The organism is Streptococcus sp. FDAARGOS_192, assembly GCF_002073815.2.
In the GTDB taxonomy this organism is placed as follows: Bacteria; Bacillota; Bacilli; order Lactobacillales; family Streptococcaceae; genus Streptococcus; species Streptococcus salivarius_H.
Map to the genome: position 1 here is coordinate 516,876 of NZ_CP020431.2, position 57,671 is coordinate 574,546.

59 protein-coding genes and 1 tRNA gene (2 of these 60 cut by a window edge) are annotated in these 57,671 nt (G+C 40.3%); 46 read left to right on the forward strand and 14 right to left on the reverse strand.

Annotation, left to right across the window (positions count from 1 at the left end; genetic code table 11):
- From A6J31_RS03540 to A6J31_RS03595, 12 genes are all read left to right on the forward strand, one after another.
- On the forward strand, positions 1-345 hold the 3' portion of the coding sequence (locus tag A6J31_RS03540; protein WP_002883493.1) for an ABC transporter permease. 525 nt of this gene lie to the left of the window's left edge; only the last 345 of its 870 coding nucleotides appear in the window; its start codon lies off the left edge, out of view; it ends in the stop codon at positions 343-345.
- Positions 342-1,100 carry an ABC transporter ATP-binding protein gene (locus tag A6J31_RS03545; RefSeq protein ID WP_060972690.1) on the forward strand — a complete coding sequence of 253 codons (759 nt, stop codon included), beginning with the start codon at positions 342-344 and terminating at the stop codon, positions 1,098-1,100. The genes A6J31_RS03540 and A6J31_RS03545 overlap by 4 nt, the downstream gene beginning before the upstream one ends.
- 179 nt (positions 1,101-1,279) lie before the next feature.
- A complete protein-coding gene (locus A6J31_RS03550; RefSeq protein ID WP_080610460.1) occupies positions 1,280-2,941 on the forward strand; it encodes a ribonuclease J in 1,662 nt (553 codons plus the stop codon).
- A 134-nt stretch (positions 2,942-3,075) separates the two neighbouring features.
- A complete protein-coding gene (locus tag A6J31_RS03555; protein WP_060971930.1) occupies positions 3,076-3,858 on the forward strand; it encodes an alpha/beta hydrolase in 783 nt (260 codons plus the stop codon).
- A 119-nt stretch (positions 3,859-3,977) separates the two neighbouring features.
- Positions 3,978-4,697 (forward strand): matrixin family metalloprotease, encoded by a 720-nt coding sequence (locus tag A6J31_RS03560; RefSeq protein WP_002890801.1) that lies wholly within the window; start codon positions 3,978-3,980, stop codon positions 4,695-4,697.
- Positions 4,698-4,709: 12 nt separating this feature from the next.
- A complete protein-coding gene (locus A6J31_RS03565; RefSeq protein WP_037600183.1) occupies positions 4,710-5,081 on the forward strand; it encodes a hypothetical protein in 372 nt (123 codons plus the stop codon).
- A 367-nt stretch (positions 5,082-5,448) separates the two neighbouring features.
- Positions 5,449-5,892: a flavodoxin gene (locus A6J31_RS03570; RefSeq protein ID WP_002888085.1), complete on the forward strand. Its 444-nt coding sequence runs from the start codon at positions 5,449-5,451 to the stop codon at positions 5,890-5,892.
- A gap of 51 nt (positions 5,893-5,943) precedes the next feature.
- Positions 5,944-7,479, forward strand: a complete 1,536-nt coding sequence (locus A6J31_RS03575) for a ClC family H(+)/Cl(-) exchange transporter (RefSeq protein ID WP_080610461.1) — start codon at positions 5,944-5,946, stop codon at positions 7,477-7,479.
- A 73-nt stretch (positions 7,480-7,552) separates the two neighbouring features.
- Positions 7,553-7,825: a chorismate mutase gene (locus tag A6J31_RS03580; RefSeq protein ID WP_048790577.1), complete on the forward strand. Its 273-nt coding sequence runs from the start codon at positions 7,553-7,555 to the stop codon at positions 7,823-7,825.
- Between the two features lie 9 nt (positions 7,826-7,834).
- The gene (locus A6J31_RS03585; protein WP_080610462.1) at positions 7,835-9,061 is read left to right on the forward strand and encodes a voltage-gated chloride channel family protein; all 1,227 of its coding nucleotides are present in this window, start codon (positions 7,835-7,837) and stop codon (positions 9,059-9,061) included.
- A 127-nt stretch (positions 9,062-9,188) separates the two neighbouring features.
- A complete protein-coding gene (gene rplS, locus A6J31_RS03590) occupies positions 9,189-9,536 on the forward strand; it encodes a 50S ribosomal protein L19 (protein ID WP_002883489.1) in 348 nt (115 codons plus the stop codon).
- Positions 9,537-9,586: 50 nt separating this feature from the next.
- Positions 9,587-9,658 (forward strand) — tRNA-Arg (locus A6J31_RS03595).
- 247 nt (positions 9,659-9,905) lie between these two features.
- Here the strand turns inward: A6J31_RS03595 and A6J31_RS03600 are convergent.
- The gene (locus A6J31_RS03600) at positions 9,906-10,451 is read right to left on the reverse strand and encodes a hypothetical protein (RefSeq protein ID WP_073686314.1); all 546 of its coding nucleotides are present in this window, start codon (positions 10,449-10,451) and stop codon (positions 9,906-9,908) included.
- Between the two features lie 75 nt (positions 10,452-10,526).
- Positions 10,527-10,703 (reverse strand): DUF3042 family protein, encoded by a 177-nt coding sequence (locus A6J31_RS03605; RefSeq protein ID WP_002883513.1) that lies wholly within the window; start codon positions 10,701-10,703, stop codon positions 10,527-10,529.
- A 75-nt stretch (positions 10,704-10,778) separates the two neighbouring features.
- Between A6J31_RS03605 and miaA the strand changes: the two genes are divergently transcribed.
- From miaA to A6J31_RS03625, 4 genes are all read left to right on the forward strand, one after another.
- Positions 10,779-11,690 (forward strand): tRNA (adenosine(37)-N6)-dimethylallyltransferase MiaA, encoded by a 912-nt coding sequence (miaA, locus tag A6J31_RS03610; RefSeq protein ID WP_037601143.1) that lies wholly within the window; start codon positions 10,779-10,781, stop codon positions 11,688-11,690.
- A 33-nt stretch (positions 11,691-11,723) separates the two neighbouring features.
- Complete coding sequence (locus A6J31_RS03615; RefSeq protein ID WP_318655382.1) at positions 11,724-12,224, forward strand: GAF domain-containing protein; 501 nt, start codon at positions 11,724-11,726, stop codon at positions 12,222-12,224.
- Entirely contained in the window at positions 12,224-13,876 is a 1,653-nt protein-coding gene (gene dnaX / locus A6J31_RS03620) for a DNA polymerase III subunit gamma/tau (protein ID WP_037601149.1), read from the forward strand. Before A6J31_RS03615 ends, dnaX begins: the two co-directional genes overlap by 1 nt.
- A 206-nt stretch (positions 13,877-14,082) precedes the next feature.
- A complete protein-coding gene (locus A6J31_RS03625) occupies positions 14,083-14,268 on the forward strand; it encodes a DUF3272 family protein (protein ID WP_002883500.1) in 186 nt (61 codons plus the stop codon).
- Here the strand turns inward: A6J31_RS03625 and birA are convergent.
- A complete protein-coding gene (gene birA / locus A6J31_RS03630) occupies positions 14,255-15,193 on the reverse strand; it encodes a bifunctional biotin--[acetyl-CoA-carboxylase] ligase/biotin operon repressor BirA (RefSeq protein ID WP_064525327.1) in 939 nt (312 codons plus the stop codon). The genes A6J31_RS03625 and birA overlap by 14 nt on opposite strands.
- Before the next feature lie 279 nt (positions 15,194-15,472).
- Here birA and metK point away from each other — a divergent pair, with 279 nt between their 5' ends.
- The 15 genes from metK to A6J31_RS03705 all read left to right on the forward strand — a co-directional run bounded on the left by metK (position 15,473) and on the right by A6J31_RS03705 (position 33,266).
- Complete coding sequence (gene metK, locus A6J31_RS03635) at positions 15,473-16,666, forward strand: methionine adenosyltransferase (RefSeq protein ID WP_014634398.1); 1,194 nt, start codon at positions 15,473-15,475, stop codon at positions 16,664-16,666.
- Positions 16,667-17,333: 667 nt separating this feature from the next.
- On the forward strand, positions 17,334-19,106 hold the full coding sequence (locus tag A6J31_RS03640) for a DUF4118 domain-containing protein (RefSeq protein ID WP_080610464.1): 1,773 nt from the start codon (positions 17,334-17,336) through the stop codon (positions 19,104-19,106).
- On the forward strand, positions 19,103-20,020 hold the full coding sequence (locus tag A6J31_RS03645; RefSeq protein ID WP_021144278.1) for a hypothetical protein: 918 nt from the start codon (positions 19,103-19,105) through the stop codon (positions 20,018-20,020). The genes A6J31_RS03640 and A6J31_RS03645 overlap by 4 nt, the downstream gene beginning before the upstream one ends.
- A complete protein-coding gene (locus A6J31_RS03650) occupies positions 20,017-21,843 on the forward strand; it encodes a DUF2194 domain-containing protein (RefSeq protein WP_080610465.1) in 1,827 nt (608 codons plus the stop codon). The genes A6J31_RS03645 and A6J31_RS03650 overlap by 4 nt, the downstream gene beginning before the upstream one ends.
- 22 nt (positions 21,844-21,865) lie before the next feature.
- Positions 21,866-23,272: a GT4 family glycosyltransferase PelF gene (pelF, locus tag A6J31_RS03655; RefSeq protein ID WP_192573928.1), complete on the forward strand. Its 1,407-nt coding sequence runs from the start codon at positions 21,866-21,868 to the stop codon at positions 23,270-23,272.
- Positions 23,272-24,723 carry an exopolysaccharide Pel transporter PelG gene (pelG, locus tag A6J31_RS03660; RefSeq protein WP_080610467.1) on the forward strand — a complete coding sequence of 484 codons (1,452 nt, stop codon included), beginning with the start codon at positions 23,272-23,274 and terminating at the stop codon, positions 24,721-24,723. Before pelF ends, pelG begins: the two co-directional genes overlap by 1 nt.
- Positions 24,720-26,486 (forward strand): CotH kinase family protein, encoded by a 1,767-nt coding sequence (locus A6J31_RS03665; protein WP_041826666.1) that lies wholly within the window; start codon positions 24,720-24,722, stop codon positions 26,484-26,486. Before pelG ends, A6J31_RS03665 begins: the two co-directional genes overlap by 4 nt.
- Positions 26,476-27,204, forward strand: coding sequence for a polyphosphate polymerase domain-containing protein (locus tag A6J31_RS03670; RefSeq protein ID WP_002883511.1), 729 nt, complete (start codon positions 26,476-26,478; stop codon positions 27,202-27,204). The genes A6J31_RS03665 and A6J31_RS03670 overlap by 11 nt, the downstream gene beginning before the upstream one ends.
- 48 nt (positions 27,205-27,252) lie before the next feature.
- On the forward strand, positions 27,253-27,924 hold the full coding sequence (locus A6J31_RS03675) for a DUF4956 domain-containing protein (protein ID WP_002883515.1): 672 nt from the start codon (positions 27,253-27,255) through the stop codon (positions 27,922-27,924).
- Positions 27,917-29,338: a DUF4832 domain-containing protein gene (locus tag A6J31_RS03680; RefSeq protein ID WP_080610468.1), complete on the forward strand. Its 1,422-nt coding sequence runs from the start codon at positions 27,917-27,919 to the stop codon at positions 29,336-29,338. Before A6J31_RS03675 ends, A6J31_RS03680 begins: the two co-directional genes overlap by 8 nt.
- Before the next feature lie 14 nt (positions 29,339-29,352).
- Positions 29,353-30,366, forward strand: a complete 1,014-nt coding sequence (galE, locus tag A6J31_RS03685) for a UDP-glucose 4-epimerase GalE (protein ID WP_080610469.1) — start codon at positions 29,353-29,355, stop codon at positions 30,364-30,366.
- 191 nt (positions 30,367-30,557) lie between these two features.
- Positions 30,558-30,794 (forward strand): DUF1146 family protein, encoded by a 237-nt coding sequence (locus tag A6J31_RS03690; RefSeq protein WP_080610470.1) that lies wholly within the window; start codon positions 30,558-30,560, stop codon positions 30,792-30,794.
- Positions 30,795-30,861: 67 nt separating this feature from the next.
- The gene (murA, locus tag A6J31_RS03695; RefSeq protein ID WP_013990685.1) at positions 30,862-32,133 is read left to right on the forward strand and encodes a UDP-N-acetylglucosamine 1-carboxyvinyltransferase; all 1,272 of its coding nucleotides are present in this window, start codon (positions 30,862-30,864) and stop codon (positions 32,131-32,133) included.
- 1 nt (position 32,134) lies between these two features.
- A complete protein-coding gene (locus tag A6J31_RS03700; RefSeq protein ID WP_003097027.1) occupies positions 32,135-32,323 on the forward strand; it encodes a DNA-directed RNA polymerase subunit beta in 189 nt (62 codons plus the stop codon).
- Between the two features lie 61 nt (positions 32,324-32,384).
- Positions 32,385-33,266 (forward strand): DNA/RNA non-specific endonuclease, encoded by an 882-nt coding sequence (locus A6J31_RS03705; RefSeq protein WP_013990683.1) that lies wholly within the window; start codon positions 32,385-32,387, stop codon positions 33,264-33,266.
- 76 nt (positions 33,267-33,342) lie between these two features.
- On the opposite strand, the gene A6J31_RS03710 is transcribed toward A6J31_RS03705, so the two are convergent.
- The 8 genes from A6J31_RS03710 to A6J31_RS03745 form a co-directional block, all read right to left on the reverse strand.
- A complete protein-coding gene (locus A6J31_RS03710; RefSeq protein ID WP_002886253.1) occupies positions 33,343-33,993 on the reverse strand; it encodes an amino acid ABC transporter permease in 651 nt (216 codons plus the stop codon).
- An 11-nt stretch (positions 33,994-34,004) separates the two neighbouring features.
- Positions 34,005-34,703 carry an amino acid ABC transporter permease gene (locus A6J31_RS03715; protein WP_002886251.1) on the reverse strand — a complete coding sequence of 233 codons (699 nt, stop codon included), beginning with the start codon at positions 34,701-34,703 and terminating at the stop codon, positions 34,005-34,007.
- Between the two features lie 17 nt (positions 34,704-34,720).
- A complete protein-coding gene (locus A6J31_RS03720) occupies positions 34,721-35,554 on the reverse strand; it encodes a transporter substrate-binding domain-containing protein (RefSeq protein WP_080610471.1) in 834 nt (277 codons plus the stop codon).
- Between the two features lie 11 nt (positions 35,555-35,565).
- A complete protein-coding gene (locus tag A6J31_RS03725) occupies positions 35,566-36,333 on the reverse strand; it encodes an amino acid ABC transporter ATP-binding protein (RefSeq protein WP_002885036.1) in 768 nt (255 codons plus the stop codon).
- A 187-nt stretch (positions 36,334-36,520) separates the two neighbouring features.
- Positions 36,521-37,171 (reverse strand): amino acid ABC transporter permease, encoded by a 651-nt coding sequence (locus A6J31_RS03730; RefSeq protein ID WP_059749145.1) that lies wholly within the window; start codon positions 37,169-37,171, stop codon positions 36,521-36,523.
- A gap of 11 nt (positions 37,172-37,182) precedes the next feature.
- Positions 37,183-37,881 carry an amino acid ABC transporter permease gene (locus A6J31_RS03735; RefSeq protein WP_002886251.1) on the reverse strand — a complete coding sequence of 233 codons (699 nt, stop codon included), beginning with the start codon at positions 37,879-37,881 and terminating at the stop codon, positions 37,183-37,185.
- A 17-nt stretch (positions 37,882-37,898) separates the two neighbouring features.
- A complete protein-coding gene (locus A6J31_RS03740) occupies positions 37,899-38,732 on the reverse strand; it encodes a transporter substrate-binding domain-containing protein (protein ID WP_080610472.1) in 834 nt (277 codons plus the stop codon).
- 9 nt (positions 38,733-38,741) lie between these two features.
- Positions 38,742-39,509, reverse strand: coding sequence for an amino acid ABC transporter ATP-binding protein (locus A6J31_RS03745; RefSeq protein ID WP_002885036.1), 768 nt, complete (start codon positions 39,507-39,509; stop codon positions 38,742-38,744).
- Between the two features lie 285 nt (positions 39,510-39,794).
- On the opposite strand from A6J31_RS03745, the gene yycF reads away from it, so the two are divergent.
- Genes yycF through A6J31_RS03765 form a run of 4 tightly spaced genes read left to right on the forward strand, consistent with a single transcriptional unit; the run spans position 39,795 to position 43,071 of the window.
- Positions 39,795-40,502, forward strand: a complete 708-nt coding sequence (yycF, locus tag A6J31_RS03750; protein ID WP_002884978.1) for a response regulator YycF — start codon at positions 39,795-39,797, stop codon at positions 40,500-40,502.
- The gene (gene vicK, locus A6J31_RS03755; protein ID WP_002885062.1) at positions 40,495-41,835 is read left to right on the forward strand and encodes a cell wall metabolism sensor histidine kinase VicK; all 1,341 of its coding nucleotides are present in this window, start codon (positions 40,495-40,497) and stop codon (positions 41,833-41,835) included. Before yycF ends, vicK begins: the two co-directional genes overlap by 8 nt.
- Positions 41,836-41,840: 5 nt before the next feature.
- Positions 41,841-42,653 (forward strand): MBL fold metallo-hydrolase, encoded by an 813-nt coding sequence (locus A6J31_RS03760; RefSeq protein WP_013990680.1) that lies wholly within the window; start codon positions 41,841-41,843, stop codon positions 42,651-42,653.
- 58 nt (positions 42,654-42,711) lie between these two features.
- Positions 42,712-43,071 carry a YbaN family protein gene (locus A6J31_RS03765; protein ID WP_037611660.1) on the forward strand — a complete coding sequence of 120 codons (360 nt, stop codon included), beginning with the start codon at positions 42,712-42,714 and terminating at the stop codon, positions 43,069-43,071.
- A gap of 51 nt (positions 43,072-43,122) precedes the next feature.
- Here the strand turns inward: A6J31_RS03765 and A6J31_RS03770 are convergent, their stop codons facing one another.
- Together A6J31_RS03770 and yidA are read right to left on the reverse strand one after the other, a co-directional pair.
- Positions 43,123-44,337, reverse strand: a complete 1,215-nt coding sequence (locus A6J31_RS03770) for an aminoacyltransferase (RefSeq protein ID WP_073689957.1) — start codon at positions 44,335-44,337, stop codon at positions 43,123-43,125.
- A gap of 1 nt (position 44,338) precedes the next feature.
- Positions 44,339-45,148 carry a sugar-phosphatase gene (yidA, locus tag A6J31_RS03775; protein ID WP_002885000.1) on the reverse strand — a complete coding sequence of 270 codons (810 nt, stop codon included), beginning with the start codon at positions 45,146-45,148 and terminating at the stop codon, positions 44,339-44,341.
- A 177-nt stretch (positions 45,149-45,325) separates the two neighbouring features.
- On the opposite strand from yidA, the gene A6J31_RS03780 reads away from it, so the two are divergent.
- From A6J31_RS03780 to A6J31_RS03795, 4 genes are all read left to right on the forward strand, one after another.
- The gene (locus A6J31_RS03780; protein ID WP_021144255.1) at positions 45,326-46,192 is read left to right on the forward strand and encodes a GNAT family N-acetyltransferase; all 867 of its coding nucleotides are present in this window, start codon (positions 45,326-45,328) and stop codon (positions 46,190-46,192) included.
- Between the two features lie 82 nt (positions 46,193-46,274).
- On the forward strand, positions 46,275-46,661 hold the full coding sequence (locus A6J31_RS03785; protein ID WP_002884910.1) for a DUF1934 domain-containing protein: 387 nt from the start codon (positions 46,275-46,277) through the stop codon (positions 46,659-46,661).
- 264 nt (positions 46,662-46,925) lie between these two features.
- A complete protein-coding gene (locus A6J31_RS03790) occupies positions 46,926-49,610 on the forward strand; it encodes a cation-translocating P-type ATPase (RefSeq protein WP_080610473.1) in 2,685 nt (894 codons plus the stop codon).
- A gap of 109 nt (positions 49,611-49,719) precedes the next feature.
- A complete protein-coding gene (locus tag A6J31_RS03795) occupies positions 49,720-50,466 on the forward strand; it encodes an NADPH-dependent oxidoreductase (protein ID WP_080610474.1) in 747 nt (248 codons plus the stop codon).
- A gap of 23 nt (positions 50,467-50,489) precedes the next feature.
- Here A6J31_RS03795 and A6J31_RS03800 read toward each other — a convergent pair whose 3' ends face one another.
- On the reverse strand, positions 50,490-51,347 hold the full coding sequence (locus tag A6J31_RS03800) for a metallophosphoesterase (protein WP_080610475.1): 858 nt from the start codon (positions 51,345-51,347) through the stop codon (positions 50,490-50,492).
- A gap of 93 nt (positions 51,348-51,440) precedes the next feature.
- Between A6J31_RS03800 and queG the strand changes: the two genes are divergently transcribed.
- The 7 genes from queG to A6J31_RS03835 form a co-directional block, all read left to right on the forward strand.
- Entirely contained in the window at positions 51,441-52,559 is a 1,119-nt protein-coding gene (queG, locus tag A6J31_RS03805; protein WP_038675902.1) for a tRNA epoxyqueuosine(34) reductase QueG, read from the forward strand.
- Between the two features lie 52 nt (positions 52,560-52,611).
- Positions 52,612-53,710, forward strand: a protein-coding gene (gene prfB / locus A6J31_RS03810) for a peptide chain release factor 2 (protein ID WP_096833329.1) whose coding sequence is annotated in 2 segments (ribosomal slippage) — positions 52,612-52,683 and positions 52,685-53,710 — 1,098 coding nt in all. Because the reading frame shifts where the segments join, the coding sequence is not laid out codon by codon here.
- A gap of 87 nt (positions 53,711-53,797) precedes the next feature.
- Complete coding sequence (gene ftsE / locus A6J31_RS03815) at positions 53,798-54,490, forward strand: cell division ATP-binding protein FtsE (RefSeq protein ID WP_002885005.1); 693 nt, start codon at positions 53,798-53,800, stop codon at positions 54,488-54,490.
- A complete protein-coding gene (gene ftsX / locus A6J31_RS03820; protein ID WP_080610476.1) occupies positions 54,483-55,412 on the forward strand; it encodes a permease-like cell division protein FtsX in 930 nt (309 codons plus the stop codon). Before ftsE ends, ftsX begins: the two co-directional genes overlap by 8 nt.
- Positions 55,413-55,566: 154 nt before the next feature.
- Positions 55,567-56,049, forward strand: a complete 483-nt coding sequence (locus A6J31_RS03825; RefSeq protein ID WP_080610477.1) for an NUDIX hydrolase — start codon at positions 55,567-55,569, stop codon at positions 56,047-56,049.
- A 9-nt stretch (positions 56,050-56,058) separates the two neighbouring features.
- The gene (locus A6J31_RS03830; protein WP_080610478.1) at positions 56,059-57,237 is read left to right on the forward strand and encodes an AI-2E family transporter; all 1,179 of its coding nucleotides are present in this window, start codon (positions 56,059-56,061) and stop codon (positions 57,235-57,237) included.
- Positions 57,227-57,671: the 5' portion of a tetratricopeptide repeat protein gene (locus A6J31_RS03835; RefSeq protein ID WP_070656297.1), read on the forward strand. Its footprint extends 785 nt past the window's final position; the window shows 445 of its 1,230 coding nt (coding positions 1-445); the start codon lies at positions 57,227-57,229; its stop codon lies beyond the right edge, outside the window. The genes A6J31_RS03830 and A6J31_RS03835 overlap by 11 nt, the downstream gene beginning before the upstream one ends.

The following is a 57,671-nucleotide window of genomic DNA, read 5'->3' on the forward strand; positions in this document are numbered from 1 at the left end:
GTGATGGGTCTTGTTATCTCAAACGGTATTATTGCCCTCTCTGGAGCCTTGATTAGCCAACAGGACGGTTATGCCGACGTTTCTAAAGGGATTGGGGTTATCGTCATTGGTCTTGCCAGCATCATCATTGGTGAGGTCCTCTATGCGACTAACTTGACTCTGTTGGAACGTTTGATTGCCATCTGTATTGGTTCAATCCTCTATCAGTTCCTTTTGACAGCAGTTATCGCTCTTGGCTTTAACACGAACTACCTCAAACTCTTTAGTGCGATTGTTCTGGCTATTTGTTTGATTTCGCCTGTCCTACGTCGAAAATTCTTTAAGGGGGTGACCTTATCACGATGACAGCTATTGTAGAACTCAAAGATGCGACTGTTAAGGTCAATAACGGTTTTGACACCGAAAAAACCATCCTGAACCATGTTAATCTTACCATTAGAGAAGGTGACTTTATTACTATTCTTGGTGGAAATGGTGCCGGAAAATCAACCCTCTTCAACGTCATTGCAGGGACCCTCATGTTGACCAGTGGTCAGATTTTCATCATGGGTGAGGATGTTACGGCTCTCCCTGCTGAGAAGCGTGCTAAGTACCTCTCACGAGTCTTCCAAGATCCTAAAATGGGGACAGCTCCTCGTATGACCGTTGCAGAAAACCTCTTGATTGCCAAATACCGTGGCGAAAAACGAGGGCTTAAATCACGCCAAATTCATCTCTACACAGAGGAATTTCAAGGTCTGATTGAACGCATCAGTAATGGTTTAGAAAAGCACTTAGATACACCAGCAGGTCTCCTTTCAGGTGGTCAGCGTCAGGCTCTCAGTCTGTTGATGGCGACACTTAAACGTCCTGAGCTCTTGCTCTTAGACGAACATACCGCAGCCTTGGACCCTAAGACAAGTGTGGCTCTCATGGAGTTGACCGATGAGTTTGTGACGGGCGACCACTTGACAGCCTTGATGATTACTCACCATATGGAAGATGCTCTTAAATACGGAAATCGTCTTATCGTTATGAAGGATGGTCAAATCATTAAAGACCTTACCAAGGAAGAAAAAGGTCAATTGGATATCACAGACTACTACGCTATGTTTGAGTAAGCCTAGTCTGACTCTAAATTGTAAAATAAGCTAAAAAGTTGTATACTTAAAGAGTATGCAACTTTTTGTTGTGGCCTGTAAATCGACAAGGAGACTGTTCGCACGAACGTTCAGCTTCTTGGACCGTCTGTAAAAATAGGCTCTAGAAGAGAGTCAAACTAAAAAGGAGAAAAACAAGCATGAGCGATATTAAAATTATTGCCCTAGGTGGAGTACGTGAAAATGCTAAGAACCTCTATATTGTTGAGATTAACGACTCTATCTTTATCTTGGATGCTGGTCTAAAGTATCCTGAAAATGAACAACTAGGTGTTGACTTTGTCATTCCTAACTTAGATTACTTGATTGAAAATAGAGATCGTATCCAAGGGATTTTCTTGACGCATGGACATGCCGATGCCATTGGTGCCCTACCTTATATCTTGCAAGAAGTCAAAGCACCAGTTTTTGGATCATCACTCACAATTGAGTTGGCTAAGCTTTTTGTGAAGAATGCTGGCGTTAAGAAATTCAATAATTTCCACGTTATTGACGCAGAAACTGAAATTGAATTTGAGAATGCTGAAGTTTCATTCTTCAAAACAACGCACTCTATTCCAGAATCAATGGGGATTGTTCTTGGCACTGACCAAGGTAATATTGTCTATACTGGTGACTTCAAATTTGACCAAGCTGCCCGTCCTTACTACAAAACTGATTTAGGTCGTTTGGCTGAAATTGGACGTGAAGGTGTCTTGGCCCTCTTGTCAGACTCAGCAAATGCGACAAGTACTGAACAAACAGCTTCGGAAGCAGAAGTTGGTCAAGAAATTGACCAAGTCATTGCCGATGCAGAAGGACGTGTTATTGTTGCAGCAGTTGCCTCAAACTTGGTACGTATTCAACAAGTCTTCGATTCAGCTGCTGATCACGGACGTCGCGTTGTTCTTACTGGTTTTGACGTTGAAAATATTGTCCGCACAGCCATCCGCCTCAAAAAATTGACTGTGGAGCATGAAAAACTTATTGTCAAACCAAAAGACATGAACAAGTTTGAAGACCACGAGTTGATTATCCTTGAAAATGGTCGTATGGGTGAACCAATCGATGGTCTCCAAAAGATGGCTGTTGGTCGTCACCGTTACGTTCAAATTAAGGATGGAGATCTGGTTTATATCGTAACAACTCCAAGCATTGCTAAAGAAGCTGTAGTGGCACGTGTCAACAACGCTATCTATAAGGCTGGTGGAACTGTTAAGATGATTACGCAGAGCCTTCGTGTATCTGGACATGCCAATGCTCGTGAACTTCAATTGATGATTAATCTCCTTCGTCCACAGTATCTCTTCCCTGTCCAAGGTGAGTACCGTGACCTTCAAGCCCATGCAGAGTTAGCCTTGGAAGTTGGTATTCTTCCAGAGAATATTTATATCGTTAAACGCGGTGATATCATGCATTTGTCTGAAGATCAAGGTTTCCTTCATGAAGGAGCTGTTCCAGCTGGTGATGTGATGATCGACGGTAATGCCATTGGTGATGTGGGTAATATCGTCCTTCGTGACCGTAAGGTCTTGTCTGAAGATGGTATCTTTATCGTAGCTATCACTGTGAACAAGAAGGAACGTAAGATTATCTCTAAAGCGCGTGTGAATACACGTGGGTTCGTCTATGTTAAGAAGAGCCGTGACATTCTCCGTGAGGCTGCTGACATTGTCAATGCTACCGTTGAAAATTACTTGGCAGGAGACAGCTTCGATTGGGGTGAACTTAAAGGAGCTGTCCGAGACGATGTAGCTAAGTTCCTCTTTGACCAAACTAAACGTCGCCCAGCGATTCTTCCGGTAGTCATGGAAGTACGTTAATCATTGATGTTACAATAAAGGTGTGAGCGTCTTGCTTGCATTCATCGAAATAGAGGTAAATCTCAACAAGATTTTCTTCTTAAAGCAGAAGCTGGGATACCCCAGCTTTTCTGACATTTAGAAAGGAAAATACAATGGCTTTTTTTCAAATTGAATACTCTTCAGATGTTCTAGGACAGTACCGTCAAGTAGATGTCATTTATCCAGACCGTGACCAGATTGCTGAAACGGAAAGTGATACGGACATTCCGGTTCTCTATCTTCTTCATGGCATGGGGGGCAATCATAATTCTTGGGCCTTTCGTACCAATATTCAGCGTCTCCTTCGTAAGACTAATCTTATCGTTATTATGCCTAACTCTGAAAATGGATGGTATACAAATACCAAATACGGTGTTAAATATTACGATGCCATTGCCAAGGAGCTTCCTCAAGTCATGCAACGTTTCTTCCCAAGTATGACTAAGAAGCGTGAAAAGACTTTTATCGCTGGACTTTCTATGGGCGGCTATGGGTCTTTCAAACTCGCCTTAACGACAAATAACTTTGCTTGTGCGGGTTCCTTCTCTGGTGCCCTTGGATTATCAGTGGAGATGATTACTGATGAAACGAGTGAGTCTAAGGAATACTGGCAAGGTGTCTTTGGAGATTTAGAAGGAAAAGACATTGTGCAGCATAAACTGGTCAATCTAGCCAAACAACATGACAAGAAAACCAAATTCTTTGCCTGGTGTGGTCTTGAGGATTTCCTTTTTGACTCTCAAAACAAAGCAGTAGCTGATTTGAAAGCTCTTGGTTTGGACATTGACTACCGCACGGACCATGGAAGACATGAATGGTATTATTGGGAAAAACAACTAGAAGCCTACTTAGAATGGTTACCTATTGATTACGTTAAAGAAGAACGTTTGTCTTAATAGGTCAAGTTTGTAACATCTTATCAAAGAGATGATAAAAGCTTAAATTGATATTTTTTACTTGTCAGAACTATTAGAGCTTGATATACTAAGGGAAGTTTCGAAAAGGAGGCTCAATAATGAAAAAATTATTCAGAGTAATCTTCTATATTCCTAAACTTCTTTTACAATTTATTTGGAATCTTATTTGGGCTATATTTAAACTTGCCCTAGTGCTAGCCCTCATTGGGTATGGACTCGTCTACTATGCCAATAACTCTTCAAGTACCTTAGCCACAAATATTAACCAAGCCTTTCATCAAGTAGAGCTAGGGTTTAGTGGTACCAGTACTAGTGACGTTGAGAAAGTTGTCTCTAACCTATCAACGACAGATACTATTCCAGAGTCTAACGGAGCTAGATGGGCGCAAAATACAGCTAGCATATATATACAATCTACAGACGAAACCTTGGTAGCCGCCTATAAGGAAGCTATCACCAACTGGAATAACACGGGTGCTTTCATCTTTACTTTAACTGATGATGCCTCAACGGCTGACATTGTTGCGACAGACTATTCCGATGCGAATTCACAGGCAGCAGGTTTAGCAGATAGTCAAACCAATGTTTTGACCAATCGCATCACTCATGTGGATGTAAAGTTAAATCGTTACTTCCTCTTGAATAGTGATTTTGGTTATACTCACAAGCGTATCGTTAATACGGCTGAACACGAATTGGGACATGCTATTGGCTTAGATCATGATGACTCTAAGACATCCGTTATGCAATCCGCTGGATCTTATTACGGGATTCAACAGGTGGATATTGATACGGTCCATGCTCTTTATGCTAATTAAGGAGGGGCTGTCATGCGCTATTTGAAACGCCTTGCTAGACGTTACCCCATGCAAACCTTCCTTTTTCTTTTCAATGCTGGGGTCTTTACTTGGTTGCAAACAACAGGAACCATGATTGCCAATCGTTTGGGCTTATCAGGTGATGGCATTTGGATTTATATTCCCACTTGGGTAAAAACGCTGACTAGTCATTCCATAGAGAGTATTCAAACTCTTTACAGTGCTTCTGGATGGAGTTGGCTAATCACCTCTATGCTTCTCACTTGGCTCTTGACTTTTCTTAGAGGTCTCATGAGAGCAGTGATTATCATTCTGTTAGTTGGTGTTGGCTTATGGCTAGTCTACCGACATTTTGAACTTTTACAAAATCTAAAACTGTCCTGATGGGCAGTTTTAGTTTCCTCTAACAAGTGACTTGGCTATCAAAACATAGACTAATTTCTGTAGATGAAATGAGATAGTTCCTTTAATAATTTCAGAACGAGCTGTAGACAAGACTTTTCGTTGTGAGAAAAGTGCCTAAAGTTTAAAAGCTTTAGGCACTCGGAAGTTTTGAGACACTAGGCTCAAAACTTAGCTATGGAATTCCGAAGGAAGTCGCTAGCGTCCGCACTCACCTAAGAAAAGTCTAAAAAGAAGAATTAATGTCAATTTAAAACTGTCAATCAGGGCAGTTTTTTGAGTTATTAGGTCATTTATTTTCTGAAGAAATATGATATAATATAGCTAATTTATTATTTTGGAGGACATTATGGCTTTAGCAAAAATCGTTTATGCCAGTATGACCGGTAACACGGAAGAAATCGCAGATATCGTTGCCAAAAAATTGGAAGAATTGGGTCACACTGTAGATGTAGACGAGTGTACAACGGTTGATGCCGCTGATTTTGAAGATGCGGACATCTGTATTGTAGCGACTTACACTTATGGTGATGGTGAGTTGCCAGATGAAATCGTTGACTTTTACGAAGATTTGGCTGATCTCGATTTGTCAGGTAAAATCTTTGGTGTTGTAGGTTCAGGAGATACTTTCTACGATTATTTCTGTCACTCAGTTGATGAATTTGAAAATCAATTCACTTTCACAGGGGCGACTAAAGGAGCAGATAGTGTCAAGGTTGATCTTTCTGCTGAAGATGAAGATATCGAGAACCTCGAAGCTTTCGCTGAAAAAATTTCAGAAGCATTAGCATAAGAAAAAGGCAGAGTAAAGTCTGCTTTTATTGTAGTTAAAAATGGAGTTTTTATGAATGAAATAGAAAGAGATTTTAGGACGCAATCTCAACATCTTCTTTGGTCCGTTTGGCGAGGGCTCTTAGTGGGGGTGACGGCAGGAGCAGTGGTCAGTCTTTTTCGCTGGTTAATTGCCAAAGGGGCCGCATTTTCTGTAGCTATATACAAAGACGCCCTTCATAATCCACTTCTGATTTTGGGAATTGTCCTGGTTAATCTCTTGATTGCACTTTTTATTGGTTACCTTATTAAGCAGGAAAAAGACATCAAGGGCTCAGGAATTCCTCATGTTGAAGGGGAACTGATGGGGCTCTTACATCCGTCTTGGTGGTCAGTATTATGGCGTAAGTTCCTAGGTGGAGCCCTTGGGATTTCAATGGGACTTATGTTGGGACGTGAGGGACCTAGTATTCAACTAGGTGCCATGACTGCTAAGGGATTAGCCAAGGGACTTAAGCTCTCTGCACGTGAGAAGCGTGTCTTGATTGCTGCAGGAGCAGCAGCAGGGTTATCGGCTGCCTTCAATGCCCCAATTGCTGGTCTTTTGTTTGTCGTCGAAGAAGTCTATCATCATTTCTCTCGTCATGTTTGGGTGACAGCTTTAACGGCATCTTTAGTGGCCAATGCTGTTTCCTTACGCATCTTTGGCCAGGTACCAGTCCTTGCTATGACAGAAAAATTACCCGTATTTCCTTTGAAGGATTATTGGATTCTTATTGTCTTGGGGATTTTTCTAGGTGTGCTTGGATACGGTTATGAGTGGGTTGTCTTACGTATTGGTAAGGTCTACCAAGGGTTAGGGAAAATCTTCCACTTGCCATCTCATTTTCATGGCCTTTTGGCAGTTCTGTTTATCATTCCTATTGGCCTTTATTTTCCACATCTTTTAGGTGGCGGGAATGAATTGATTCTTGCCTTAAATGGTTTACATCCTGCTCTAACTGTGGCTATCCTCTATTTGGCTATCCGCTTTATTTGGAGTATGCTGTCCTTTGGTTCTGGCTTTCCTGGTGGGATTTTCTTGCCGATTTTGACTCTAGGTGCTCTTTCTGGTAGCGTCTTTGCGGCAGCTTTTGAAAACCTAGGCTTTTTACATCCCGTTCAGTTTCCTATCTTTATCATTCTTGGTATGGCTGGTTATTTCGGTGCTGTGTCTAAGGCACCGCTAACTGCTATGATTTTAGTAACTGAGATGGTGGGTGACCTTCACCAATTGATGACCATTGGAGTTGTGACCCTGATTGCCTATCTAGTTATGGATTTCATGGGAGGAGAACCTGTCTATGAAGCCATGCTTCACAATCTGATTGCTCACGAACAAGAGCAAGTTGATAATATACCGACGATGATTGACTTGCCGGTTACAGATAGTCTAGCTGGTCGATTGGTTAAGGATTTAACCTTACCTGATGGGGTTTTGATTTCCACTCAGATTTTTCAAGATCAGTCTGAGGTTGTTCATGGAGACACACGTCTAAAAGCAGGAGCAACCCTGTATCTAGTTGTTAATGAAGGTAATATCAGTCAGGTAAGAAAACTCTTTTTATAAGCAATTCAATGGCTTGAGGCTCTTTTGTCCTCAGGTCATTTTTGTTATAATGGAGAGAAAAAAGGAGGTCAGTATGGACTTAAATGAGATTCGCCAACAGATTGACACCGTTGATAATGAGATCGTGGCTTTGTTGGAAGAACGTATGAAATTGGTAACTCGAGTAAGTGCTTATAAACAACGCACTGGAAAGGCGATTTATGATCCCGAACGAGAGCAAGCCTTGCTAGACAAAGTAGGTGATAGTGTCGTTAATCCTGAATATAAAGAAGCTATCGTTGCTAGTTTTGCGGATATTATGAAACATTCTCGTACTTATCAAATAGGCAAGCTTGAAGGAAGGTAGGCTATTAAGATGAAAATTAGACAATTAAGTGAGAGTCAAGGTCTCTCATACTCCAATTTAGTGATTTTGAGTCTCTATGCTGTCTTTCTAGGGGCGCTGGTTGGGCTGATTGATGCTATTTTTGGTCGTGTTCTCATAGGACTTTCAGAATATCGGGACCACCATCTCTTTTATCTAGTCCCAGCGCTTCCTATAGCTGGGCTTTTGATTGTTTACCTTTACCAAAGGTTTGCAGGCAAGGCAGCACAAGGGATGGGCTTGATTTTCAAGGTTGGACATAATGAGGAGGATCAAGTCCCCCTAAGGTTAATTCCACTGGTGACTGTAACCACATGGCTGACCCACCTTTTCGGGGGTTCTGCAGGTCGTGAGGGAGTTGCTGTACAACTGGGGGCCACAGTTTCTCATGCTTTTAGTCGCTATTTTAAGCTCCCGAATGCTTCACGTATTTTCTTGACCATGGGGATGGCCGCTGGTTTTGGAGGGCTCTTCCAAACACCAATCGCCGCGACCTTCTTTGCGCTTGAGGTATTGACTCTAGGACAGTTAAGTCTGCCAATCTTGGTACCGACTCTTATTGCATCTTTTGTGGCTAGTACGACAAGCCATCTCTTAGGTCTTGAAAAATTTAGCCACTTTGTCTCCGAAAGTTTGAGTATTGACCTTGGGACGTTTATTAAATTAGCTCTTTTAGGTCTGGCCTTTGGTCTAGCAGGAAATCTCTTTGCTTATCTCTTGTCACTAGCTAAAAAGAAAGTAGCAAGTCTGCTCCCAAATCCTTATTATCGTGTTCTCTTAGGAAGTGTCGTCTTAACCTGTCTTCTTTTGATTTTGTGGAAGGGACGTTATACAGGTCTTGGAACGAATTTGATTGCTTTAAGTGTTGGTGGTGGGACCATTTATCCATTGGATTGGCTCTTGAAATTGCTCTTGACCGTCTTTACCCTATCTCTTGGTTTCCAAGGAGGAGAAGTAACCCCTTTGTTTGCTATCGGAGCCAGTCTTGGTGCTGTTCTAGCACCAGTTCTGGGACTTCCAATTCCACTTGTAGCAGGTCTAGGCTATCTGTCTGTCTTTGGTAGCAGTACCAATACCCTTTTAGCCCCTATTTTCATTGGCGTTGAAGTCTTTGGTCCCGCTAATGCAGTCCCTTACGCGATTGTCATGGCTTTTGCTTATCTCATAAATCATAAGACGAGCATTTATGGACAACAAAAAATGCTAGAAATGCAATAAGATACTAGACATCCTGATAATTTTTTGATAAGATACTAAGAGTGTGTAATGGACACACAAAAATAACGGCTAATCCGCTGAGACACAGAGGTTGCTCTTAAGATTAGTAAGATAGGAGTATATAAAAATGAATCCATTGATCCAAAGTTTGACAGAAGGTCAACTTCGTACTGACATCCCATCATTCCGTCCTGGTGACACAGTTCGCGTTCACGCGAAAGTTGTCGAAGGAACTCGCGAACGTATCCAGATCTTTGAAGGTGTAGTTATTTCACGCAAAGGTCAAGGGATCTCAGAAATGTACACAGTTCGTAAAATTTCAAGCGGTATCGGTGTAGAACGTACTTTCCCAATCCACACTCCACGTGTTGAAAAGATTGAAGTTGTACGCTACGGTAAAGTCCGCCGTGCTAAACTTTACTACTTGCGTGCTTTGCAAGGTAAAGCTGCACGTATCAAAGAAATCCGTAAATAATTTACAGATTTCACATAAAAAATCTGTCCTCGTGGCAGATTTTTTCATAAGTCCTCTTAGTTAAATGGATATAACAACTCCCTCCTAAGGAGTCGTTGCTGGTTCGATTCCGGCAGGGGACATTTTTAAGCCTTTAACCATGCGGTTTTAAAGCGTTTTGTCCACATTTATTTTATCTTTTTATCGTTATGTTCTTTATGGGCTTGTAACGAAAAGGTTTTAAGCTAGTTTGCTCAAAATTTAAGCTAAATGTATTTGACGCCTATTGAATTATAGGTGTTTTTTTGATAAGCAAAAACCCTAGTCAGGATTAGTCCTAACTAGGGTTCAAAATAGAATACTGGTGATGTTTAGTATGCTGTTATCTCATTAATTGGAATTGGCAGTTGTATCTGTGCTTGATGAAGCTTGTGGGTACTCGTAAGGATTGTTATCAACGTCGTTAACCCACTCATTGCTCTGATCAGTTGAGCTTGCGTGATTGCTTCCTCCACCAGCACCTGCGGCGAAGGCTGCATCGTGACCTCCACCGCCTCCTCCGTTAGTGGCATAGGAGCCATCTTCTGGTCCGCCCCAACCTCGTCCGCCTTCAACAGGCTTGGACTTTTCTTGATTTCCATCTTGATGAGGTGTTTGGTTGTTTGTTTTCTGATTTGGTCCTTGAACTGAAGAAGATGCTTGGTTCTTATTTTCGTCTTTAGCATCCGTCTTATGCTCTTCCGTCGAAGTAGCAGTTGATGATTTAGTGTTCTCTTTTTTATGAGAAGAGCTACTTTTTGATGAAAGGCTGTGAGAGATGTGATGCGTTTTTGCTGCTGGCTTTACAGGTTCTTTTAAATGTTTTGATAAAAAACCGAAGAGAAAGAAGAAAGCTAGCAAAGAGAAGGTGATAATATTATATTTTTTTCTTTTCAAATTTGGCTCCGTTCCTAGTCGTAGATGAAGAGTTAAAAATAACAGCAAAAAACCAGGTTTCCCTGGTTCTCATTATTAGCGGCTTACACGACGACGAGCTGCTTTTTTACGGTTTTCTTCGATGAAAGCCAATTTCTTTTCTTCTGGTTCGATAATGGTTTTCTTAACTGCGAAGACAGCACCTGCTACAGTAGCAGCAGTTCCGATAACGCCAGTAGCGACACCTTTAGCGAATGAATGTTTTTTAGCCATGAGACTATCCTCCGTATATGTTATAATATGCTTATATTATCTAAAAAAATATCTAGAATAGCAAGTGAAAACATTATGAAAACCAAACTTATTGTAGTAGCTGGTCCTACTGCTGTAGGAAAAACAGCGCTTGGAATTGAATTGGCCAAGCGTTTTAATGGCGAAATTATTTCAGGAGATAGCCAGCAGGTTTACCGACAATTGAATATAGGCACCGCCAAGGCCACTCCTGAAGAGCAGGCAGCAGCATTGCATCATCTGATTGATGTTCGCGATGTTGATGAGACCTATTCAGCTTATGATTTTGTGACAGAGGCAGAGGCTGCCATTACAGATATCGTTAGTCGTGGTAAGCTGCCTATTGTAGTAGGAGGAACAGGTCTCTATTTACAAAGTCTCCTAGAAGGGTATCACCTAGGGGGACAGGTCGATCAGGAGCAGGTTTTAGCCTATCGCTCGGAATTAGAGCAATTATCTGATCAGGAACTTTTTGAAAAAATTGATCGCTTAGGTATTGAGATTAAAGAGATTAACCGTCGTCGTGCTATTAGAGCACTTGAGCTTCATCGTTTTTCGGAGAATCTTGAAAATACTGAGACGACTTATGATCCCTTTATTATCGGATTAGATGATGAACGTTCCTTAATCTATGACCGAATTAATACACGAGTAGATAAGATGGTTGAACATGGTCTCTTGGAAGAAGCCAAGTGGCTGTACGATAATTATCCTAATGCCCAGTCAGCTCGTGGTATAGGCTACAAGGAGTTGTTTCCTTATTTTGCTGGGAACCAAACCTTGGACGAAGCCTTGGAAAAACTCAAGCAAAATACGCGTCGATTTGCTAAACGGCAATTAACCTGGTTCAGAAATCGAATGACTGTTAAGTTTTATCAGATTTCTAGTCCAGAATATCCTGAAAATGTCGTTCAAGATCTTGAATTATTTTTAAATGAAAGGGAAGGAGAAAAGGTAGGTCAATCTTAGTTTTAAGAACCAATCTTTGCTATAATGGTAGTTATGACTAACGAAGAAAAAAAATCAGCCTATGAATTAATGCTAGCACAGGCTAAGGTGCTTTTTGCCAATGAAGACAATGCTTTGGCCAACTTTTCTAATGCCTCAGCTCTCTTGAATACAACCCTGCCGAATTCTGTGTTCACAGGCTTCTACCTGATGGATAATGTCAAGAATGAGTTAGTCCTTGGTCCTTTCCAAGGTAATGTTTCTTGTGTTCGAATTGCCCTAGGTAAGGGTGTTTGTGGCCAGTCTGCAGCAGAAAATAGAACCTTAATTGTCGAAGACGTCACCAAACACGCCAATTACATCGCTTGTGATTCCGCTACTCGAAGTGAAATTGTTGTACCAATGGTAAAAGATGGCAAATTAGTTGGTGTTCTCGATTTGGATTCTCACCAAGTAGGAGACTATAACCAAGTAGACCAAGATTATCTTGAAGCATTTGTCAAAATTTTACTTGAGAAAACCGAGCTTACATTTGGAATGTTTGAGGTAAACTAATGTATCAAGCCTTATATCGTAAATACCGTAGTCAGACCTTTGGCGAAATGGTTGGTCAAAAAGTGATTTCAACCACGCTCAGACAGGCGGTAGAGTCAGGGAAAATCAGTCATGCCTATCTCTTTTCTGGGCCACGTGGTACCGGTAAAACCAGTGCGGCGAAAATCTTTGCCAAGGCTATGAACTGTCCTAATCAAGTTGATGGTGAGCCTTGTAATCACTGCGATATTTGTCGCGATATTACTAACGGAAGTCTCGAAGACGTGATTGAAATTGATGCCGCATCAAACAATGGTGTAGATGAGATTCGTGAAATCCGTGATAAATCAACCTATGCTCCAAGTCGTGCGACTTACAAGGTCTATATTATCGACGAAGTGCACATGCTTTCGACAGGTGCCTTCAATGCTCTTTTGAAGACTTTGGAAGAACCAACTGAAAATGTTGTTTTTATTCTGGCGACCACTGAATTACATAAGATTCCTGCAACCATCCTCTCTCGTGTCCAACGTTTTGAGTTTAAATCGATCAAGCAGGGAGCTATTAAAGAGCATTTGGCTTCAATTCTGGAAAAAGAAGGATTAACCTTTGATGATGAGGCTTTGACCATTATTGCTCGTCGTGCGGAAGGTGGTATGCGTGATGCTTTGTCAATCTTAGACCAAGCACTGAGTCTGTCTCCTGACAATCATGTCAGCCAAGCCGTAGCTGAAGAAATCACTGGTTCTATTGGTTTAACAGCCTTAGACAGTTTTGTCGCTAACGTTCGCAATCAAGAGACTACGCAAGCTTTATCAAATCTTGAAACTCTTTTTGATAATGGTAAGTCTATGAGCCGTTTTGCGACGGATCTCTTGGAGTATTTTCGTGATCTTTTGATTGTCAAAGCGGGCGGAGAGAACAGTCACCATAGTCCCCTTTTTGAAGAGAATCTTTCTCTGGAGCAAGACCGACTTTTCCAACTGATTGACTTGGTTACAAGTGCCTTGCCAGAAATTAAAACTGGAACACATCCTAAAATCTATGCGGAAATGCTGACTATAAAATTGTCAGAAACCCATACTCAGGTTTCACAAGAAATTCCAGGGAATTTAAAAGAAGAGTTAGATAGTCTTCGTCGCGAGGTAGAAAGTCTACGTAAAGCTCTTAAAGAGGGCAAAGTCCAAGGAGAAGTAGCACCAAGTCGAAAAGCCAAACCTGCTTATCAGTACAAGGTGGATCGTGAAAAGATTCTCACGATTATGCGTGAAACCATGGAAAATCCTCAGAAATCACGCCAGTGTCTGGATGCCCTAAAGGCAACTTGGCCTGAAATCTTGGATTCTATCAGCCCACAAAATAGGGCACTTTTGAATGGTTCCGAGCCTGTATTAGCCAATCAAGAAAATGCTATCCTGGCATTTAATGCTGCCTTTAATGCTGAGCAGGTTATGAAACGCAGTGATCTTAATGATATGTTTGGTAGTATCATGAGTTCAGCTGCCGGTTTCTCACCAAATATTATGGCTGTTCCAAAAGCAGAATTTGAAAAACTCCGAACAGAATTTGCACGCAGTCTCAAATCCAAAGAAGAATTGGAAAAAGAAGATCGTGAAGAGTATATCCCTCAAGAACTCGAGTTTCTCTCTGATGTAGTAGAAATAGAGGACTAAAAAGGTCCAGTGGACCTTTTTAGGTCCGAGCCTAGAAATAAGAAAGCGAGGAAGGTCCAGTGGACCTTTTTAGGTCCGAGCCAAGAAACACAAAAGCGAGGATGTCCAGTGTAATTTGATAGATTTCTGAAGCTGTTCCATCCGTGTAAAAATGAAAAGAGCCTAGACTGCTTGTCCTAGGCTCTATCTATTGATATAATAATCTTATGATTCAACAAATTTTGTTTATTACGCTTGAAACTATTTTTGAAACGGTTTGTTTTAATTACAGTTTACAGCACGGCTATTACTTTTTTACAGCCTTTTTTGGTTATTTACTGTTTCGTCGTCTTTGGACAACTTACGTTGTTTCACGCATTGCGCGTGCAGCCGACAAGTCTACCAAGAAGTAAGGCTCACTTCGCCAGCGGTCAACCATTTTTCCTGACCATCATCAGTAAAAACGAGAAGTTGGCCCTTATCGCCAATTTCCTTGGCAATACCAGTATAAGTCCTTCCAGCTTGTTCAAAGGTTACTTGTTTGTCTAAAACGAGGGACTTTTCTTTATAAACTTTGACCAAATCGCTAGTAGGAATGGTTAAAAAGAGTTTCCAAATTTCTGAAATGAGCTGGTTTCGAGTGATGCTTGGTTTTTCAGAAGTAAAAAGACTAGTAGCTTTATTAGCTAACTCTTCAGGGAAATCAGTGATTGAGAAGTTAAGCCCAATCCCGATAATGACATCTGTGATGCGACCAGATTCGATAGAACTAATGGCTTCGGTAAGGATACCAGCCATTTTTTTGTTGTTGAAGTAGATGTCATTAACCCATTTGATTTCTGTATTGATGCCGGTTAGACGCTGGATAGCTTTGACAATAGCAGCTGCCACCATCATCGTATAAGGGGGTAACTCCTCAAAATGACAGTTGGGCTTTAAGTGGATACTCATGTAGATACCACCTTGTGGACTGGCAAAGAAGTGACGTTCAAATCGTCCTTTGGCTGCCTTTTGACTTGATGCCAGATATAGTGCAGGCGTCGGATTAATCTTTTCCATGCCATGTTTAGCATCTAGTTGGGTAGAGTTAGAATCTGGATTAAAGTAGACTGGAATGTTGAGTTGCTTAGAGATGTCTTGAGGAAGAAGAATATCTCCCTTTTCTAAATAGTAGCCTTTCTTGCGGACACTTGTAATGTCAATTCCTTGTTCTTGAAGTGTTTGAATTGCCTTCCAAATGGCTGTCCGTGAGACACCAAGGCTTTTAGCCAAGCTCTCTCCCGTCACAAAATCAGGACTCTTCGATAAGATGTCATAAACGTGTTCATAAGTTTTCATATCCTAAGTATAATACAAAAGATGGTAAAATGCTCACTATAACTTATTGATAAGGCTTGATAATAAATAACTATATGACTAGACTGAAAAAACATGATATAATGGACGGTAGTTATTAAGTCCCGATAAGGCAACAGTCATCCTAGAGTTGGCTGTTGGTTCTTTGTAACTTTTTAACGGCGTTTAGCTCTACCAGGAGCATAGCGTTTTACCTATTAGGAGACGGTTAAATCCGTGCTATCTAATACTATTTTTCATATTAAAAGGGGGACATTTTATATGTCAGAACGTAAACTTTTCACGTCTGAATCAGTATCTGAGGGGCATCCAGATAAAATTGCAGACCAAATTTCAGATGCCATTCTTGATGCGATTTTAGCAGAGGATCCAGATGCACACGTTGCAGCAGAAACAGCTGTCTACACTGGTTCTGTCCATGTTTTCGGTGAAGTTTCTACAACAGCTTATGTGGACATTAACCGTGTGGTTCGTGATACTATCGCTGAAATTGGTTATAACAATGCAGAATACGGCTTTGCGGCAGAATCTGTAGGGGTTCACCCATCATTGATTGAACAATCACCAGATATTGCTCAAGGTGTCAATGAAGCACTTGAAGTTCGTGGAACTGGTGATCAAGACCCACTTGATCTTATCGGAGCTGGTGACCAAGGTTTGATGTTTGGTTTTGCTATTGACGAAACTCCAGAGTTTATGCCACTTCCAGTTAGCCTTTCACATAAATTGGTTAAAAAATTGGCAGATTTGCGTAAATCTGGTGAGATTTCATACCTTCGTCCAGATGCTAAATCTCAGGTTACCGTTGAGTATGATGAGAATGACCAACCAGTACGTGTTGATACAGTCGTTATCTCAACGCAACACGATCCTGAAGCGACTAACGACCAAATTCGTCAAGATGTCATTGAAAAAGTCATTAAGGCAGTTATTCCAGCCGAATACTTGGATGATGAGACTAAGTTCTTTATCAACCCAACAGGTCGTTTTGTTATCGGAGGACCTCAAGGGGACTCTGGTTTGACTGGTCGTAAGATCATTGTTGATACTTATGGTGGCTACTCAAGACACGGTGGTGGTGCCTTCTCAGGTAAGGATGCCACTAAGGTTGACCGTTCAGCTTCATATGCAGCTCGCTACATTGCCAAAAACATCGTAGCTGCTGGTCTTGCTAAGAAAGCAGAAGTACAATTGGCTTATGCTATCGGTGTTGCTAACCCTGTGTCTGTCCGTGTTGATACTTTCGGAACGGCGACAGTTGCTGAAAGTAAACTTGAAGCTGCTGTCCGCGATCTCTTTGACTTGCGTCCGGCAGGTATCATTCAAATGCTGGATCTTAAACGTCCTATCTATCGTCAAACAGCGGCCTATGGTCACATGGGACGTACGGACATCGATCTTCCATGGGAAAAATTGGACAAGGTAGATGCCCTCAAAGCGGCTGTAGAAGCTTAAAAAGATTTAATATTACTTTCAATTTAATAATATCAAAGTAACAGAATTTAATTTTTTTGAATTCTGTTTTTTTGTTTTGAAAATAAATAATATGAATTTTCTGACTTTAAACACTTGTAAAGCCTATGGATTGAGTGATTTAAGGATAAAAACTACTAGCTATAGATAAATTCTTTTGGTGAAAACCTTTGAAAGGAGTTGAAAAATAAGAATAAATTGCTATAATAAAAGTGACGATGTAATTATAAAACTAGAGTCATTTTAGATTGATAGAGTAAGAAGAAATACCTTTAAATAAGGTTTAACAGGTGTTAGATAATCTAAAGTGATCTGGTTAGTTTGTGATTTCTTGGGGAAGCTAATCAACATAACAAGATATTTAGTTAGTCAATTTAATCTATTCTTTAATAATATTAATTTACGTTAATGTTTATTTAGAATGATCTTGTTCTTTCTTATATTTTTAAAATCTTTAAGAATCTTCAAAAGAGATTCAGATGAGAGTTACGTGCTCACTCATTGGGGAGGAGGCCATAACTTTCAAAGAGCTTTCTTAAGAAAGGCATTACATGGTGGTCTTGAGATTATTGGGAAATACTTGAGACTAATGATTAGAATGGGTAGAGAGTGTAGTTAAGGGGACACTCTTAAAAGTGGGGAGAAGTTTATGAATATTTTGATACTTGGTAATACTGCTGGATTAACAAACGATTTCATTTTGAAAACGTTTCCTAATCAAGCAGTTTTTATTTTTGGTCATACAGGTGTAAAGAACTCTCGTAAGAATAAAATCACCGTATATACCAAACATTATGAGAACAATCAATTAGAAGATGTTTTTGATTTTCATGATTATGATCAAATCATCTATTTTTCGGAATATCTCAATTATGGACATGAAAGTTCAGGGGAGATTGAAAATCTCATCAGATTGTTAGAGTGTCTTAAAGATAGAAAAAACAAACGTTTACTTTACATTACAGGTCCTGTCCTTGAGGATGGGAAACGAAGCTTACAGACGACAACTAAGGATACCTTATTATCTTGGACTCGAGAATTTGGGGTCAACCTTAAAGTTCTGCATAGTCCCTTTCTTTATTCAGTCATTAATAAAGAAGATTATCTATATAAACTGTTTGTACGTTTAGACGATCATGAGCAGGTGGAGTTGAAGGAGTCATCACAAAGTCAGGCGACTTTTATCAGTCTATCTGACTTGGGAGATTTGCTTCACAAATTATGTGAGCGATGGAATGACATCTATGAAAGTATTATTATTCCGGATCCCTTCCAACTGACTTTTGGTGAGCTCTTGCAAGCTTTGGATAAATATTTCCCTAACAAGCAGGTTCATTTCTTAGAGGAAAGAAGAATTAGGAAATATGATAACGATCCTGAAAAGCACCATGATTTGCGTGATCGATTCGCTTGGTTTATGCGTTATGCCTTGGTGCGTGACTTACCAGATATTTACGAAGACTATCAAAAACAGCGAAAAGGGTCTTTGCGTGTTTCTAAGTTCCGCAATATCGTAGATAATATCGTTAAGCAAAAGAGAAATAAGAAACTTGCTGCGGTTGTCGCGACCTTCTTAGTCTTTGAAGCCTTTCGATATATGACTCAAGGTCAGTTACAGTTCCAATTGATCGACCTACGTTTGCTCTTTGTTGTCTTGATTAGTACAGTTTTGGGCATGGGTTATGGCTTGTTCTCAGCAGTCCTTGCAATTATTGGTTTGACAATTAGTCAAATTTTGTCTGGAACTAGCTGGCAATTGCTTCTATACAATACGGATCGTTGGGTTGCTTTTATTGCCTATATCTTTATTGCTGTGGTTTGTGGATTTGTAGAAATGAAGAAAAAAGATGACAAGCTACAACTAGATAAACAATTGGAAACAGTTAAGGAAGACTATCTTATCCTTAATCAATCCTACCATACATTACTTAATGAAAATAAAGACCTGAAAAATGCCTTGTTGGCAAGTCAAGATGGTCTTGGAAAAGCCTATTCTTACTTTGTGACTTTAGATCATGCTAGTGTTGAGAAGGTTCTCAGACAGACGCTTGATTTGGTTTCAGAGATTTTGAATGCTCCAGTTTCACTATATGGTGGTGGTCCTTTCCAATATGAACTTCTTTTGGGAGATAACGATAAGAAGCAAGTATCTTTGACAGATTTTAAAGAAGTTGGAGATGCCTTCGGTCATGGACGTGTCTGGGCTAATAAATCATTGCTTGAGAATCGTCCAGCTTATGCCATGGAAGTTAAGACCAAGGGAGAGGGTACCTTTATCATTTGGGTAGAAGCTGTTCCTTTTGTAGCTATGTCTACTAAAGTGTTAAACGAGCTTGAGGTTCTTTCAAAAATGAGTCGTTCTTTCATTGAAAAGGCAGAACTTCTTGAACAAGCTAGTCATCAAGGGAGGGTTGCACAATGATTCCAGTCCTAATTACTAGTATTTTAACGGTTTGTTACTTCCTATCTATAGCACTTGTCTATAAAGCCATTGTTAGTGGCAGATCAGATTTAACCATTTTTTACTTGATTTTCCCAATTGCTTTACCTTTCTTTGGTGCCGGTCTGATTCATATGATTTCTAAGCCAAATCCTGGTAGACACCGTCGTGGTCAAGAAGCAGCAGTTGGTGGCAAAATTAAAGATTTGACCATTGATTTTGGTAATATCGATGATTTTCAACGTCCTAAGGAATTGGTTGAAGAAGACATCGTTCCTCTTGAAGAGTCTCTCTATTTGAATAAAGCTAAAGAAGCTCGTCAGCAATTGATGGGATTAGCTAATAATGATCCATCTCATTTTATGGATTTGCTCTACTTGGCTCGCTTAAATGAGGACAGTGAAATTGTTCACTATGCGACAACCTTTATTTCTGAAATTTCAAGTCAATACGATGAGAAGTTGAGTGCCTTTGAGAAACGTTTTGAAAAGGGTGAAGCAGACTTTGACCTCTTAACCGAGTATTGTGATTTTATGGAAGATTACCTCTCTAAAGAACTTCTAAGTAAACAAATGGAAGGTTTGCTTCGTAAGGAGTACGAGGAACGTCTCTTGCAAAAACTTAGTCACGGAACGACTGCTAAAGACTTAGTGAGAGTTATCCATAATGAACTAGCTCTTGGTTTGTATGATTTGGCTCAAAAGCATTTGACACAGCTTTCAATTAAATCAAATGCGGATGATGTGTATTATTTGTATTTGGAATATTACTATCAAACTGGTCAGTTTGATGAATTTAAAAACATGATTCGTGAGATGCAAGGCAAACAGGTTGTTCTTTCTAAGGACAAGCAAGATCTCTTGAACTTCTGGCAAGGAAAAGAGGTGATGGCATGAAATTAGGTAAAAAGAATGTTATCCGCAAAGAAACCTTGCTAGGTGTCGGACTTATTTTGTGTCTTGCCATCGGACTCTTTGTTCAAAAGAAGGGAGAATGGTACCCAACTCAAGGTAAGGAAGCCTATCTTACTGGAAAAGTACCATCTACGGCCTCAGTGGTCAAAAATTTAGATAAAGATACGCTGGTTCTTTATGATAGTGAAAACGAGACGAGTCAAAGGGCTTGGAAACAGTTCGAGCAAATTCTAAAAGATATGCGTATGGGAGCTAAGTTAGTCGATGTGGCTAAACACGAGTCCTATTCACTTTCAGACTATAAAAAAGTAGTTCTTCTTGTCACTGACCTATCTCGAATGGAGGACCAGGTTCAGCCTCTCATGGACTGGACTGAAAAAGGTGGTCAAACACTTTTTGCAGTAACCATGGGGAAAGAAAGTAATCTGGATGCCATTGATCATAATCTTGGCGTGAGTTATTCCAACTTTGAGATGGATGAGGTCAAGGAAATCTACGTGGATCCTGACTTCATGATTGGTGGGGGACGCAATTATAAAATTGAAGAACCTTTTGAGTCAGCTAGAAAAGTCTCACTTGAAAGTGATGTTAAGGTACATGCTAAAACAACAGATGATTCTCATACACCGTTGATTTGGGAAAAATCATACGGCAAGGGGAAGTTTGTCGTTGACAATCTTGGAATCTATGAGCGTAACGTCCGTGGTATTTATGCCGCTTCCTATAGTCTTTTGACTGAAGCGACAGTTTATCCAGTAATCAATGGTTCTACCTATTATATAGATGATTTCCCATCACCTGTTCCAGCCGGAGATGGTCGTTTCGTTAAACGTGACTACGACATGTCTGTTTCTGAATTTTATACCAATGTTTGGTGGCCAGACCTTCTTAAACTGCACGAAAAGTATGGTATCGTTCATACAGGTGTGGTCATTGAAAACTATGAGGCCCAGACAGATGGTAAAATTGTTCAACAAAACGATTTAGATCGTTTCAAGTATTTTGGAAATTCACTTTTGGCTAATGGTGGTGAGCTTGGATATCATGGTTACAACCACCAACCTTTGAGTCCTTCATCTGTTAATTATGGTGAAAAGTATGCCAGCTACAAGACTTGGAAGGATAAGGCTGCTATGAAGGCCAGTCTGTCTGAGTTGATTCGTTTTGTCAACCAACTCTTTCCTAAAGCGCAAAAATCAGTCTACGTTCCACCATCAAATATTCTTTCAAAAGAAGGGCGAGAGGTAATCGTTAATGATTTCCCAGAAATCAAGGCTATCTCAAGTAACTATTTCCCAGGAGATTTCACTTATTCGCAAGAGTTTGAAGTGTCACCTGATGGAATGATTGAAGAGCCACGTACAGTTTCTGGTGCGGTTTGGGACGATTTCTCACAGATGACGGTCTTTTCTGAAATGAATATGCACTATGTCAATAACCATTTCCTTCACCCTGATGATGTTCTTGATGTCGATCGTGGTGCAGAATTGGGTTGGGCAAAGATGTATAAGGCCTTGGACAAGGAAGTTAGTTGGGTCCACAATATGTCACCTTCGCTCAGGAATCTAACAGGTTCAGAATTAGCAGGTGCTGTTCAGCGTTACGGTATTTTGAAAGTTTCTCAAAAATATACCAAAGACGCCCTAAAAATTGATCTTGAGAATTTTCATGATCATGCTTACCTTATGGTTCGTTTAAATCAAAACGAAGTTAAGAAGGTAAAAAATGGTAAGGTTACGCATTTAACGGGTGATCTTTACCTATTGGAGGCTACGAATAAGTCAGTCACCATCACATTAAAATAAGGCAAAATAGGGGAAAATGCCGATGAAGATATGTTTAATTCTTGAAGGGTCCTATCCGTATGTTCACGGTGGTGTCTCTACTTGGATGCATCAATATATTACAGAAATGAAAGAGCATGAATTTGTTCTTTGGGTTGTGGGGGCAACGCATGAGCAAAAGGGAAAGTTTGTTTATGAACTTCCTGAAAATGTCGTAGAGGTACACGAAGTCTTTTTGGACTATGTTGTGCCAGATAAAGAAGAAGACATAGAGCCACATCAGTTTACAGATGAGGAAAAACAAGCGCTTAAAGATATGGTTTTTTGTCAACAACCTGATTGGAAAGTCTTGTTTAAACTTTTACAGGATGGTAAGGTCGTTCCTAACGATCTCTTGAGTAGTGAGGCCTTTTTTCAGGTCTTGAAGGATCTCTGTAGTGAACGCTACACGCAGCTATCTTTTTCAGATGTTTTTCACACGATCCGTTCTATGCTGTTTCCACTTTTAAATATTTTATCTTGTCCACCTCCTGAAGCAGATGTTTACCACTCAATCTCTACAGGTTATGGTGGTATTCTTGCAACTTTGGGCAGTTTGACCTATGACAAACCTCTCTTCTTAACTGAACACGGGATTTATACACGTGAACGTGAGGAAGAATTGCTTCGTGCCAAGTGGGTTTTACCTACAATGCGCCAACAGTGGGTAAGATTCTTCTATATGTTGTCTGATGCGATTTATCAAAATGCTCAAAAAATTACCAGCCTCTTTACTAAGGCCAAGGAAATTCAGATCGAGATGGGTTGTGATCCAGAGAAATGTCAGGTTATTTCAAACGGGATTGACTATGATGCTTTTTCTCAAATTCCTTTGAAAGAACCAGATGGTTGGATTGATATCGGAGCCGTGGTTCGTTTGGCTCCAATTAAGGACATCAAAACCATGTTGTATTCTTTCTACGAACTAGCTCAGCAAGTACCAAACGTTCGTTTGCATATCATGGGTGGTATAGATGACCAAGAATATGCGGATGAGTGTTTTAGCTTGGCCGATAAGATGGACTTGGGAGATCGTCTCCTATTCACTGGTCGGGTTAATATTCGAGAATATATGAAGAAAATTGATTTTACGCTTTTGACCAGCCTTTCTGAAGGTTTGCCACTTTCTGTTTTGGAATCAATGGCGGCTAGCCGTCCTTGTGTGACGACAGATGTCGGATGTTGTCGAGAATTGCTAGAAGGTCGTGAGGATGACAATTTAGGGATTGCAGGATTTTGTGCGCCACCTACTTGTACAGGGCCTCTTGCAGAAGCTATGAAGAAGATGGCGATTAATGATGCTAGACGTCTTGAAATGGGTGAAATTGCGCGTAAGCGTGTTGAAGCTATATATCAATATCCGCAAATGATCGGTCAGTACCGACGCTTATATGAGGAGGTGGCTGTTTAATGGCCGGTATTGGATTTGAATTACGTAAAATTTACAACGAGGATAGCCTTTTTTCAAAACAAAAGGCCTACGCTTATGCTGGAATTGTTTATACCGGTCCTATGCTTTTGGGGATTTTACTTACAGCTGGTGTCGTTGTTTTGACAATGGTAGCGGGAATCAGTGAAAATGAGCGTGATTATATTCTTTCAAACTTAACTTACGCTATTATCTTTTCACTCGTGATTACCAGTCTCTTCTCTCTGGTGGTAACCCGCTTTGTTGCGGACATGCTCTACGAAAAGAAATTTGAGACTATTATACCTTCGTTTTATGCGTCGAGTGCTTTGATGCTGATAATTGGGACGCCGCTTTATGCTCTCTATCTTGCCTTGGCTAGTCGAAGCCTAGCAGAAGTGGCTATGGGAGTTTTGCTCTTTGGTGAGCTCTGTCTCGTTTGGAATGTTATTACCTACTTGACAGCGATTAAATCCTATAAAGAAATTATCAAAGGTTTCTTTTTAGCGATTGGTGTGACGATTGTCTCTGGGTTACTTAGTATTTTCCTACATCAAAAGTATGGTATCTTCCTAAGTGTTTGTTTGGGATACGGTGGAATGATGTTTTGGATGGTTCGTCTTATCCATGACTATTTCCCATCTAATCTTAAAATGTCCTTTGAGTTTTTGAAATGGTTTGATCAATTCTCTGATCTTGCCAAGACAGGGCTTTACATGTTGGTAGCACTCTTTGCTCATATTATTATTAACTGGTTTGGGCCAATTAGTAAGAGTTTTGATGGCTTCTTCCGTACAGCTCCAGTCTATGATGTACCAGCCATGCTAGCCTACTTAACGACTTTGGTATCAACACTTAATTTCGTTATGTCTGTCGAGGTTTCCTTCTATCCGCATTTCCGACGTTATTTTAACCTCTACAATGAAGAGGGAAGTCTTTCGGATATCCAGGAAGCTGAAACTCAAATGCTGGATGTCATGAGTAACGAACTCAAATATGTTTTTTGGAAACAATTGCTAGCGACAATTTTCATTATGTTCTTCGGAAGCGTGGCCTTGACTTACTTACCAATTGGTTTTAACAATCAAATGCATGGGTACTTTTTAACGCTATGTCTGGCTTATGGCCTCTATGCTGTTGGTAATGTAAATATCTTGCTTTTGATGTATTTTGCAGATTATAAGGGTGCTAAGAAACTTGCCAAACACTTTGCTATTCTAACAGTAGTTTTGAGTTTTGGTTCTCAGTTCTTGGACTCAGCCTTCCTAGGCTACGCCTTCTTGATTTCTTCTCTTGTTCTTTTCATTGAAAGTGGTCAGGAAATCGATAAATACACAAGTGATCTTCAGTACCATTTCTTGGGAAGCCAAGCCATGGTATCTAAGAAAGACGTGGGCTATTTTGAAAAATGGACTGAGCGTTTAGAAAACATACAAAAGAGGTGGGGGAAATGAATAGGAAAAAGAGTTTAGCAGCGGTTTTGTTGCTCTGTACGGTCTTTGGTTTTACAGCATGCGGGACCAAGGAGCAAACAAAAAATGGTGTGACAACTAAAAAAGTAGATAAACAAGCAACTACAGATATCACTAATGTGCACTTAAGAGATAAGAAGAGCCTCTATGATAAGGATCATACAAAGGTAACGACCATGTACCTGACAGTACGTCGAGGTGATGCTACAGAAAATCAAAATCACTCATGGTCTGAGGTCAACCAATATTCCGTTGAAGATTATCAGAAAATGCATGTTAAACGATATCAAGTAGCAGGGCTCCTCCAAGTAGGTAACGAGGACGGTCCTGTCTCTGGTGAGTTAGGTTATGACCAAGACGTGCCAAATGCCAGTGTTCAGATTCGTGGGGAAAGTTCAAGTAAGAACGCCCAAAAGAACTACAAAATCAAGATTAAAAAGAACAAGGGTGAGTGGAACGGTCAACGTACGATCAACCTTAACAAACACCAGACTGAAGCCCTTCGCTTTAGAAATAAGTTGTCCTATGATCTAATGGAAGAGATTCCACAACTCATGGGTGCTAGAACTAGCTTTGTCCATCTTTATGTTAAGGATGAAACATCTGACAATCCTTCAGGCAAATTTGAGGATTATGGTCTTTACACGCAAGTCGAACAGATTAACAAAAACTATCTGAAAGATCATGGTCTGGATGAAAATGCCAACCTTTATAAACCAAACTTCTTCGAATTCTTCCGTTATGAAGATACGATTGTTAAAGAAGATGATCCTAAATTCGACAAGGATAAGTTCGAGAAACTTTTGGAAATCAAAGGTAGTCATGATCACACCAAACTTATTGATTTTCTAACCAAGCTCAATGATCCATCAGTGAAGATTGAAACCATCATGGACAAGTATGTGGATCCTGAGAATATCCAATATTGGATGGCCTTCCAGATGTTGCTTGGTAATGATGATACACAGAGTCGTAACATGTATCTCTATAGTCCACAAAACTCAACCAAATGGTACATCATTCCTTGGGATAACGATAGTATCTTGATGAAGAATGAACGTCGTTTGGTAAGTAAGGACAGCGACCAAGCTAATAGCTGGGAAGTCGGTGTCAGCAACTATTGGGGTAACCAACTTTTCCAACGTTTGCTCAAATCAAAAGAGTTCCGTAAGGGACTAGATGAGAAGATGGATGAGCTACGTAAGACAATCACTGGTGATAAGATTACTTCTATGAGTAATGAATACGCAGCAGTCATTAAACCTTACCTAGCTAAGATGCCTGACCAAATGCATGCTAAGACCACACCTGATAATTACGACAAGATCTTGGCAGATTTGCCAAATGAGTTGGAGAACAACTACAAGATTTACAAAACAAGTCTTGAAAAACCACAACCATTCTTTATTAATAAGCCGGAAGTGGCCAATAACAAATTGAAATTAAGTTGGGGTGCCTCTTACGATTTCAATAACAGCAAATTGACTTACACAGTCGAGTTAGCTAAAGACTACGAATTTAAAGACAAGGTCTTTGAAAAATCTGGTCTCAAGACTCTAAGTGCTGAAACAGACACCTTGCCTAAGGGACAATACTTTGTGCGTGTGACTGCTACTAACGAAGCTGGACAATCACAACGTGCCTTTGACTACTATGTCAATAGTGATAACTCTAAACAGTTTGGTATCATGAGCTTCTTTGTCCTTGAAGATGGAAAAATTGGGGTAGATGGCTATGAAGACTAAAGAGAAGCCCTTTCGCCATGAGTTGAAATATGTCATCGGTGAACCAGAAAAGGCTCTGCTGACTGAGCGTTTTAAACATTTGATTCAATTGGATAAGCATGCGACAAATGGTGGTTATACCATTAGGAGTCTTTATTTTGATGACTATTGGAATAGTGCCTATGCTGAAAAAGATGCAGGTATTCTGGTTCGTAAGAAGTATCGGATTCGTATCTATAATTTCGGGACCAATAGTATCAAACTAGAGCGTAAGAAAAAAGTAGATACCTACATTCTGAAAGAGGATGCACCTCTAACCGTTGAAGAATTTTATAAAATTATTGATGGGGACTATGACTTTCTCTTAAAAAGTCCATATCCTCTCTGTCAGGAATTTTACTATGAATGCGTTAGTAACATGATGCGTCCACGGACCATAGTTGACTATGAGCGAGAACCGTGGGTCTATGACTTTGGAACAGTTCGCTTAACCTTTGACCAAAATGTCAGAGTAGCGGTTGGAAGTTTTGATATTTTTGATCCAGACTTACCAACAATTCCAGTCATTGATCCAGAAAAGATGGTTTTCGAAGTTAAATACACAGAGTATCTGCCAAAGATTGTCCAGAGTGTCTTGCCAGGGAAAGCAGACATGATGGCTGTCTCTAAGTACGTATTGGCTTATGAAAAATCTCAGTATCTAAATGGTTTTGAATACTGGGAAGATGGGAATATATAAATAGGAAAAGGCTAAGTTTGGAAGAACTTAGTAAAAGAAGGGGAGTTTATGAGTGTTCAAGACTTTATAAAAAAATCAATTTTGCAGTCTGATAACTATGCGACGCAGTCGCCGTTTCGTATTGTTATCGTCTTGCTACTTGCCTTGTTGATTGGAGCCTTTATCTATAAGGTTTACCAGCATTTCTTTACAGGCGTTATTTATTCACGCAGTTTTGCCATGACCTTGGTCGGTATGACCTTGCTCACATCAATGGTAACACTGGCAATCAGTTCAAACATCGTTATCTCACTTGGTATGGTCGGTGCCCTCTCTATCGTCCGTTACCGTACCGCTGTTAAGGATCCTATGGACTTGCTCTATCTGTTCTGGGCAATTACCTCAGGGATTACGGTAGGGGCAGGTATGTATGTCCTAGCCGTTGTAACGTCCCTTGTTATCCTACTGATGCTTATTGTCTTTAGCCGCTTGCAAGAGACTGGTAAGGTGTATATCGCTGTGGTTCACTATGATGGTGAGCACACAGGTGACAAAGTTATTCAAGAACTTGGTCGCATCAAACACTTTATCAAGTCTGAAACTATGAGAAAAGACAGTGTTGAGATGGCTATTGAAGTCTTTGTGAAAAATAACGACCTTACCTTCGTTGAAAACATTAAATCTATCGAAGGTGTCAAAGACCTTACGCTAATCCAATACAACGGCGAATACCATGGCTAGTAAACGTGAGAAGAAGAGTTGGAGTAGTCGAAAGAAGAAACTTTGGCTCGTCATCTGTCTAATCATCATTACGAGTGGTCTTTATGCTATTTTTGTGTATTTGAATACCAGAAATACAGGTACCAAGTTTGAATATACGCTTTCAGACAAGAGTTTTGGGAATCCGCTCATGGGTTATGTCCCTTCAGCGGAAGAAAAAACAGTTTCTGAAGATGTTCATCTTGTCTATGTTGATATCACATGGAAAGAATTAGAACCTAAAAAAGGCCACTATAACTGGGAAACAATTGAAGAAAGTAACCAGTTCAAACGATGGAAGAAAGAAGGCAAGCAGGTCGTCTTACGTTTCTTGCTAGATTACCCTGGCAAATCAAGTCATAAGGATATCCCTGACTGGTTGGGAAATGAAATTTCTGACCTTGGGGATGCTTATAACACATCCTACGGTAAAGGATTTTCACCAAATTACCAAAATAAACTGCTTAGAAAATACTATAAAGAAGCTGTTACTGCTATGGGACAGCGTTGGGGCAATGATGATTTTATCGCCTACATCGAACTTGGTGGCTTAGGACACTGGGGTGAGTGGCATGTTCACTCAGATGCTGGCATTCGCCAATTGCCACGAAAAGAAGTTCGTAAGGACTATATTGCACCGTTTCAACCAGCCTTTCCTAAAGCGAAGATTCTTATGAGAAGACCTTTTGATACAGGTTTGGAAGGTGATTTTGGAATCTACAATGATGTCTTTGGAGACAAATCAGCAACTAAAACCTGGTTAAATTGGATTCAAAATGGTGGCTCATACGATCAAACTCAAGAGCAAGCAGCCTTGAAAGCCATGCCTAAGGCTTGGGAAAAGGCTCCTATCGGTGGTGAATTAACAAGTTCACAGTCTATGTCTACTTTGCTTGGTAATAACTTAGATGAGCTTACTGAAGAAGCTAAGGCTGCTCATTTGACCTTCTTGGGTCCCAAGGTTGCTGAAGATATTGGTGACGGGCAAGCTGCTTATAAGGAACTCTTGAAGAACATGGGCTATCGCCTCTGGGTGTCAGGTTTGGCAATCTCCAAAGGAGAGAACAAGGTTGATGTTACCTTTAATTTGGAAAATTCTGGGGTTGCCCCTTTATATGGGGATTGGCCTGTGGTATTATACTTGTGTAATGCTAATGGCAAGGTTCTTCAAGCCCAACAACTTGATTGTCGTTTGTCTGAATTGCTTCCTGATCAAACAACTGAACTTAAGGCAAGTTTCGCCTATTCTAAAGATCAGAACTATCAAGTGAAGCTAGGAATTCTATCTCCAATGACACAAGAGCCTTCGGTTCATTTTGCCATGAAAGGTTTTGAAGGAGAAGTCATGCCTAAATTAGCAACGATTCAAAAGGATCAAAAAGGCACTGGCAAGTAAGAAAGGAAAAATAAATGTCTATTTTAATTACAGGAGGAGCTGGCTATATCGGTAGCCACACAACCGTTGAACTCCTTAGCGCAGGTTTCGATGTAGTCTTAGTTGACGACTTTTCAAATAGTTCGCCAGCGGTACTTGAACGTTTGGAAAAAATTACGGGTAAAAAATTTCCATTTTATCAAGGCTCCATTTTAGATACTGATTTTTTGGATAAGGTTTTCACAAATGAAGATATTGAGCTAGTTATTCACTTTGCGGCCTTTAAGGCAGTGGGTGAATCTGTTCAAAAACCTTTGAAATATTATAAGAACAACATCAGTGGTACCATTACTCTCCTTGAAAAAATGAAGGAATATGATGTTAAAAACATCGTCTTCAGTTCAAGTGCAACAGTTTACGGTACCAATAACCCTTCTCCAATGACCGAAGATATGCCAACGTCAGCGATTAACCCATACGGTTATACTAAGTTGATGATGGAACAAATTCTTACAGACGTAGCTGCATCAGATCCGTCATGGTCTGTCACAAATCTTCGTTATTTCAATCCTATCGGTGCTCATGAAAGTGGTTTGATTGGGGAATTGCCAAACGGTATTCCAAACAACCTTATGCCATATATTACCCAAGTAGCTATCGGTAAACTGCCTGAGCTTAACGTCTTTGGAGATGATTATCCAACTCCAGATGGTACAGGTGTGCGTGACTACATTCACGTTCTTGACTTGGCCTCAGGTCACTTGGCTGCTGTCAAATATAATTTGAGTCATAAAGGTGCTGAGATTTTCAACTTGGGTACTGGACATGGTTATAGCGTTTTGGATCTCGTTAAGACTTTCGAAGCTGAAAACAAAGTTGCTATCCCATACCGTATTCAAGGACGTCGTGCTGGTGATATTGCTACTTGCTATGCCTCTCCTGAAAAGGCCAAAGAAGTCCTTGGCTGGGAAGCTAAGAAGACCTTGAAAGAAATGGTTAGAGATTCTTGGCGTTGGCAAACGACTAACCCAAACGGTTATGAAGACTAAGTAGCATAACTCAAATTATCAGTTCCTAGAGAGTGTAAGATAAGCACTAGATTATTTTAAACTATCCCTAATCTAGTAGCTTCAAAAATAAAGAGAAGAGGAGTGGAAGCAGTCACTAAATGATTACAGATTTAGAACTGTCTCACCCTCTTTTTATGTTTTAGCTTAGCTTTCTATGGTATAATGAAATTATGACTATTATTAATCAATTCGTCACTTTGGCGAGTCACCTTGTATTTATAGGATTGAGCTACCAAATGCTGATTAGCCTCTTTGATTGGGCGAAGATTATCAAAAATCCGATTGAAAATACTGGGAAATTGAAACTCTTTTTGCTCTTTATCAGTATTGCCTTAGGCTACCTTATCAGTTCCTTTATTCTGTCGGTTTTAGCTTTTGGACAGAATATGGTCAGCTCGATTTCTTAAATTAGTGATTTTAAAAGACTTTTGATATAATACAAAAAGATGAAAATGACCCTTGAAAGGAATCCTTATGGATAAAATTATTGTGCAGGGTGGCAACACTCGATTAAGTGGTGAGGTTGTCATTGAAGGTGCTAAAAACGCTGTCCTTCCTTTGTTGGCGGCGACTATCTTGGCCTCGGAAGGTCAAACAACCTTAACTAATGTTCCAATCTTGTCAGATGTTTACACGATGAATAATGTTGTTCGTGGTTTAGATATTGCTGTGGACTTTGACGAGGAAAACAATACCGTTGTCGTTGATGCTAGTGGAGAAATTCTCGATCAAGCACCATACGAGTATGTTAGCAAGATGCGTGCGTCAATCGTAGTTCTTGGACCTATTCTTGCTCGTAATGGTCACGCTAAGGTCTCAATGCCTGGCGGTTGTACGATTGGTAGTCGTCCAATCGACCTCCACCTCAAAGGTTTAGAAGCAATGGGTGCTAAAATTACTCAAGTTGGTGGTGACATTACTGCGACAGCAGAAAACCTTAAAGGTGCAACGATTTATATGGACTTCCCATCTGTTGGTGCCACTCAAAACCTTATGATGGCAGCAACTTTAGCTGATGGTGTTACAACCATTGAAAATGCTGCGCGTGAACCAGAAATTGTTGACTTGGCCCTTCTTCTTAACGAGATGGGAGCAGACGTCAAAGGTGCTGGAACTGAAACGCTCGTGATTAAAGGTGTTAAAGCTCTCCATGGTACTAAACATGCAGTTGTTCAGGACCGTATTGAAGCAGGTACCTTTATGGTAGCAGCAGCCATGACTTCTGGAGATGTCCTCATCAAAGATGCTATCTGGGAACATAACCGTCCTTTGATTTCAAAATTATTGGAAATGGGTGTCGATGTTAAGGAAGAAGAAGGCGGCATTCGTGTTAAATCTGATGTTTCTCAATTGAAACCAGTAACCGTTAAAACTCTACCTCACCCAGGTTTCCCAACTGACATGCAGGCTCAATTTACAGCACTTATGGCAGTGGTAAACGGTGAATCAACCATGATTGAAACTGTTTTTGAGAATCGCTTCCAACACTTGGAAGAAATGCGTCGTATGGGACTTCATTCAGAAATTCTTCGTGATACGGCTATGATTCACGGTGGTTTGCCACTTCAAGGTGCTCAAGTTATGTCTACTGACCTTCGAGCTTCGGCAGCACTTATTCTTACAGGAATGGTAGCTGAAGGAACAACGACTGTTGGTAAATTAACACACTTGGATCGTGGTTACTATCAATTCCATGAGAAACTAGCTAAACTAGGAGCAAATATTTCACGTGTAAGTGAGGCTTAGTATGGAAACTGGTAAAGGCTATGTTTTTCGTCAATTATTACTTGTTTTAAGTGTGTGTGTGATTGGCCTTGCTTTTCTAGCTATCGGTTTGATGATTGGCTATGCTGTTTTAGGAGAAGGCAAGGATCCGATTAGCATCTTAAAACCAGAAACTTGGCAGGCAATTGTTGCTAAATTTACAGGAAAATAAAAGGGAGTGGGAAGTAATCCCGCTCCTTTAGTCATGACATTCATATAAAAGAAAGAGAACAATGGCAAAAAGAAAGACATCTTTAACAAATAAACAGAAACGTCAGCTAGTCTCGTTACTAATAGCGGTCTTGATTGCAGTTTTAGGTTACATTGGAACGAGTAATAAACTCTCACCTAACAATCCAATCAAGCAGGTAGCTAGTCTAGTCTCGGGAAAATCCAATAACTCCGCCAAATCAAACGGCTCAACAAGTGGGCAGTCTACGCCACAAGAGCAACTCGCAGAGACAGTGATGACCAGCTCCGTCAAGAGTCAACTAGGAAACGCCATAGAATGGAATGGGGCTGGTGCCTATATTGTTAACGGTAATAAAACCAATCTTAATGCTAAGGTATCTAGCCAACCCTATGCTAATAACCAAGTTAAAACGGTTCAAGGCCAAACGGTTCCTACAGTTGCGAATGCCTTGTTAAGTAAAGCGACCAGACAGTACAAAAATCGTCAAGAAACAGGGAATGGCTCAACATCTTGGACACCAGCTGGATGGCATCAAGTTCACAATCTTTCAGGAGAGTATAGTCATGCCGTAGACCGAGGTCATTTGTTAGGTTATGCTCTAGTAGGTGGTCTTAAAGGATTTGATGCCTCGACTTCAAATCCAGAAAATATTGCCGTTCAAACTGCTTGGGCTAACCAGGCTAATAGCGAAACTTCCACGGGCCAAAACTATTATGAAAGCTTGGTACGAAAAGCTCAAGATAAAAATAAACGTGTCCGTTATCGCGTTACTCTCATTTATGAAGGAGATAACCTGATTCCATCAGGATCACATCTTGAAGCCAAGTCAGCAGATGGCTCGCTTGAGTTCAACGTCTTCGTTCCAAATGTCCAACAGGGAATTACCCTAGATTATTATTCAGGTAAAGTAACGGTGAATTAACGAAACAAACGACTCCGATTGGAGTCGTTTTTAGTATCCAGAAAAACAAAAACCCACCCGCAGGTGAGTTTTTGTTTTATTCACTAGCTTGCTCCCATTGTTTAGAGAGGTAGCGAGAGTAGCTAGAAATAGCAAAGTTAACCACGAAATAAGCTAAAGCCACAATACCGTATAAGGTAAAGATTTGACTAGGTTCGTAGTAACCACCCATCAAAATCTGACTCTTACCAAACAATTCTTGTAAGGCGATAACAGAGTAAAGGAAAGAAGTATCCTTGATAACTGTTACGAATTGAGAAATGATAGATGGTAACATCTTACGAATAGCTTGTGGGAAGATGATGTAAATAAAGATTTGTTTGTTGTTAAATCCTTGAGACAAGCCGGCTTCCGTTTGGCCATGGTCGATAGAGTTCAGTCCCCCACGAATGATTTCCGCCAAGGCAGCTGAAGTAAAGACCGTGAAAGAGGTAATCCCTGCCGCAGTTGACTTGAGTTGGAAGACCAAGAAGATGATGAAAATCCAAAGCAAGTTAGGAACGTTACGGACGAACTCAACGTAGATAGAAGCGATCCAACGAAGGATAGGATTCTTTCCGTTACGCATCACCGCCAGAATTGTTCCGAACAGGGTAGATAGCACGATGATGAAGAAAGACAAGTAAAGAGTCGTCCACATCCCTTGTGCCAAGAATTTAAGGTTAGTAGCTGATAAAACTTCTGACATAGTGGACCTCCTTAGTAAGCTTTCTTATTCTCTTCTTCTTTACGACGTGCCCATGTAGCTAGAGGGAAACACATGATAAAGTAGAGGAAGGCAGCCCCAGCAAAGGCCGGCACATAGTTAGTGGTATCATAAGCCCAAGCCTTAGCTGTGAACATGATATCTGCCCCAGAGATAATGGCAACTGTAGAAGTATTCTTAATCAAGTTAACCACTTGGTTAGTCAATGGTGGCAAGATAGTACGGACAGCTTGAGGCAAGATGATGATACGCATGGTATCAGCGTAGGTGAATCCTTGAGACAAAGCCGCTTCGGTTTGACCTTTAGGAACCGCCTCGATACCTGTACGAATAATTTCAGAGATATAGGCTCCTGTGTAGACACCTACACAAAGGATAGCTGTCAATGAAATTGGAATCATGACATGACCATCAGTCAAGATTGAAATCCCATAGAAGACAACCACGAATTGGACGAGCAAGGGTGTGTTCTGGAAGATTTCAACATACACACGTGAGATGCCACGAAGGACCTTGTTGTGAGTAGAGCTCATAGCCCCAAAGATGAGCCCAAGAAGAAGGGCAACAATCAAGGCACCAATTGAAATGCCAAGGGTATAGAAGAAACCTTTGGCAAATTGCCCAAAGTTAGCGAAGAAAGCAGCCCAACGTTCAAGAGCGAAAGGACTAGCCGTTTCAGTTAAAAGATACATAAAGTTAGGACTCCTTTCTATTTATCTTCAGCCTTAGCTGGTTTCAAGTGATACTTATCGTAGAGTTTTTGAAGGCTACCATCTTTTTGCCATTTAGCAATCAAATCGTTGGTATAATCAATCAACTCTTGGTTAGACTTGCTTGAGGCGATACCGTATTCTTGTGTTTTGAAACCTTCTTTTAAGGTTTTAGTTTTCTTACTTTCATATCCAGAGAGGATAGATTTATCAACTGAGAAAGCATCTACACGGTGAGCGTAAAGAGATACAGCCAATTCTGGGAAAGAACCGAGTTGAACGTAGTTGAACTTAAGGTTATGGGCTGAGGCATATTCCTGCAAGGCAGCCTTTGTTGACGCACCTTGAGAAACACCGATAGTCTTACCATTCAAATCTGAGATTTTGTTAATACCTGAATCCTTAAGAACCAAGAAACCGATTTGGTCATAGTAGTAAGGAGTTGAGATAGCGTAAGAAGCCTTACGTTCATCATTAATGGTATAGGTAGCGATAAGCAAGTCGATAGTACCGTTATCCATAAGTGGTTCACGAGTTTGCGTCGTTACTGGGATATAATTCACTTTAACTTTTAACTCATCAGCAATCTTCTTAGCAAGATAAACTTCCATACCTTCGTAGGTATTAGTCTTAGCAGAATAGTAACCAAAGTTAGGAACGTCTTGCTTCACACCGACATTGAGTGTCCCTCGCTTAACAATCTTTTGGACTGCTTTACTATCAAGAAGCTTACTAGTGTCTTCCGCCTTAGTCTTGTGACTCGTGATAAGAAAAATAGTGAGAATTGCCAAGCTTGCAACAGTTAGGTAACGTAAGATTTTTTTGAAAATCATAGGCAACCTCCTTAGGCATCCACTTGGACACGATCAGAGTTGTGGTCGATAATCTTAGAAAGGAATTGAACCGCACGAGGTTCAGTTGGATTGTCAAAGAAACCATCTACATCCGTAGTGTCTACAAGAACTTGACCTTCAGCCATGAAAATGATACGGTCAGCCACACTGCGCGCGAAGCCCATTTCGTGGGTTACGACAACCATGTTCATGCCACCTTTGGCAAGGTTTTGCATAACCGCAAGCACGTCACCGATAGTCTCTGGGTCAAGAGCTGACGTTGGTTCGTCAAAGAGCAAGAGCTCAGGATTCATGGCAAGACCACGGGCAATAGCGATACGTTGTTTTTGCCCACCAGAAAGCATACCAGGGTATGAATCTTTCTTGTCCCACATGTTAACGTAGCGAAGGAATTTTTCAGCAGTCTTTTCAGCCTCTGCCTTACTGATTCCAAGAACCTTGATAGGTGCCAAGGTAACATTTTCAAGAACGGTTTTGTGCGGGTAGAGGTTAAAGTGTTGGAAAACCATCCCCGCTTCTTTACGCAATTCTACCAAGTCTTTGGCAGAAGCTTCCGTCACATTATGTCCGTTAACGATAAGCGTACCGTTATCAATGGATTCCAAGGCGTTGATTGTACGGATGAGAGTGGATTTCCCAGAACCAGAAGGTCCCAAGAGAACCACAACTTGTCCTTTTTCAATTTCTAGATTGATATCACGAAGTGCATGATAGTCTCCGTAATATTTATTAACATTTTTAAATTCAATAAGTGCCATAAGAGCCTCCTATAATGGATTTACTTGTTAGCTTTTCTAACATATATTGAATTTTAGCATAAGTAAAGTCGAAAGTCAAAAAATTCCGAATATTCTTTCAAAACGTTCGGTTTTTACTAAATAATTAATCATTTTTTGATATAAATATGAGAAAAACAAAAACCCACCCGCAGGTGAGTTTTTTATTTTATTCACTAGCTTTCTCCCATTGTTTAGAGAGGTAGCGAGAGTAGCTAGAAATAGCAAAGTTAACCACGAAATAAGCTAAAGCCACAATACCGTATAAGGTAAAGATTTGACTAGGTTCGTAGTAACCACCCATCAAAATCTGACTCTTACCAAACAATTCTTGTAAGGCGATAACAGAGTAAAGGAAAGAAGTATCCTTGATAACTGTTACGAATTGAGAAATGATAGATGGTAACATCTTACGAATAGCTTGTGGGAAGATGATGTAAATAAAGATTTGTTTGTTGTTAAATCCTTGAGACAAGCCGGCTTCCGTTTGGCCATGGTCGATAGAGTTCAGTCCCCCACGAATGATTTCCGCCAAGGCAGCTGAAGTAAAGACCGTGAAAGAGGTAATCCCTGCCGCAGTTGACTTGAGTTGGAAGACCAAGAAGATGATGAAAATCCAAAGCAAGTTAGGAACGTTACGGACGAACTCAACGTAGATAGAAGCGATCCAACGAAGGATAGGATTCTTTCCGTTACGCATCACCGCCAGAATTGTTCCGAACAGGGTAGATAGCACGATGATGAAGAAAGACAAGTAAAGAGTCGTCCACATCCCTTGTGCCAAGAATTTAAGGTTAGTAGCTGATAAAACTTCTGACATAGTGGACCTCCTTAGTAAGCTTTCTTATTCTCTTCTTCTTTACGACGTGCCCAAGTAGCTAGAGGGAAACACATGATAAAGTAGAGGAAGGCAGCCCCAGCAAAGGCCGGCACATAGTTAGTGGTATCATAAGCCCAGGCCTTAGCAGTGAACATGATATCTGCCCCAGAGATAATGGCAACTGTTGAAGTATTCTTAATCAAGTTAACCACTTGGTTGGTCAATGGTGGCAAGATAGTACGCACTGCTTGAGGCAAGATGATGATACGCATGGTATCAGCGTAGGTGAATCCTTGAGACAAAGCCGCTTCGGTTTGACCTTTAGGAACCGCCTCGATACCTGTACGAATAATTTCAGAGATATAGGCTCCTGTGTAGACCCCTACACAAAGGATAGCCGTCAATGAAATTGGAATCATGACATGACCATCAGTCAAGATTGAAATTCCATAGAAGACAACCACGAATTGTACGAGCAAGGGTGTATTCTGGAAGATTTCGACATAAACACGTGAGATGCCACGAAGGACCTTGTTGTGAGTAGAGCTCATAGCCCCAAAGATAAGCCCAAGAAGAAGGGCAACAATCAAGGCACCAATTGAAATGCCAAGAGTGTAAAAGAATCCTTTGGCAAACTGACCAAAGTTAGCGAAGAAAGCAGCCCAACGTTCAAGAGCGAAAGGACTAGCCGTTTCAGTTAAAAGATACATAAATTCAGGACTCCTTTCTATTTATCTTCAGCCTTAGCTGGTTTCAAGTGATACTTATCGTAGAGTTTTTGAAGGCTACCATCTTTTTGCCATTTAGCAATCAAATCGTTGGTATAATCAATCAACTCTTGGTTAGACTTGCTTGAGGCGATACCGTATTCTTGTGTTTTGAAACCTTCATCCAGAATTTTAGTTTTATCACTTTCGTAACCTGACAAGATTGATTTATCACCAGCAAAAGCGTCAATACGGTAAGCATAGAGTGATACGGCTAACTCAGGATAAGATCCGAGTTGAACGTAGTCAAACTTAAGGTTATTAGCTGAAGCGTACTCTTCAACAGCAGCTTTGGCAGATGACCCTTGAGACACTCCAATAGTTTTACCGTTTAGGTCAGAAAGTTTCTTATAGCCAGATTTGGTTTGAACGAGGAAACCAATCTGGTCGTAGTAGTAAGGATTTGACATGGCATATGAAGCCTTACGCTCATCTGTAATGGTATAAGTAGCGATAAGCATGTCAATAGTCCCGTTGTCCATAAGGGCTTCACGAGTTTGTGGGGTAACCGCTATAAAATTCACCTTAACCTTAAGTTCTTTGGCAATTTTCTTAGCGAGGTCAATCTCCATCCCTTGATAGGTATTAGTTTTGGCTGAATAGTAACCAAAGTTTGGGACATCCTGTTTGACACCAACGTTTAGAGTCCCTTTTTTGACAATTTTTTGAATTGCAGCACTATTGAGTAGTTTACTGCTTTCATCTGCCTGACTACTTTTGGTGTTCCAGAGGAGAACTGCTACAAAAGCTAAAGCAGAGATAGCTAAAATGCGACTCAGTTTCTTGATTAACATAAGCCCTCCTTAGGCATCCACTTGGACACGATCAGAGTTGTGGTCGATAATCTTAGAAAGGAATTGAACTGCACGAGGTTCAGTTGGATTGTCGAAGAAACCATCCACATCCGTAGTGTCTACAAGAACCTGACCTTCAGCCATGAAAATGATACGGTCAGCCACACTGCGGGCAAAGCCCATTTCGTGGGTTACGACAACCATGTTCATGCCACCTTTGGCAAGGTTTTGCATAACCGCAAGCACGTCACCAATAGTCTCTGGGTCAAGGGCTGACGTTGGTTCGTCAAAGAGCAAGAGCTCAGGATTCATGGCAAGACCACGGGCAATAGCGATACGTTGTTTTTGCCCACCAGAAAGCATACCAGGGTATGAATCCTTCTTGTCCCACATGTTAACGTAGCGAAGGAATTTTTCAGCAGTCTTTTCAGCCTCTGCCTTACTGATTCCAAGAACCTTGATAGGTGCCAAGGTAACATTTTCAAGAACGGTTTTGTGCGGGTAGAGGTTAAAGTGTTGGAATACCATACCCGCTTCCTTACGAAGCTCAACCAAGTCTTTGGCAGAAGCTTCCGTCACATTATGTCCGTTAACGATAAGCGTACCGTTATCAATGGATTCCAAGGCGTTGATTGTACGGATGAGAGTGGATTTCCCAGAACCAGAAGGTCCCAAGAGAACCACAACTTGTCCTTTTTCAATTTCTAGATTAATATCACGAAGTGCATGATAGTCTCCGTAATATTTATTGACATTTTTAAATTCAATAAGTGCCATAAGAGCCTCCTAAAATTTTACATTAATATATGTAACAACAAGAGTGTATTTTACTATAGATATAGGAAAATGTCAAAAATGTTTGAAAATTCAATCATAATGTTTGTCTTTTAACCGATTACACATAGCAAAGCTATCTCAAAAAACAAGGAAAGCTTGTCTATCAGCTTAATATCTATAGTAGAAACTTGGTCCTTAACCTATTTTTTGGTATAATATGTTTGATACGTAAAGTTTTCTACTTTACAAAATTGAATGACTTAAGAAAACCGATGAGGTGTTTATATGAAAAAAATTCTAGTAGTTGATGATGAAAGACCAATCTCGGATATCATCAAGTTTAATCTGACTAAAGAGGGTTATGAAGTGGTTACGGCTTTTGATGGTCGTGAAGCTTTAGAGCAGTTTGAAGCTGAAAAACCAGACTTGGTCATCCTGGACTTGATGTTGCCTGAACTAGATGGCTTAGAAGTTGCTAAGGAAATTCGAAAGACAAGTCACACACCAATTATCATGCTCTCCGCTAAGGATAGCGAGTTTGATAAGGTTATCGGACTAGAAATTGGGGCGGACGACTATGTGACGAAACCATTTTCTAATCGTGAATTGTTGGCACGTATCAAAGCTCACTTGCGTCGTACAGAGACTATTGAAACAGCAGCAGAAGAAAGCTCTAACTCTGGTAAGCAGGAGATTTCAATTGGTGAGTTGATTATTGTTCCAGATGCGTTTGTTGCTAAAAAACGTGGAAATGAAGTCGAGCTCACACACCGTGAATTTGAGTTGCTTTTCCATCTGGCAACTCACATGGGACAAGTGATGACGCGTGAGCATTTGCTTGAAACTGTTTGGGGCTATGACTATTTTGGTGATGTTCGTACGGTTGACGTAACAATTCGTCGTCTCCGTGAAAAAATTGAAGATACACCTAGTCGTCCTGAATATATTTTGACGCGTCGTGGTGTTGGTTATTATATGAAGAATTATGACTAGTATTGGCTTAAACATCACAAGCTTTGAACTAGCCTTACTCTTTACGCTCCTCTTTGTGGCTTTCTATTTTATTTTTCTTGCATATCGTGATTATCGACGAGTCAAAAATATTCGAAAGTTGACCAAGAGGGTCAAGTCCTTAATGGCAGGTAACTATAACGAGGAGTTACGCTTAAAGGGTGATCCAGAGCTTTTAGAGCTAGCTGACAGCTTGAATGATTTATCGGATGTCTTTCGTTTGACGCATGAAAATCTAGCCCAGGAAAAAAACCGCTTATCATCAGTCCTTTCTTACATGAGTGATGGGGTTATTGCGACAAATCGTCGTGGTCAAATTACCATGATTAATAGCACAGCTCAGCGTTTGTTGAATCTAGATTATGAAACAGCGACACAGATGTCCATTTTAGATTTATTAGATGGCGAAAATCCCTATACTTATAGTGAATTGCTCTCTAAGACTCCTGAAATTCATTTGTCACGTCGAGATGCCAACGATGAGTTTGTGACCTTACGTGTTAATTTTGCCCTTATTCGTAAAGAATCAGGTTTTATCTCAGGTCTGGTTGCCGTTCTTCACGATGCCACTGAGCAAGAAAAAGAAGAGCGTGAACGTCGACTCTTCGTCTCAAACGTTAGTCATGAGTTGCGTACACCTTTGACTTCTGTAAAATCCTATCTGGAGGCACTTGATGATGGTGCTCTCGACGAAGAGATTGCTCCTAACTTTATCAAAGTTTCTTTGGATGAGACCAATCGTATGATGCGAATGATTTCTGATCTCTTGGCACTGTCACGTATTGACAATAAGAGTACCCAACTTGATGTTGAGATGACTAATTTCACAGCCTTCATGACCTATATCTTGAATCGTTTTGACCAGATTAAAAGTCAAGAAACCAATACAGGTAAAACTTACGAAATCATTCGAGATTATCCGGTAAACTCAATTTGGGTGGAGATTGATACAGATAAGATGACTCAGGTCGTGGATAATATTCTTAATAATGCCATCAAGTATTCGCCTGATGGTGGTAAGATTACAGTGTCTATGAAGACAACTGACTCACAGTTGATTGTTTCTATTTCTGACCAAGGTTTGGGTATTCCTAAGAAAGATTTGCCTTTGATTTTCGACCGTTTTTACCGTGTTGATAAGGCTAGAAGTCGTGCCCAAGGTGGAACTGGTCTAGGCTTGTCCATTGCAAAAGAAATTATTAAACAACATAAGGGCTTTATTTGGGCTAAGAGTGAGTATGGTAAGGGTTCAACTTTTACAATTGTGCTTCCATATGACAAGGATGCCATGATGGTTGATGAATGGGAGATGTAGTAAAAATGACCTCAGATTTAGGGTTTAAATATAGTATTTTGGCTTCAGGGTCAACTGGTAATTCCTTTTACTTGGAAACTCCAGAGAAGAAGATTCTTGTAGATGCTGGTTTGTCTGGTAAGAAAATCACAAGTTTGCTAGCTGAGATTGATCGTGATCCGAGTGATTTGGATGCAATCTTAGTAACGCATGAACACAAGGATCACATCCATGGTGTAGGCGTTTTAGCTCGTAAATATGGCATGGATATATACGCCAACGAGAAAACCTGGCAGATTATGGATAGTAAAAATATGCTAGGCAAGATTGATAATAGCCAGAAACATGTTTTTTCTCGTGATAAGCTTCTGACCTTTGGAGACATTGATATTGAGTCTTTTGGAGTTAGCCACGATGCTATTGATCCACAGTTCTATCGCTTTATGAAAGATGGAAAGAGTTTTGTCATGTTGACGGATACGGGTTATGTTTCTGATCGTATGGCAGGTATTATTGAAAATGCCGATGGTTACCTGATTGAGTCCAATCATGATGTTGAAATCCTTAGAGCAGGTTCATATCCTTGGTCGACCAAGCAACGTATCCTCTCTGATCAAGGTCACTTGTGTAATGAAGATGGAGCGGATGCTATGATTCGTACCATTGGTAATAAAACTAAAAAGATCTACTTGGGTCACCTTTCCAAAGAAAATAATATCAAGGAGTTGGCTCACATGACGATGGAAAATCAGTTGGCACGTGCTGACTTTGGTGTTGGAACTGACTTTAAAGTTTATGATACCTCACCAGACACAGCGACTCCACTGACAGACATTTAAAAATAGCAGAAGAGCTGCACTAATACGTTTAGTGCAGCTTTTTAAAAGGAATGTATTTATGAAAGTAATTTATCTCTCGTTAGGGTTTGTCTCGCTCGGTTTGGGAATTCTTGGGATTCCTCTTCCTATCTTACCCACAACACCTTTTCTACTTTTAGCCATTGCTTGCTTTGCAAGAAGTTCCAAACGTTTTGAGAAATGGTTATATCATACTAAGCTGTATCAAAGTTATGTAGCCGATTTTCGAGAAACCAAATCAATTGCCAAAGAACGAAAGAAAAAGATTATCATCCAAATCTATGTTTTGATGGCAATTTCAATCTTTTTTGCCCCTATACTATGGGTGAAAATCGGACTCTTTTGCCTGACGGTCTTCATCACTTATTATCTCTTTAAGGTTATTCCTGATAAGGACTAAGCTATCATCAAAAAATGAGACTTCCAAGATGGAGTCTCATTTTATATATTATTAATGTTTGCTACGTAATTTCTTACGGAGTTTATAGGCAAAATTGGCTGGTCCGTAAAGAGGGCTAACTGGAAGGTTGAATTCTCCAATGAATTGTTCAATACGTGGGTTAAATTTGGACTTGAAATTATACAAGCCACCATCTAGTGAATTTTCTATTCCTCCCATGTTTTGCCACTCAGCACCACGCTCGAAAGCGTGATTAGCTGTTTCATACCATGTCAGGATAGCTGGTTGATAACGACGGTAGTCTTCATCCATTCCTGCATAGATATTCTCAGACGTCTTTCCAAATTCAAGAACGAGTGTACCAGAGAGTGGGACCGTCTTATTTCCAGCATCAACTTTTTCTTGAAGAAAGTCAATCTCTTCTTTAAGTCTTTTGTGCTCTTGCTTATTATTCTCGATTTTTCCTGGTTTAGTTTTTTCAGTGAACTTGGCTGCATCAGCAATGTTCTTTTCGAGTTGTTTGTTGAGGTCTTTGAGACGGGCTGGTAAATCAAGAGTTGAGAGTGTAATGTAAGAAGATTCTGGGTAGGTAGTCAACAACTTTTCATAATAATCAATGCCACGAAGGTGGATGTTCTTACGGGCCTCTGTCTTCTTCATCAAAGATGCGAATTGTTCAAGAAGCTCAGTGCCACCAAATTGGACTGAAATCCCCTTGTTTCGAGCAGTACGAACAGCCTGCTTGGTACTCTTAGAGAGTTGTTCCTCAGTGAAATCTTCCTTATGGATATTAGCCTGGAAACGAGGTTGGATATTTTCAGCCATATCTTCAGTGAGGCCCGTCCATTCAACGCCAAGAGCTTGGATGTCTTTGGCAATTGCCATAGTCTCTTCACGGATTTCAGCTTCTTGTGAGATCAAGTTTTTTGTCACAAAAAGACTTGGGTCAAATTTCACAAAGAGGGCACGCTTTGTTTTGGCATATTTTTTAAGCGAAGCCATAACAAAGGCGAGCAACTCTTTATCTTGATAGTCCATAATAGGTCCACGAGGGATATAAATCATAGAAAAGCCAAAAGGAAGTGGCTGAATCAGGACACTAGCGACAGCAACGAGATTACCATCTTGATAGAAACCTAGGCGGTCATTTCCCCAACTATCCTTGATTTTAGCCCATGAACTACTCTGTAATAAATTTGTTTGAGGACTATCTATAACAAAGCGGTCATGCTCAGAAGTACTGAGTCCAGTTTTATAGGTATACATATTATTCTAGAACCCACTTTCTAATAGCGTAAGCGACACCAGATTCGTCATTTGATTTTGTGATGTGTTTTGCAATTTTCTTCAATTCAGGATTACCATTTTCCATAACAACAGGAGAGCCAACGACTTCAAGCATAGCACGGTCATTTTCTTCATCACCGATAGCCATCGTTTCTTCTTTAGAAAGGCCGAGTTTCTCAGCAAGATGGGTTACAGCTATCCCTTTGTTGGCTGTTTTCTTAAGAATTTCTAGGTAAAATGGTGTTGATTTTACAATAGTAAAGCGGTCATAAAATTCCTGTGGAAGTTTAGCAATAGCTGCATCAAGAATTTCAGGTTCATCGATATACATGGCCTTAACAAATTCCTTGTCAGCTACCTCTTCAGGTGTACGATAGTAAATCGGCATATGAACAAGTGTAGACTCATGAACCGTGTAGCGTCCAATGTTGCGATTACTTGTGTAGATACCATCTTTAGTAATGGCGTGAGAATGAACACCAAGCTTGTTAGCCAAAACCTCAATGTCAAGGTAGTCTTCGTATGAGAGTGTCTCACGAATCAATTCATTACCAGTAGAAGTTTCTTGGACAAGCCCACCATTGAAGGTGATAACATAGTCTCCGTCTTGGTTGAGGTTAAGCTCTTCAAGAAGTGGAAGTACTCCTGGAATAGGGCGACCAGTCGCAATAACAACCTTTACACCAGCAGCTTTAGCATCTTGAATTGCTTGAAAGACTTCCGGTGTAACTTGACGTTGGCTATTTAAAAGCGTTCCATCAATATCAACAGCAATAAGTTTAATAGACATAATAATTACCTGTTTCGTTTAGTTAGTTTCCCTTCTATTTTACTAAAATTTAGGCGCTTTGTCATAGTTCTTCCTGAGAAAAGTGTTATTATCTCTTTGAAGAGGTGGATTAGGTAAGAATTGCCCAAATGCTTTTTAATTGGTAAAATAAGGTCAGACAAATAAAGGAGAGATAAAATGATTCGAGCAACCAACCAATTGACGGAGCAAGAACGGAAGGCAGCAAAAGCATTGATTGCTAGCTGCCAAGCCCATGATCAAACCTTTCGAGAACCTTATCTCTCCAATATGCTTAATTTTGATTCCAATATGCCGGCCTTTTTCCTCTATTGTCAAGAGGGAGAGTTGCTTGGCTTATTAACGGTTTATGCGGATGATGAAGACATTGAAGTGAGCATCCTAGTGGACCCTAGTCATCGTCGCGAGGGTATTGCCCATGCGATGTATAGAAGCTTTGAAAAAGAAATGGCATCTTACCCTATTCGCTCAGTGACCTTTCAGACGGAGCGTGTTTTTCTCGATCATCATCCTGATTTGGCAAGTCATTGGGATTTGGTTGAAGATGAAGAGACGGAAACCTGGCTAGGGAGAGACAGAACACCATATGCTCTGGATTCCTGTTCAGATGTCAAGGTGCTCTTAGCTGAACCTTCTTACCTAGATGCAATTGCCCATCTCCACCACCAAGCCTTTTCTGATGCAGAGCAAACACTCGAAGTAAGTCGCAGATACATTATAGAGGCATTGAAGGACTCTGATGGCCTACTTTACATCCTCCTCAAAGAAGGTCAAGTGATTGGAGTTTGTACGGTCGATTTATCTGGGAATAGCAACTACCTTTATGGACTTGCCGTAGCAGAAGCCTATCGTGGCCAAGGCTATGGAAGCTATCTGGCAAAATCAGTCGTCAATCAACTCATTGCGCAAAATGACAAGTCCTTCCAAATTGCAGTGGAAGATAGCAATGTAAGTGCCAAACGCTTGTATGAAAAGATTGGCTTTGTCAAACAAACCCAGGTGGTTTACTTGAAGCAGAAAGGGTAAACGCAATGTTGAAACTCTCTTTGAGGTTAGAGTTGCTATCGTTTTAAGTAGAAAAGTAGTTTTAGAACAGAATGGAGTATCAATGGAAATTAAAATCAAAAACAAAATTAAAGTAGGCGACCAAACGGAAATTATCGAAGAAATCCACACTTGTGAGGTTATGGAAAAAGGGGATTATACCTATCTTGTTCATCATAATTCCGAGAAAGAAAAAGTGGTTATTAAGTTGAATCAGGATGAGCTAGTGATGACACGCTTTTCTAATCCTAAATCCATTATGCGTTTTTCTGCTAAAGTACCTGCCTTGGTCCACATTCCGACACCGCTTGGTACCCAGCATTTTCTGACAGACACTAGTTTATTTGCCCATGACCCAAATGGACAGACAGTTGATATTCATTATCAATTGAAACATCCAGAAACAGAAGACGTTTTTGCTGATTATGAATTAGAAGTTTCTTGGTTTTAATTTTTGAAAAAATAGAATCATTTTGCTTGAATAAAGAATAATTTATGATAAAATGTTTAGTACAAATAAGGGAGTAGCAGGTGACTGTAATCATGAGATTTGATTAACAGTTGCGATTATGTCGTCATTACGAAATTTTATATTTCCGGCATATTCTTAAACAGCGAGACTTGTTTTTTATTAAACAAGTCTCTTTTTGTATGATTTTTTATATAAAAAGAGTCTTGTTAGCCATTTTTCCCTATAGAGAAGGAGGAGATTATTTTGTCTAAAGAACAAAGTAAAACCTTGTTTTACACACAAGGAGAGGAAGAAGTCCTAAAAAACTTGGACACTTCTGTTGATGGTTTGTCTACTGCACAAGCCAAGGAACGTTTAGATGCCTATGGCTATAACGAGTTGGATGAAGGTGAGAAACGTAGCCTCTTGTCAAAATTCATCGATCAGTTTAAAGATTTGATGATTATCATCTTGCTTGTCGCCGCCGCCCTTTCTGTTATTACAGAAGGTATGCATGGTTTGACGGATGCCTGCATTATTTTAGCCGTTGTTGTTTTGAATGCAGCCTTTGGTGTTTATCAAGAAGGACAAGCAGAAGCGGCTATTGAAGCCCTCAAAAACATGTCTAGTCCTATGGCTCGTGTGCGCCGTGATGGTCATGTCGTTGAAATTGATTCACGCGAATTGGTTCCTGGAGACATCGTCTTGCTTGAAGCAGGTGATGTTGTTCCTGCGGATATGCGCTTGCTTGAAGCTGCCTCACTTAAGATTGAAGAAGCAGCCCTTACCGGTGAATCCGTTCCAGTTGAAAAGGATATTACTGAGACGGTTGAAGCAGAAGCCGGAATTGGTGACCGTGTGAATATGGGTTACCAAAACTCAAACGTTACTTACGGTCGTGGTACTGGAGTGGTTACCAATACTGGTATGTATACTGAAGTTGGTAAGATTGCTGATATGCTAGCTAATGCGGATGAATCACAAACGCCGTTGAAGCAAAGCTTGGAGCAATTGTCTAAGACTTTGACTTATCTTATTATTGCTATTGCCTTAGTGACATTCTTGGTTAGTGTCTTCATTCGTGGCGAACAGCCCCTTGAAGGCTTGATGGTTGCCGTTGCTCTAGCCGTTGCTGCCATTCCTGAAGGTTTGCCTGCTATTGTAACCATCCTCTTGTCACTTGGGACAACGACCCTTGCTAAACGCAATTCGATTGTTCGTAAATTGCCGGCTGTTGAAACCCTTGGTTCAACTGAAATTATCGCATCTGATAAGACTGGTACCTTAACCATGAACCAAATGACTGTTGAAAAAGTCTATACAAACGGTCAATTGCAAAACGCTTCTACGGAACTTGGTGCTGACAATACAACCCTTCGTATTATGAACTTTGCTAATGATACTAAGGTAGACCCAGATGGTAAACTAATCGGTGATCCAACCGAAACAGCCCTTGTTCAATTTGGTTTGGACCACAATTTTGATGTGCGTGACGTCTTGAAATCGGAGCCTCGTGTGGCAGAGTTGCCATTTGACTCTGACCGTAAGCTCATGTCTACTATCCACAAAGAAGCGGATGGTACATACTTTGTAGCTGTTAAAGGTGCGCCTGACCAATTGCTCAAACGTGTGACTCGAATTGAAATCAATGGTGAGGTCCGTCCTATCACAGATGAAGACAAACAAGCTATCCTTGCAACTAATAAAGACTTGGCAAAACAAGCCCTTCGTGTCTTGATGATGGCTTATAAGACAAGCAACGAAATTCCTACCTTGGAATCTGCAGTTGTTGAGTCTGATTTGATTTTCTCAGGTTTGGTAGGTATGATTGACCCAGAACGTCCAGAAGCAGCAGAGGCTGTCCGTGTCGCTAAAGAAGCGGGGATCCGTCCAATCATGATTACTGGTGACCACCAAGATACAGCAGAAGCAATCGCTAAGCGTCTTGGTATCATTGATCCAAATGATACGGAAGATCATGTCTTTACTGGAGCTGAGCTTAATGAGCTTTCTGATGAAGAATTCCAAAAAGTCTTCAAACAGTACTCTGTCTATGCGCGTGTGTCTCCTGAACACAAGGTTCGTATCGTCAAGGCTTGGCAAAATGATGGCAAGGTTGTTGCTATGACAGGTGATGGGGTTAATGATGCGCCATCACTTAAAACAGCTGATATTGGTATCGGTATGGGAATTACAGGTACAGAGGTTTCTAAGGGAGCTTCAGATATGGTTCTTGCCGATGATAACTTTGCGACAATTATCGTTGCCGTAGAAGAAGGACGTAAGGTCTTCTCAAATATTCAAAAATCAATCCAATACCTCTTGTCAGCCAACATGGCCGAAGTTTTCATTATCTTCTTTGCCACACTGTTTGGTTGGGATGTGCTTCAACCAGTACACCTTCTCTGGATTAACCTAGTCACTGATACCCTTCCAGCCATTGCTCTTGGTGTTGAACCAGCTGAACCAGGTATTATGACTCACAAACCTCGTGGTCGCCAATCAAACTTCTTTGATGGTGGTGTCTTCGGAGCGATTATGTATCAAGGTGTCTTCCAAACTATCCTTGTTCTTGCAGTATATGGTTGGGGCCTTACCTTCCCAGAGCACCATACGCAAGCAGAAATTCATGCGGATGCCCTTACAATGGCCTTTGCCACACTTGGATTAATCCAGTTGCTCCATGCCTTTAACGTTAAATCAGTTTATCAATCAGTCTTTAAAGTTGGTCTCTTTAGAAACAAGACTTTCAACTGGGCAATTCCAGTAGCCTTCGTTCTTTTGATGGCAACTATCGTAGTTCCTGGATTTAATAACCTTTTCCATGTGTCACACCTTAGTCTGACACAATGGCTTGCGGTTATTGTAGGTTCCTTCTTGATTGTGGTATTGGTTGAATTAGTCAAAGCTATTCAACGTGCCCTTGGTAAGGATAAAGACGCTATTTAAAACATAAAGTCAGAGATAATGGTCTCTGGCTTTTTCTTATCACATCTTGAATTCAGGAGGAGTCTTGTTTATAATTGAAGAGAAATGATCACAAGTTAAGGAGAAGGCCATGAACGAGACCATTAAGACACAACTCAATCACCGCAGCATCCGTCAATTTAAACCTCTAGCTTTGACACAGGAAGAAGTTGACCTTCTGGTTGATGTTGCCAGACATACGGCAACTAGTAATTTTAGGCAATCCTATTCGATTATCAGTATTACTGATCAAAAATTGAAGGAAGAAATTGCTGAAATTGCGAATCAGCCTTATATTCCAAATGCTGGGCATCTTTTTGTATTTGTTGTAGACCAAAGACGTAATACTTTGATTGCAGAGGCAAAGGGTGCTGATGCCTTTGTGCAAGGTAGTCCCGAACGCTTTATCTCAGCCTTTTCGGATGCAATGATTGCTGCTCAAAATGTGGTAGTAGCTGCTGAGAGTTTAGGTATGGGAACAGTTTACTTGGGGAGTATCTTGAATGATAATGCCAAGCTTTCGGAGCTTCTCAAACTTCCAAAGTATGTCTATCCAGCAGTAGGCCTTGCAGTTGGTTGGCCAGACCAAGAACCGCAGCTTAAACCCCGTTTGCCACGTCACGTCATCCATATGGAAAATTATTATCAGGATTTGGAAAATCCTCTGGAAGAACTAAAAGACTACGATGCTGAAGTTCATGAATATTATGACCTTCGAGATCTCAATAACAGAGTTGATGAATTTACGACTCAGATTGCTAAGACCATGGATAAATCCGTTGCAAATCGTGCCAATACCTTGAAGGATCTCCAAAAACAAGGCTTTTTCACCGAATAAAAAACGACTCACTAAGAGTCGTTCTACAAATCAAATAATGTCATGGATGAAAGGAACTCATTTGCCAGTTCCTTTTTTTCATACTCTAAAAACTCCGGACGTTTTTTGACAAGATTGTAACGTTTGGAGAGGTTCCATGTACCAGTAGGATTGAGTTCAGGGTGTTTGGAAACAAAGTCGATGGTTAAATCCCATTCTCTTCGGTAGCCAAGGGGACGTGAGTGATAGGTTACACCTTCAATTGTTACCGTCTCATAACTACGATGGGCGTGACCAAAAACAACATCTTTGACAGCGTGTTTGACGAAAATCTGATGGAATTCTTCAGAACCTAAATAAGCGTTAAATGGTGCAAAACGTTCATGTGTCATGGTGAAACGACTATGAGGAACAAAATGCATGGCAACTATAAGGTTATTAGTGTCTAATTCACTTAAGATAATATCTAGCCTCTTAAGACTCGTCTGACAGATTTCGGGATCAGTACCCAATCGTTTGAGTCGTCGGTCGAACCAGAGTTGCTTCTTACGTTTAAGAATCTTATCCAGTTTTTCATCAGAATAGGAATAATCATACCACCCATGAAAAGCCAATAAGGTCTTACTTCCTAAATCAATCACCTGAAAATCAAGATTATCAATAAGGTCATCCTCCAAATCAAGCATATCATGATTACCTAAATTATAGGTAACCTTGACCGCCTTGGACAGTTTTCGTAGGAAAGGTTTTGTGTCAGCATAATAATGGTTAGAAATATCACCAGCGATATGGAGATGGCTAACTTCTTGATCTTCTAGACACTTTATAAGAGTATCAATTTCATATGTTTCAAAGTGATTCAAATCAATATGTAAATCACTCATTACTGCAAGTCTTGTCATAGGAACATTGTAACAAAAAGGTTAAGGCTTGTCTCTAAATGAAGATGATGGAAAATACTTGCCCTTGGACTATATTTTCATTATGATAAGAATATGGATATCAAGTTAGAAATACAAAAGATGGCCAAGGAAATTGGCATTTCAAAAATTGGTTTTACAACCGCTGATGATTTTGCCTATCTGGAGAAATCCCTTCGACTTGGTGTCGAAGAAGGGCGAACAACAGGGTTTGAACATAAAAATATTGAAGAGCGTATTTATCCTAAGTTGACCTTAGAATCAGCTAAAACCATCATTTCCATTGCAGTAGCCTATCCGCATAAGTTGCCGCAACAGCCCCAAAAAACAGAATTTAAGCGGGGCAAAATCACTCCAAATTCATGGGGCCTAGATTATCACTATGTTTTGCAGGACAAACTAAAACGCCTGGCAGAAGGCATTGAGAAACTGACGGAAAACTTCGAATATAAAGGTATGGTGGATACTGGAGCCTTGGTCGATACAGCAGTTGCCAAGCGAGCTGGAATAGGCTTTATCGGAAAGAATGGACTAGTGATTTCAAAAGAATACGGGTCCTACATGTATCTCGGTGAGCTTATTACTAATCTAGAGATAGAACCTGATCATGAAGTAGACTATGGCTGTGGGGATTGTCGTCGTTGTCTGGATGCCTGTCCGACATCCTGTCTCATTGGCGATGGGACTATGAATGCCCGTCGTTGCCTATCCTTCCAAACCCAAGATAAGGGGATGATGGATATGGAGTTTCGAAAGAAGATAAAGACTGTTATCTATGGTTGCGACATTTGTCAGATTTCCTGTCCATATAACAGAGGTATCGACAATCCTTTGGCTTCAGACATAGATCCTGAGCTTGCCATGCCCGAATTGCTTCCATTTCTTGAGCTGAGCAACAAATCCTTCAAGGAGAAATTTGGTATGATTGCCGGATCTTGGCGAGGGAAGAATATTCTTCAACGTAATGCCATTATTGCCTTGGCCAACTTACATGATCGCAATGCTATTGTCAAACTGATGGAGATTATCGATAAGAATAATAATCCCATTCACACGGCGACTGCCATTTGGGCTCTCGGTGAGATTGTTAAGAAGCCCGATGAGGCCATGTTAGACTATATGCGGGAACTGTCACCTAAGGATGAAGAATCCCAAGCCGAATGGGAGCTTGTGTGTGCAAAATGGCAAATTTAAGTGATTTATGCTAGAATTAAGCATAATACTATAAAATGGAGGAAACCTATCCATGGAAGTGGCAGAAATTCGCCAAAAAATCTCTGAAAATCAAGAGAAGCTCGTGAGCTTCGGGAGGTCTCTTTGACTTAGATCGTTTGGAAGAGGACATTGCGCTCCTTGAAAACCGAATGACTGAGCCAGATTTTTGGAATGATAATATTGCAGCTCAAAAGACTTCACAAGAGTTAAATGAGCTCAAAATGAAATACGAAACTTTCAACAATATGCAAGAACTCTCTGACGAAACAGAGCTTTATTTAGAAATGTTGGAAGAAGATGATAGTGTTCAAGAAGAGCTGGAAGAAACACTCGAAAAACTTGATAAGATTATGACAAGTTACGAGATGACACTGCTCTTGTCTGAACCATATGACCATAACAATGCCATTCTGGAAATTCACCCAGGTTCTGGTGGTACAGAAGCTCAAGACTGGGCTGATATGTTACTCCGTATGTACCAACGTTATGGGAATGCCAAAGGTTTCAAGGTTGAGACTTTGGATTATCAGGCTGGTGATGAAGCTGGAATCAAATCTGTAACCCTTGCTTTTGAAGGACCTAATGCCTACGGATTCCTCAAGTCAGAAATGGGTGTCCACCGTTTGGTTCGTATTTCACCATTTGACTCTGCCAAACGTCGTCATACCTCATTCACGTCTGTGGAAGTTATGCCTGAATTAGATGATACCATTGAAGTTGAGATTCGTGATGATGATATCAAGATGGATACATTCCGTTCAGGTGGTGCTGGTGGTCAGAACGTCAACAAGGTTTCAACTGGTGTGCGTTTGACCCATATTCCAACTGGTATTGTTGTTGCTTCAACGGTTGACCGTACACAATATGGGAACCGCGACCGTGCGATGAAGATGCTTCAAGCTAAACTCTATCAAATGGAGCAAGAAAAGAAAGCAGAAGAAGTGAATGCTTTGAAAGGTGATAAGAAAGAAATCACTTGGGGAAGCCAAATTCGCTCATATGTTTTCACGCCATATACCATGGTTAAAGATCACCGTACAGGCTACGAAGTTGCCCAGGTTGATAAGGTAATGGATGGGGATATTGAAGGCTTCATCGATGCCTACCTCAAGTGGCGCATGGAAGAATAGTAATAACATACTTATTTTAAGTATTAAGATACTCTATCTCAATGAAAGGAAGGCGTTCAGCTACTTTAGTAGTTGAATACTGACATTATGGCTCTTATTGAATTAAAAGATGTTACTAAGAAGTATGATAAGTCAACAACAGCCCTTAGACACATTGATTTGTCTGTTAACTCTGGGGAGTTTGTTTACTTAGTCGGCCCTTCTGGTGCTGGTAAATCAAGTTTAATTCGCTTGTTCTACCAAGAAGAAAAATTAACGAGTGGTTCTATGAAGGTTGGAGAGTTTGATTTAACTCGACTTCGTAAGAAAGACGTTCCACTCTTGAGACGTTCCATTGGAGTTGTTTTCCAGGATTATAAACTCCTTCCAAAGAAAACAGCTTTTGAAAATGTTGCTTATGCCATGGAAGTTATTGGTGAGAAACCTCGTCATATCAAGAAACGAGTGGCAGAAGTACTCGAGTTGGTTGGTCTTAAACACAAGATGCGTTCGTTCCCAAATCAATTGTCTGGTGGTGAGCAACAGCGTGTTGCTATTGCGCGTGCTATTGTAAATAATCCAAAAGTTTTGATTGCGGATGAACCAACAGGGAACCTGGACCCAGAAATTTCTTGGGAAATTATGCAGGTCCTTGAACGTATTAACTTGCAAGGGACTACCATTATAATGGCAACCCATAACTCAACTATCGTTAATAACCTTCGTCATCGTGTCGTAGCGATTGAAGAAGGACGTATTGTTCGTGATGAAGAGGAAGGAGAGTACGGTTACCATGATTAGACGCTTTTTCCGCCATTTAGGAGAATCGATTAAGAATCTCAAACGTAATCTATTGTCGACACTTACGGCAGTATTTTCGGTGATGATTGTTCTTTCACTTTTAGGTGTCTTTGGCTCTGTTATTTTAAATACGCAGAAATTGGCTTCAGATATTGAAAAGAATATTCAGGTCAATGTCTACTTGGATCCAGATTCATCAGATGCCTCGAAAACAGTCAAGGAACTTTCTGGACAGATTGTTGCTAATAAAGACTACCATAAGATTTATGATGCTTTGACCAAAATCAAAGGTGTAGATAAGGTTACTTTCTCTAGTAAAGAAGAACAAAAGAAACAACTGATTGAAACAATGGGTTCAAGTTTCGAGACAGCTACCGGAGATGCCAACCCTCTTTCAGATGTTTACATCGTCCAAACGAAATCACCAGATGATGTTAGTCGAGTTGCCAAGGAAGCAAAAGCCATTCAGGGTGTTGATAATGCTAACTTTGGTGGCTCAGATACTGAAATTCTGATGTCCACTATGAAACGTGTTCAATTTTGGGGAATCATTGCCACAGCACTCTTAACTATTGTGGCTGTTCTATTGATTTCAAATACCATCCGTATTACCATTATGTCACGTGCGACTGAAATTCAAATCATGCGTTTGGTAGGTGCTAAGAATTCATATATTCGTCGTCCCTACTTGATGGAAGGTGCTTGGATTGGAGCACTTGGTGCCATCATTCCTTCTGGGCTCATTTATCTTTTGTATCACATGGTTTACTCATCTTTGAATCCAGATTTTGTCAAAGGTGGTATTTCATTGTATGATCCAGAGTGGTTTGTCTATGCGGTTATCGGAACCCTCTTCGCAGTCGGTATTATTATCGGTTGGATTGGGTCACGTATGGCAATGCGTCGTTATTTGAAATACTAAGAGATTAAAGGAGAACTATTTTGGTTCTCTTTTTGTTTGTCCGGAGATTCAGAAAAGCAGATTTTCAACTATATCTCAAAATCGTCTGCTCAAAGCCCAAATCCAATCCCATATTTGGTATAATATTTAAAAAACATTGGAAAAGAGATGCATTATGACAAAGTTAGCTACCATTTGTTATATTGACAATGGAAAGGAGCTTTTGCTCCTACATCGTATTAAAAAGCCTAATGATGTTCATGAAGGAAAGTGGATTTCTGTTGGGGGAAAACTAGAAGCGGGAGAAACGCCTGACGAATGTGCTCGTCGTGAAATTCTCGAGGAAACCCATTTTACAGTGACTGAGATGGATTTTAAAGGGATGATTACCTTTCCAGAATTTACCCCCGGTCATGATTGGTACACCTATGTCTTTAAGGTAACTGGTTTTGAAGGAGAACTCATCTCAGATGAAGAGTCTCGTGAAGGAACGCTTGAATGGGTGCCATATGATGAGGTCTTATCTAAACCAACTTGGGAAGGTGACTATGAGATTTTCAAGTGGATCCTTGAAGATAGACCTTTCTTCTCTGCAAAATTTGTCTATGATTGTAATCAAAACTTAGTAGACAAGAGTGTCACTTTTTATGATAAATAGGGAGGAACTATGAAGCGTAAAAAAACAGAACATTTTTCAGAAACATGGTTTTTTAAGTGGGTATTGAATAATCAGGCTGTTGTAGCCTTTTTCATCTTACTTTTGATAGGTTTGACGGTTTTGATTTTCACCAAGATTAGTCCTATTTTTTCACCCGTCATCCAATTTATGACCATTATTATGTTGCCACTGGTTATTTCCATGCTCCTTTATTATTTAATAAAACCTTTGGTGCTACTTGTAGAAAGAACCGGACTAAACCGAACCATGTCTATCTTGGTTATCTATGCTATCCTTGGTTTGCTCTTGGTCTGGGGAATTTCGACGGCTATTCCTAGTTTACAAAATCAAATTTTGATTTTGATAAGAAATGCACCATCATATATTGCACGTGCCAATAGTGAGACGGAACGTTGGATTAATCTTCCTATTCTTTCCAATTTCCACGGTGATCTAGAGTCCATGCTTAGTGATTTCTCAGCGAGAATGGTCAACTATGCTGAGAACTTTTCTTCATCGGCTTTGACATGGGTTGGAACTTTTGCGAGCACAGTAGCAAGGGTGACAGTAGCTATCATTTTGGCACCTTTCATTCTCTTCTACCTTTTAAGAGATAGCCAAAAGATGAAACATAGCTTTGTCTCAGCCTTACCAACTCGCTTTCGTGAAACTACTGTTCGTATGCTTTCAGATATTAATAGTCAGCTCGAAGGGTATGTTCAAGGCCAGGTTACAGTCGCTATTGTTGTTGCCATCATGTTCTGTATTATGTTTAAGATTGTAGGTCTTCGATATGGTATGACTTTCGGTATTATGGCAGGTTTTCTAAACATGGTTCCTTATCTGGGAAGCTTTCTTGCTATGGTACCAGTTATAATCATGGGACTGGTGCAAGGACCCGCTATGTTGATCAAGGTCCTCATCATTTTCTTCATTGAGCAAACTATTGAGGGACGTTTTGTTTCTCCACTCGTTTTGGGGAATAAACTAAGCATTCACCCTATTACCATTATGTTTATTCTCTTGACAGCAGGATCTCTTTACGGTGTGTGGGGTGTCCTATTAGGGATTCCAATCTATGCATCTGTCAAGGTTGTTGTTAGAGAGATTTTTGATTGGTACCGTTCTGTAAGTAATCTTTATCAAGATGATCTAGAAAATGAAGGGCAAAAAGACGATGTTAAATAGTGAAAAAATGGTTGCCTCTATTGGAAACCAAGATTTAGACCACGCAGACAAATATTTAAAAAAAGCTTTACGAGAAGATCCTGCAGAGGTTCTTGTTGAGTTGGGCCAATATCTAGAGTCTATTGGTTTCTTACCACAGGCACAGGAAATTTACGAAAAAGTTCGTTTTGATTTTCCAGAGGTTAATGTCAATCTAGCACAAATTGCAGCCGAAGATGGCGATATTGAAGAGGCCTTTCTTTATTTGGATGCCATACCTGAAGACTCTGACGACTATTTGTCTGCTTTAATTGTAAAGGCAGACCTCTATCAAATGGAGGGCTTAACTGATGTGGCACGTGATAAGTTGTTGGAGGCAAGTCAACTATCAGATGACTCATTGATTATTTTTGGTTTGGCTGAAATGGAATTTGAACTTGGAAATTTTGAACAAG

Coding starts and splice junctions, on each gene's coding strand:
- A6J31_RS03545 (WP_060972690.1), top strand. CDS start 342: ATGACAGCTATTGTAGAACTCAAAGATGCGACTGTTAAGGTCAATAAC.
- A6J31_RS03550 (WP_080610460.1), top strand. CDS start 1,280: ATGAGCGATATTAAAATTATTGCCCTAGGTGGAGTACGTGAAAATGCT.
- A6J31_RS03555 (WP_060971930.1), top strand. CDS start 3,076: ATGGCTTTTTTTCAAATTGAATACTCTTCAGATGTTCTAGGACAGTAC.
- A6J31_RS03560 (WP_002890801.1), top strand. CDS start 3,978: ATGAAAAAATTATTCAGAGTAATCTTCTATATTCCTAAACTTCTTTTA.
- A6J31_RS03565 (WP_037600183.1), top strand. CDS start 4,710: ATGCGCTATTTGAAACGCCTTGCTAGACGTTACCCCATGCAAACCTTC.
- A6J31_RS03570 (WP_002888085.1), top strand. CDS start 5,449: ATGGCTTTAGCAAAAATCGTTTATGCCAGTATGACCGGTAACACGGAA.
- A6J31_RS03575 (WP_080610461.1), top strand. CDS start 5,944: ATGAATGAAATAGAAAGAGATTTTAGGACGCAATCTCAACATCTTCTT.
- A6J31_RS03580 (WP_048790577.1), top strand. CDS start 7,553: ATGGACTTAAATGAGATTCGCCAACAGATTGACACCGTTGATAATGAG.
- A6J31_RS03585 (WP_080610462.1), top strand. CDS start 7,835: ATGAAAATTAGACAATTAAGTGAGAGTCAAGGTCTCTCATACTCCAAT.
- rplS (WP_002883489.1), top strand. CDS start 9,189: ATGAATCCATTGATCCAAAGTTTGACAGAAGGTCAACTTCGTACTGAC.
- A6J31_RS03605 (WP_002883513.1), bottom strand. CDS start 10,703: ATGGCTAAAAAACATTCATTCGCTAAAGGTGTCGCTACTGGCGTTATC.
- miaA (WP_037601143.1), top strand. CDS start 10,779: ATGAAAACCAAACTTATTGTAGTAGCTGGTCCTACTGCTGTAGGAAAA.
- A6J31_RS03615 (WP_318655382.1), top strand. CDS start 11,724: ATGACTAACGAAGAAAAAAAATCAGCCTATGAATTAATGCTAGCACAG.
- dnaX (WP_037601149.1), top strand. CDS start 12,224: ATGTATCAAGCCTTATATCGTAAATACCGTAGTCAGACCTTTGGCGAA.
- A6J31_RS03625 (WP_002883500.1), top strand. CDS start 14,083: ATGATTCAACAAATTTTGTTTATTACGCTTGAAACTATTTTTGAAACG.
- birA (WP_064525327.1), bottom strand. CDS start 15,193: ATGAAAACTTATGAACACGTTTATGACATCTTATCGAAGAGTCCTGAT.
- metK (WP_014634398.1), top strand. CDS start 15,473: ATGTCAGAACGTAAACTTTTCACGTCTGAATCAGTATCTGAGGGGCAT.
- A6J31_RS03640 (WP_080610464.1), top strand. CDS start 17,334: ATGAATATTTTGATACTTGGTAATACTGCTGGATTAACAAACGATTTC.
- A6J31_RS03645 (WP_021144278.1), top strand. CDS start 19,103: ATGATTCCAGTCCTAATTACTAGTATTTTAACGGTTTGTTACTTCCTA.
- A6J31_RS03650 (WP_080610465.1), top strand. CDS start 20,017: ATGAAATTAGGTAAAAAGAATGTTATCCGCAAAGAAACCTTGCTAGGT.
- pelF (WP_192573928.1), top strand. CDS start 21,866: ATGAAGATATGTTTAATTCTTGAAGGGTCCTATCCGTATGTTCACGGT.
- pelG (WP_080610467.1), top strand. CDS start 23,272: ATGGCCGGTATTGGATTTGAATTACGTAAAATTTACAACGAGGATAGC.
- A6J31_RS03665 (WP_041826666.1), top strand. CDS start 24,720: ATGAATAGGAAAAAGAGTTTAGCAGCGGTTTTGTTGCTCTGTACGGTC.
- A6J31_RS03670 (WP_002883511.1), top strand. CDS start 26,476: ATGAAGACTAAAGAGAAGCCCTTTCGCCATGAGTTGAAATATGTCATC.
- A6J31_RS03675 (WP_002883515.1), top strand. CDS start 27,253: ATGAGTGTTCAAGACTTTATAAAAAAATCAATTTTGCAGTCTGATAAC.
- A6J31_RS03680 (WP_080610468.1), top strand. CDS start 27,917: ATGGCTAGTAAACGTGAGAAGAAGAGTTGGAGTAGTCGAAAGAAGAAA.
- galE (WP_080610469.1), top strand. CDS start 29,353: ATGTCTATTTTAATTACAGGAGGAGCTGGCTATATCGGTAGCCACACA.
- A6J31_RS03690 (WP_080610470.1), top strand. CDS start 30,558: ATGACTATTATTAATCAATTCGTCACTTTGGCGAGTCACCTTGTATTT.
- murA (WP_013990685.1), top strand. CDS start 30,862: ATGGATAAAATTATTGTGCAGGGTGGCAACACTCGATTAAGTGGTGAG.
- A6J31_RS03700 (WP_003097027.1), top strand. CDS start 32,135: ATGGAAACTGGTAAAGGCTATGTTTTTCGTCAATTATTACTTGTTTTA.
- A6J31_RS03705 (WP_013990683.1), top strand. CDS start 32,385: ATGGCAAAAAGAAAGACATCTTTAACAAATAAACAGAAACGTCAGCTA.
- A6J31_RS03710 (WP_002886253.1), bottom strand. CDS start 33,993: ATGTCAGAAGTTTTATCAGCTACTAACCTTAAATTCTTGGCACAAGGG.
- A6J31_RS03715 (WP_002886251.1), bottom strand. CDS start 34,703: ATGTATCTTTTAACTGAAACGGCTAGTCCTTTCGCTCTTGAACGTTGG.
- A6J31_RS03720 (WP_080610471.1), bottom strand. CDS start 35,554: ATGATTTTCAAAAAAATCTTACGTTACCTAACTGTTGCAAGCTTGGCA.
- A6J31_RS03725 (WP_002885036.1), bottom strand. CDS start 36,333: ATGGCACTTATTGAATTTAAAAATGTTAATAAATATTACGGAGACTAT.
- A6J31_RS03730 (WP_059749145.1), bottom strand. CDS start 37,171: ATGTCAGAAGTTTTATCAGCTACTAACCTTAAATTCTTGGCACAAGGG.
- A6J31_RS03735 (WP_002886251.1), bottom strand. CDS start 37,881: ATGTATCTTTTAACTGAAACGGCTAGTCCTTTCGCTCTTGAACGTTGG.
- A6J31_RS03740 (WP_080610472.1), bottom strand. CDS start 38,732: ATGTTAATCAAGAAACTGAGTCGCATTTTAGCTATCTCTGCTTTAGCT.
- A6J31_RS03745 (WP_002885036.1), bottom strand. CDS start 39,509: ATGGCACTTATTGAATTTAAAAATGTCAATAAATATTACGGAGACTAT.
- yycF (WP_002884978.1), top strand. CDS start 39,795: ATGAAAAAAATTCTAGTAGTTGATGATGAAAGACCAATCTCGGATATC.
- vicK (WP_002885062.1), top strand. CDS start 40,495: ATGACTAGTATTGGCTTAAACATCACAAGCTTTGAACTAGCCTTACTC.
- A6J31_RS03760 (WP_013990680.1), top strand. CDS start 41,841: ATGACCTCAGATTTAGGGTTTAAATATAGTATTTTGGCTTCAGGGTCA.
- A6J31_RS03765 (WP_037611660.1), top strand. CDS start 42,712: ATGAAAGTAATTTATCTCTCGTTAGGGTTTGTCTCGCTCGGTTTGGGA.
- A6J31_RS03770 (WP_073689957.1), bottom strand. CDS start 44,337: ATGTATACCTATAAAACTGGACTCAGTACTTCTGAGCATGACCGCTTT.
- yidA (WP_002885000.1), bottom strand. CDS start 45,148: ATGTCTATTAAACTTATTGCTGTTGATATTGATGGAACGCTTTTAAAT.
- A6J31_RS03780 (WP_021144255.1), top strand. CDS start 45,326: ATGATTCGAGCAACCAACCAATTGACGGAGCAAGAACGGAAGGCAGCA.
- A6J31_RS03785 (WP_002884910.1), top strand. CDS start 46,275: ATGGAAATTAAAATCAAAAACAAAATTAAAGTAGGCGACCAAACGGAA.
- A6J31_RS03795 (WP_080610474.1), top strand. CDS start 49,720: ATGAACGAGACCATTAAGACACAACTCAATCACCGCAGCATCCGTCAA.
- A6J31_RS03800 (WP_080610475.1), bottom strand. CDS start 51,347: ATGACAAGACTTGCAGTAATGAGTGATTTACATATTGATTTGAATCAC.
- queG (WP_038675902.1), top strand. CDS start 51,441: ATGGATATCAAGTTAGAAATACAAAAGATGGCCAAGGAAATTGGCATT.
- ftsE (WP_002885005.1), top strand. CDS start 53,798: ATGGCTCTTATTGAATTAAAAGATGTTACTAAGAAGTATGATAAGTCA.
- ftsX (WP_080610476.1), top strand. CDS start 54,483: ATGATTAGACGCTTTTTCCGCCATTTAGGAGAATCGATTAAGAATCTC.
- A6J31_RS03825 (WP_080610477.1), top strand. CDS start 55,567: ATGACAAAGTTAGCTACCATTTGTTATATTGACAATGGAAAGGAGCTT.
- A6J31_RS03830 (WP_080610478.1), top strand. CDS start 56,059: ATGAAGCGTAAAAAAACAGAACATTTTTCAGAAACATGGTTTTTTAAG.